The organism is Rhizobium sp. BR 315 (assembly GCF_050577975.1).
In the GTDB taxonomy this organism is placed as follows: domain Bacteria; phylum Pseudomonadota; class Alphaproteobacteria; order Rhizobiales; family Rhizobiaceae; genus Rhizobium; species Rhizobium miluonense.
Genome location: NZ_JARWKZ010000019.1, coordinates 57,065 through 111,053, shown reverse-complemented (window position 1 = coordinate 111,053; position 53,989 = coordinate 57,065). Strand labels below are relative to the sequence as shown.

Genomic DNA, 53,989 nt, shown 5'->3' with positions numbered 1-53,989 from the left:
GGCCGGCGACGCGATCATGGATGAACGAGAAGTCGATCACCGCGTCGATCTTGCGAAGCAGGTGATCCCGGGGCACCAGACTGTCGAGCGTCACCATCTCGAGAGCCGTCTGTTCGGGAGCGGGTTTCTTCAACATGTCCCAGTGAATCATAAACCCCCAGCCAAGGCCAGGGGTTTGTCAGCAATCTGGGCCCCGCCGATCGGCAGGGCCTTTTGTATTTGGTCTGTGCCTGCAGATGATCAGAACTTGACGCCGATACCGACCTTGACGCTCTGCTCGTCGAAGCCGCGCGAGAAGCTGCCCGAGTCGAGGTTGAAGGTCTTCTTGCCGTAGTCGGTGTAACGGTACTCGAGACGAGCCGTGATGTTGTTGGTGATGAAGGTTTCAGCACCTGCACCGACCGTGTAGCCAACAGCCGTCTTGCTTTCAGACGAAGTAGCGTCTTCGAGCTTGTTCTGGCCGATTGCCAGACCGGCCGTGCCGTACAGCATGAACGGGTTGAAGTCGTAACCGATGCGGCCGCGAACCGAGCCGTTGACGCCGTTCTTGGCGGTCAGGCCGTTACGGCTCGTTTCGGAGTCAGCGTAACCGAGGTCAGCTTCAACACCGTATACGATCTGGCCCTGCTGCCAGTTGTAGCCGGTGAAGGCACCACCGCCGAAGGCGTAGCTATTGCCGGTGCGGTTGAAGTGACCTTTGTTCCAGTCGCCTTCGCCACCGATGTAGAAGCCGGACCAGTTGTTGACGGCCGGAGCTGCTTCCTGGGCGACGGGCGGCTGCGGAATCTGCTCAACTGCATCGGCAGCGTGAGCTGCAGTGAAACCGCCGAGGGCGAAAGCGGAGACCATGAGGGTCGTTACGAGAGTACGCATACTTTTCTCCTTTCAGTCCCGTGAGCTTCGTTTACTGTCTTTGACTTCGAAGCGTCACGAGCAATTAAAAAACACATCCCTCCCGGATCGAGGTTGAAATTGAATGGCAAATGAGGAATTGGAAGAGCCAAAATATGATTTCATTGTGGCACAGACATGGCTGAATTTCGATGTTGCTTCACCGCAACATATGAATTATTAACCATAACCAATGGTTAAAGCGTGTATACTTATTTTAATCTAAATATACTTTAAGTTTTACATATGTGATCTCAAGAACGCCACTTGCAGAAGCATCTTTTCATATGGTGTATCCACGCCCTATATGATCATCGATTGGGTAACGATGAGCAAAAGGCGATCTCTTGAGCCAGGAAAAACTACGCGCCGCATTGATAACGGGCGCGTCCAAAAGAATAGGCCGGGCCATCGCCGAGGATTTGTCGGCGAATGGCTTCGTCGTGGCCCTGCACGCCAACAACTCCTTCGACGAGGCTGCAGAAATTGTGGCGAAATTGCAGCAAAAGGGCAAAAAGGCGATTGCGATCAAGGCCGATCTGCAAAATTTGGGCGAGACATCAACCCTTGTCGAAAAGGTCACCGAGGCGCTCGGCCCGCTTGATCTGCTGGTCAATAATGCCTCGGCCTTCCTCGGCGATTCTGCCGACCGCTTCGACGCCGAAGCCTTCGAGGCGCATTTCGCGGTGCATGTCCGCGCGCCGTCGATTCTGGCTGCCGATTTCGTGCGGCAGCTTCCCGAGCCCCATTTGGGGCTGATCGTCAATATCATCGACCAGCGGGTCTGGGCGCTCACTCCGCGCTTCTATTCCTATACCTTGTCAAAAGCCGCACTCTGGGCGGCTACGCAGACGATGGCGCAGAGCTTCGCTCCCCGCATCCGTGTCAATGCGATCGGTCCCGGCCCAACCGTGCGCAGCGTGCGGCAGACGGAAGAGGACTTTCAAGCGCAGATCGACGGCCTCATATTGAAGGCGGCGCCGGGGCTCGAAGAATTCGGCCGCACCGTCCGCTTTCTTTTTGACACGCCCTCGATCACGGGCCAAATGATAGCGCTCGACGGCGGCCAGCATCTTGCCTGGGAAACGCCTGATGTGGCGGAGAGTGCGGAATGAATGGACGAAAGCTGCCCGACGGCGGCATTCTCTACGACGAATCAGAGGATATCGAAGACGACATCGAAGTGGAGGGCGATGCCGCCGCCGCCCCTGTCACGCCCGTCGACTGGAACGAAGGCGGCAAGAACGAGACCGGACTTCGCGGCGCGGAGCTGATCGCCGAATTCGTCAAGCGGCTGCCGAACAATCCCGGCGTCTATCGCATGTTCAACGAAGCCGGCGACGTACTTTATGTCGGCAAGGCGCGGAACCTGAAGAAGCGCGTCGCCAATTATGCGATGGGCCGGGTACATTCCAACCGCATCGCCCGCATGGTCCGCGAAACCGCCAATATGGAGTTCGTGACCACGCGCACGGAGACAGAAGCGCTGCTGTTGGAAGCGAATCTGATCAAGCGCTTGCGGCCACGCTTCAATGTGCTGCTGCGCGATGACAAGTCGTTTCCTTACATTCTGATCACAGGCGATCAGCGCGCGCCGGCCATTTTCAAGCATCGAGGCGCCCGCGCCCGCAAGGGCGATTATTTCGGCCCCTTCGCGTCGGCGGGCGCCGTCGGTCGCACCATCAATTCGTTGCAGCGCGCCTTCCTGATCCGCACCTGCGCCGACAGCGTCTTTGAGACGCGCACCCGGCCCTGTCTGCTCTACCAGATCAAGCGCTGTTCCGGGCCCTGCACGCATGAGATCAGCGATGCAGGCTATGCGGAACTGGTGCAGGAGGCTAAGGACTTCCTTTCCGGCAAGAGCCAGAACGTCAAGGCTCATATGGCCGAGGCGATGAATGCTGCCGCCGAGGATCTCGATTTCGAGCGCGCCGCCGTCTTTCGCGACCGGCTGGCGGCACTGTCGCATGTGCAGAGCCACCAGGGCATCAATCCTGCCGGCGTCGAGGAAGCCGATGTCTTCGCCATCCATCACGAGGGCGGCATCTCCTGCATTCAGGTCTTCTTCTTCCGCACAGGCCAGAACTGGGGCAACCGCGCCTATTTCCCGAAAGCCGATCCGTCTCTCTCGGGCGCCGAAGTGCTGAATGCCTTCCTGGCGCAGTTCTATGACGACAAGCCGGTGCCGCGGCAGATCCTGCTGTCGGAAACGGTCGAGGAAATCGAGCTTTTGGCCGCCGCTTTCAGCGAAAAGGCCGGCCACAAGGTCGCGATCCTCGTGCCGCAGCGCGGCGAAAAGCGCGATCTGGTCGATCATGTCGTTGCCAATGCCCGCGAGGCACATGGCCGCAAGCTTGCGGAGACGGCTTCGCAATCGCGGCTGCTCGAAGGGTTCAAGGAAACATTCCAGCTTCCCTACGTGCCGCAGCGCATCGAGATCTACGACAACTCCCACATAATGGGTACGAATGCCGTCGGCGGCATGGTTGTGGCCGGGCCGGAAGGCTTCGTCAAAGGCCAGTATCGCAAGTTCAACATCAAATCGACCGACATCACGCCGGGCGACGACTTCGGCATGATGCGCGAGGTCATGACGCGCCGCTTCTCCCGCCTGCTGAAGGAAGAAGGCAAGCCCGACCGAAGCGCGGCTGCGGAGGCTTCCGGCACCAATGCGGTCGATCAGCCCTTCCCGGCTTGGCCCGATATCATCCTCATCGACGGCGGCCAGGGGCAGATGACGGCCGTGCGCGCCATTCTCGAGGAACTGGGAATCACCGACAGCGTTATCGCCATCGGCGTCGCCAAGGGTGTCGACCGTGACGCCGGGCGCGAGCGCTTCTTCGCTCCTTCGCGCGAAAGCTTCACGCTGCCGCCGCGCGATCCGGTACTCTATTTCATCCAGCGCATGCGCGACGAAGCCCACCGCTTTGCCATCGGCTCCCATCGCGCCCGGCGCAAGAAGGAGATGGTGAAGAACCCGCTCGACGAGATCGGCGGCATCGGCCCTTCGCGCAAGCGGGCATTGCTGCAGCATTTCGGCACCGCCAAGGCCGTCTCGCGCGCCGCGCTCTCCGATCTGATGGCCGTGGAAGGCATATCGGAGGGTGTGGCTCGGCAGGTCTATAACCATTTTCATGAAGACGCCGCGAAATAGAAAATCCCGGTCGCAAATTCCACGCAATAGCGGTGAAAAAACAGAAACAATGTTGACCATAAGCTAGTCAAACCATCATCTAAGTGTGACCCCAAAAAGTGCGAAGCGGTTTTTGGGGTCACACGCAATCAAGTGACGCGACCGGGATGAGACGTAACAATGGCTCATCGGGCTCGGTCGGGACAACCGAAACGAAATGATTTCTATGGCTTCGCGCGCTTACAGCATTCCTAACCTGCTCACCTACGGCCGCATTCTCTGCGTACCCCTGATCGTTCTGTGCTTTTTCATCGAGGGCAAGCTGGAAGGTTCCGATTTCGCGCGCTGGGTCGCACTCTGGATCTTCGTCATCGCCTCGCTTACCGATTTCCTCGATGGCTACCTCGCGCGCATCTGGAACCAGACCTCGAATATCGGACGCATGCTCGATCCGATCGCCGACAAGCTGCTGGTCTCTGCGATCCTGCTTTTGGTCGCCGCCGACGGCACCATTGCCGGCTGGTCGCTCTGGGCCGCCATCATCATCCTCTGCCGCGAAATCCTGGTCTCGGGCTTGCGCGAATATCTGGCGGCCCTAAAGGTCAGCGTTCCCGTGACGCGCATCGCGAAATGGAAGACGACCGCCCAGCTCGTGGCTATCGCCTTCCTTCTGGCTGGGCCGGCGGGCGACAAGGTGCTACCCTATACGACGGAGATGGGCATCGGCCTGCTCTGGATCGCGGCGCTGCTGACCATCTACACCGGCTACGATTATTTCCGCGCCGGGCTGAAGCATGTCGTGGATGAAGAATAATGACCAAGCTCGTCTATTTCGCCTGGGTGCGTGAGCGGATCGGCAAAACGGAAGAGGAGATTTCCCTTCCCGCCGATGTCGTGACCGTCGGCGATCTTCTGAGTCATTTGAAGAGTTTGGGAGAGGAATACGAGGCAGCGCTTCAATTCCCCGAGGCGATCCGCGTGGCCATCAACATGGAACATGCCGATCACGACGAGCCTGTCGCCGGAGCGCGGGAGATCGGGCTCTTCCCTCCGATGACCGGGGGGTGAGCTGATGAGCGTACAGCCGCTTGTCCGCGTTCAACGCGAGGATTTCGATCTTCAGGTGGAGATCGACCGGCTGACCGACGGCCGGCATGACATCGGCGCGGTCGTTACTTTCTCGGGGCTCTGCCGCGACGAAGGCGGCACGCTGGGCGCCCTTGAGCTCGAACACTATCCCGGCATGGCGGAGGCGGAGATCGCCCGCATCGCCAATCTCGCGATCGAGCGCTTCGAGCTTCTCGGCCTGTCGGCCATCCATCGCTACGGCAAGATTGCGCCCGGCGAGAACATCGTGCTCGTCATTGCCGCGGCGTCGCATCGGCAGGCCGCCTTCGACGGCGCCAATTTCGTCATGGATTTCCTGAAAACCTCCGCTCCCTTCTGGAAAAAAGAACATGGCAGCGACGGTGCGCAAGGCGGCTGGGTTTCGGCTAGGGATGCCGACGATGCGGCGCGCGCCAAATGGGCCGGCGACAAATAGGCTTCAGGGCACAACCCTTTCGCGCCGGCTTAGCACCAGCAAGAGCACGAGCAGCGAGAATATGACGAAGTCGCGCCACAGGAACGGGCCGTAAGCGCCCCACATGGTCTCGGAGAGGCCAAGGAGCGCTGCCCCGCCCGCCGACTTCAAGGGGTCGGAATAACCACCGACCGCTGCGACCATCAGCACCTTGAGCCCGAACATCAGCCCTGCCCCGAAATCCATCGTTCCGTAGTAGGACGTGGCCAGCAGCCCGCAGATGGTCGCAACCAGCGCGGAAGCGACATAGGCCAGCAGGAAGACACGGTTAGCGCTCGTGCCGCAGAGTTCGGCGGCGAATGCGTCATCGGTCACCGCCCGCCAGATGCGCCCCCAGCCGGTGCATCTAAGGACATAGGCGCCTGCAAGGATAACGAGGATCATCAGCGCTGTATTGAGCAGCTGGATTTCGGTCAGCGTTACCCGGAAATCGCCGCTATCCCAGAAGACGATCGCTTCGTTCAGGAATGGCGGCAACCAGATGCTGCGCGTATTCGAAGCCAAGCGCGCCGTCTCCATCAGGATGATCATCATGCCGAGCGCGGCGACGATGACGGTATTCGGCGACTTGCGCGACAAAGGCAACATGATCGCGCGGCCGACGAGGAAGCTCGTACCCAGCGTATAGCCGACGGCGACAACCGCGCCGAAGGTGAAGGCGGCCGGCAGGATCAGATACATTCTCGTGTAGCCGACATCGGTGAAGAGTACGAGCATTTGGCCGGCGAAGGCGAAGAGCGCGCCATAGGTGATGTCGGCCCGCTTCATCACCCCGAACGCGATGGAATAGCCAAAGGCCAGTGCCGCATAGAGCGCGGCGAGTGGAACGGCATTCGCCAATTGCTGCAGAAGATAGGCCATCCGCCCCTCCGAGGAACGTGTAAATAGTAACTGGCAAAATCAATTTTACCAGTTATAATTTTGGTCATGAGCTTTTCCTGGACCCCGCATCGTTTTTCCGGAGGCGCACTGGCGCTCGATGTCGCTAACAGCGTGATCCTGCGCCACGACGACGAGCGCCGGACCGATCGTTTCGCGGCAACAGGACAAATGGACAGCTTTCCGAAAGCGGCCGCCAATTTCTGCGCCGAGCGGGCGCTTTTCGGCGATATCCTGCCGGTGCAGCGGGAAAACAGGGCCGACTTCATCACGATGCGCGAGACGATCGACCGTTACTTCCGGGCGCGCGTTCTGGGCGAGGCCGCAGAGCTGCTGCTTGCCGATCTGCTTGCCGCATTGGCGAAGGTCCTGAAGCGCGCCGCAGCCGATGGGCTCGATGCCGCGACGGTGCATTCGACGCTGCGGCTCATCGCCATGCCCGATCCCGAACGAATGAAAATATGCCGCAACTGCGGCTGGCTCTTCATCGACCGCAGCAAGAACAAAAGCCGCGCCTGGTGCGATATGGCGGTCTGCGGCAACCGCGCCAAGGCCAGCCGGCACTACCGGCGCAAGAAGGAGGAGACTGCACCATGACGATGCGAAGGATCATGCTGACGACGATCGGCGCAGGAATAGTCGCCGGCCTAGCGCTGGCCGGCTGCCAGAGGAAGGACGATCAAGGTCCGACTGAGCTCACCGGACGCATCTTCGTGTTCAATTACCGCGTGGCGAGCGCGACCTACATGATCACCCTAAAGAAGATCGCCCCGATCCCCGAAGGCACGACGGCGGTTGCGGAATTCGAAAATCCGGCAGGCGGCGATCCGCTTGTCGTCCACCAGAAGATCTATTCCTTTTGGGACAAGATCACCCTGGAAAGCCCCGATCTGCACTGCGTGCGCAAGGACCGCCCCTATTCCGTTTCGATCAAGCTGGTGGATGCGAGCGATAAGACCATCCAGACGCTCAAGACCGAAGTCAAATCCGATCTCGACCAGACCGTGCTGCCGACAAAGCCGCTCGTCGTCGGCCCGGTCTACACCGCCAATCCCGATGTCTTCAAGAGTGACGGCAGCGTCGATTACGGGCACGATACCGCTTGCCCGGCATGAAAAAAGCCGGGATGCGATCCCGGCTTTCTCTGCGTCAATTCAAGTCGTTCAGCGCGAGTGCTGAGAGGCCGATTCAGCCGACGATTTCCGTTTCGGAGAACCAGTAGGCGATTTCGACGGCAGCCGTTTCCGGAGCATCCGAGCCGTGAACGGAGTTTTCGCCGATCGACAGGGCGAAGGTCTTGCGGATCGTGCCTTCGTCAGCATTGGCCGGGTTGGTGGCGCCCATGATTTCGCGGTTCTTCAGGATGGCGTTTTCGCCTTCCAGGACCTGAACGATGGTCGGGCCGGAGGTCATGCCTTCAACGAGCTCGCCGAAGAACGGACGTTCCTTGTGAACGGCGTAGAAGCCTTCGGCTTCGCGCTTGCTCATCCAGACGCGCTTGGAGGCGATGACGCGCAGGCCGTTGTCTTCAAAAACCTTGGTGATGGCGCCAGTCAGGTTGCGCTTCGTCGCATCCGGCTTAATCATCGAGAAAGTACGTTCAATCGCCATGGGTCCGTTCCTTGTAATCAGAGAAAAGTGGGCGGTGTTTACCTGCCTCAAAGCCCGAAAACAAGGGGGATCGCCCAATTTCACGCCGCTGTCACAGTCGGAGCGGCCGATTCGCGATGGGCCCAGTACCGCTGCGAAGGTTTATTGGCAAACTTGGCGACAACATCGTCACACCATGGAGGAGAAGCCATATGCTCAAACATTTCAGGATGCTCGCCGATTACAATCGCTGGGCCAATGTTCAGGTCTACAACGCGGCAGCTGATCTCAGCGATGCCGAATTTAACGAAAACCGCGGCGCCTTCTTCGGTTCGCTCCACGGAACGCTGAACCATCTGCTGATAGCGGACCGGTTGTGGATGCACCGTTTCAACGGCGCCGGCGAAGTGCCGGCATCACTTGATGTCGTCCTGCATTACGATCTCGAAGGGCTTCACGCAGCGCGCGAGGCAGAGGATCGAAACATCATCGCCTGGGTGGAAACGCTCGATGCCGATGCTCTCGCCGCCGACATCACCTATACCTCGATCCTGCGACCGGGCGCCATTACCGTTCCCCTCCATGTGGCGGTATCACATATGTTCAACCACCACACCCACCACCGTGGTCAATGCCACATGATCTTGACATCCATGGGCAAACCTTCGCTGGTCCTTGACCTCCTCCACTTCCTGCGCAGCGAAGGACGGCACTGGATGTAAGCCAGAGGCGAGCTTACATTTCGCCTCTTCGCTCAAGCGTTGATCACATGCCTCATTTTGTTGCGATGCAGCGTGAATAGGCCGTTTTGTTCATGTTCCCTTAACCTGGGGGCCTGCAGATTGACGAGATATATCAGATCACGGTCATGAGCAGGCATGAAGAACTCGCAGACAGGCGTTTCGGCATATTCCATCGACGGCGATGAAACGGAAACCGAGCTCGAGATCATCGGCCGCTTCATGACGCAGCTGAAGGTGAAAAACCTGCCGCGCAACTACCAGCTCTTTCATGAGGCGCTTTACGGACAGGACAGAGGTCTTGCCGAAGAGATCGAGGCACTCGGCTCCCTTCCCCCGCAAAGCGGGCTCGACGAGATCGGCCTGAAACATCGCCTCGTCAGCCATTGCGGACTGGTGGCGCGGAAATCCGAAAGCGACGCGGCGGAAATGCTGCGCGAAGTTGCGGATCAACTGGCCAAAGGGCTGATGAAGAAGCAGCATTTCGCCCGCGAGGTCGAAAGATCGCCAAAGGTCAGCGCTACTCTCGACAACCTCAACGCATCCCTCAGCAATCTGATGCTCTATGAGACGGAGCTGACGGAGAGGCTCAAGACCTGCGCGAAGCCGCAAAAGCCGGCGCGCAGCACGAACGCCTGAACGCTTTCGACTCTTGCCTTCGGCGCCGAGTTCGGCCAAAACCGCGCCATGATTTCGATTTCAGACCTTTCCGCCCGCATTGCCGGCCGCCTTCTCATCGACCATGCCAGCGTGACGCTTCCGGCGGGCACGAAGGCCGGCCTTGTCGGCAAGAATGGTGCCGGCAAATCCACGCTGTTCAGGATCATCACCGGCGATTTCGCTGCCGAAAGCGGCTCGGTCTCGATCCCGCGCAACGCCCGCATCGGCCAGGTCGCGCAGGAAGCGCCCGGCACCGAGGAGCCGCTGATCGATATCGTGCTGGCAGCCGACAAGGAACGTGCGGCGCTGCTCGTGGAAGCCGAAACGGCGACCGACCCGCATCGCATCGCCGATATCCAGACCCGGCTGGCCGATATCGGCGCCCATTCGGCCGAAGCGCGCGCCGCCAGCATCCTTGCCGGCCTCGGCTTCGACCACGAGGCGCAGAAGCGCCCGGCCTCCTCATTCTCGGGCGGCTGGCGCATGCGCGTGGCGCTCGCAGCCGTCTTGTTTTCCGAGCCGGATCTGCTGCTGCTCGACGAACCGACGAACTATCTCGACCTTGAAGGCACGCTGTGGCTGGAGGATTACATCCGCCGCTACCCGCATACGGTCATCATCATCTCGCACGACCGCGACCTCCTGAACACGGCGGTCAATTCCATCGTCCATCTCGACCAGAAGAAGCTCACCTTCTATCGTGGCTCCTACGATCAATTCGAGCGGCAGAAGGCCGAGGCCGACGAACTGCAGACGAAAGCCAAAGCGAAGAACGACGCTGCACGCAAGCATCTGCAGAGCTTCATCGACCGTTTCAAAGCCAAGGCAACGAAGGCGCGACAGGCGCAATCGCGCGTCAAGGCATTGGAACGGATGGGGACTGTTGCCGCCGTCATCGAAGATCATGTGATGGGCTTCAGCTTTCCGGAACCCGAGAAGCAGCCTGCCTCACCCATCATCGCAGTCAGCGGCGGTGCCGTCGGCTATGAGCCTGAAAAGCCGATCCTGAAGCGCCTGAACCTACGCATCGATGCCGATGACCGCATTGCCCTGCTCGGCTCGAACGGCAACGGTAAATCAACCTTCGCGAAATTCATCTCCGGCCGGCTCGATGCCGAGAGCGGCGATGTGAAGCTGGCGCCGAGCCTGAAGATCGGCTTCTTCGCCCAGCATCAGCTCGATGACCTCGTGCCAAACCAGACGGCCGTCGAGCATGTGCGCCGCCGCATGCCCGAAACTCCGGAAGCGAAGGTGCGCGCCCGCGTCGCGCAGATGGGGCTGGCGACAGAGAAGATGGACACGCAGGTCAAGGATCTCTCCGGTGGCGAGAAGGCTCGCCTGCTGATGGGCCTTGCCGCCTTCGACGCACCGAACCTGCTGATCCTCGACGAACCGACGAACCATCTGGATATCGACAGCCGCAACGCGCTGATCCAGGCGCTGAACGACTATCCCGGCGCCGTCATTCTCATTTCGCACGACCGCCATCTGATCGAGGCGACGGTCGACCGGCTGTGGCTGGTGCGCGACGGCACGGTTTCGAACTTCGACGGCGACCTCGAAGACTATCGCAGCCTCGTCGTTGCAAGCCCGAAGCCGAGGGACGACAAGGCCAAGGCGAACGGCAGCGACGATTCCGTTTCCAAGGCGGATCAGCGCAAGCTCAATGCCGACCGCCGCGCCTCGCTGGCGCCGCTCAAGAAAAAGATCAACGAAATCGAATCCTTGACCGGCAAGCTTGAAAAACTGATTCAGGCGCTTGATGCGGAACTTGCGGATCCCGCCCTTTACGAGAAGGCGCCCGCCAAGGCTGCGGAGAAGGCAAAGCAGCGCTCTGACGCGGCTGAAAAGCTCGCCACTGCGGAGGAACAATGGCTGGAGCTTTCATCGGAATATGAAAGCGCGATGGCCGGTTGATCTCAGTGAATTCTCAGCGGTTCCGAGACAGATCCTAACCGATCATTAACCATAATTACGGAAAGTGCGCTCAACCTTCATTGACATTGAGTGTTGAGCGATTCCCATGAACTACCGTGTTTTACTGGCTGGCCTAGCCGTGTCCCTGGCCTTGGGAGGCTGCGCGTCGAAGCCGGCCACCGACGCATCGCTCAAGACCGGCTATGCGGCCGAGGAGCCGCGGCACAAGCCGCTGAAAGCCAACGATCCCGTCGATATGGAGCCGAAGAAATGGCTCGTCGCCGATCTGGAGACGCGCGAGCTGGAAAGCATGAACGGCCCTCACAGCCTCGCCGGCCGAACGCTGGAAGTCGCTTCGCTCAAGGACATCAGGCTTGCCGACAAGGAAATCATCCTGACCTTCGATGATGGCCCTGCCCCCGGCAAGACGGACCGCATTCTCGCCGCGCTCGACAAGTTCGGCGTCAAGGCTGCCTTCATGATGGTCGGGGAAATGGCGCAAGCCCATCCGGCAACCGCGCGCGAGGTTCTCGCGCATGGCGACGCGATCGGCAGCCATACCTTCCGCCATCCCGATCTCGACAAGATGACCTTCGACGCAGCCATGACCGAGATCGCCCGCGGCAAGGACGCCGTGACCAAGGCGATCGGCACGGACGTGCCCTTTTTCCGCTTTCCCTATCTGGCCGACTCCAAGCGCTTGCGCAACGCTATCGCCGCCCGCGACATGATCGTCATGGATGTGGATATCGACAGCAAGGATTATTTCAGCTCGACGCCTGCTGCGGTGGTGGATCGAACCATGAAGCAACTCCATCAGCGCGGTCGCGGTATCGTTCTGATGCACGATATCCACCAGCGCACGGTCAGGATGCTGCCTGTTCTCCTGAGCCGTCTCGAAAAAGAAGGCTACAAGGTCGTTACGTTGAAATACAAGAGCAAGCCGACCCCAGCATCCAGTCTTGTCGCCCAGGCCGAAACCACAATGGTGCGTTGAGGCGGATCACCGCCTCAAGACTGCATGAGAGATACAGCCTCGGAAGCATGGTTACCTCCAAGGCCATATTTTGTTTTGGGCACAGACGTTACCGTCATCCACGGCACCTCGCTCCCGCTGCCCATGCATCGTCGTCTCGAACGCGGGGACGGCCGCTCACTCTCTGCAATTTGTCGCCGAAAAGGTGCTCCAGTCGAAGAGGCACAGATGATGTCGGGCTTCGATGCGGAGTGCGCGACCGCATTTGCGATGAACCGCCCTTGCCCATCGGCGCTATTCTGATAAAGATCGGATCAATAATCATACTAATCGAGAGACACCCATGTCCCCCATCAAGCTCGCTATTGTCGGCGTCGGCAAGATCGTCCGTGATCAGCATCTTCCGTCTATCGCGAATAATCCGGATTTCGAGCTGACCGCCACGGCAAGCCGCCATGGTACGGTCGAAGGCATTCCGTCTTTCACGACCATCGAAGCCATGCTCGATGCCGTGCCAGCAATCGACGCGGTCTCGCTCTGCATGCCGCCGCAATATCGTTACGAAGCGGCCTATAAGGCACTCTCGGCCGGCAAGCATGTTTTCCTGGAAAAGCCGCCGGGCGCGACCTTGAGCGAAGTGGCGGATCTTGAAAATCTCGCAAAGGCAAAGGGTGTTTCTCTCTTTGCAAGCTGGCATTCGCGCTATGCGCCCGCAGTGGAAGCTGCCAAGGCTTTCCTTGCCGGCACGACCATCCGCAGCGCCCATGTGATCTGGAAGGAAGATGTCCGCCATTGGCATCCGAACCAGGAATGGATCTGGCAGGCCGGCGGCCTTGGCGTCTTCGATCCCGGCATCAACGCGCTGTCGATCGTCACCCATATCCTGCCGCCGCTCTTCCTGACCGGCGCGACCTTGGAATTTCCGGAGAACCGCGACTCGCCGATCGCCGCCGACCTTCACTTCAAGAGCGGAGCGGGCCTTCCCGTCCATGCCGAATTCGACTGGCGCCAGACCGGCAAGCAGAGCTGGGACATCGTCGCCGAGACGGATGCTGGCCAGATGGTTCTTGCCGAGGGCGGCTCCAAGCTTTCGGTCAACGGCGAACCGACCTTCTCCGCGCTGGAAGCCGAATATCCTTCGCTCTACCGCCGTTTCGCCGAGATCGTCAAAGCCGGCACTTCGGATGTCGATGTTTCGCCATTGCGGCACGTCGCGGATGCCTTCATGCTCGGCAAGCGCAAATTCGTCGAAGCTTTTTACGATTGATAGGCATTTCCCGGTGAAGACAATTCGATCCGCAACGTGCTAGCGTAGCACATCGTCCTCATCGGAGATGATGCCTATGGCATCGGAACATGAACAATCCTTCGGGCTCGGCGTCGGCAACAAATCTGTCAAGCTCGCCGAGCCAAATCAAAGCTGGCATGAAGCCTATTTGCTGGAGGAAGCCGCCATTCGCGGCGCTCTTGGCGACCTTGTCGTCGATATCCAGCATTTCGGCAGCACCTCCATTCCGGAGATCAAAGCGAAGCCGATCATCGACATTGCGGTGGGTGTTCGACTCTTCGACGACGGCCTCGCCTGCGTCGAACCGATGGCATCCATCGGCTACGTCTACGCCGGCAGCAATATCGTTCCCGACGATCATATTTTTGGCCGTGACATCGAAGGGAACACCCGCACGCACCTGGTGCATGTGGTCGAATACGACGGCCCGACCTGGCGCAACTTCCTGATCTTTCGCGACCGGTTGCGCAAGGAACCGGAACTGGCTCATGCCTATGAGGCGCTGAAGGTCGAGCTGGCGGCAAAGTATGCCAATGATCGCGCAGCCTATACGGCGGCGAAGAAGGATTTTATCCAGAAGATCCTTTCGGAAGGCGACTAAAGCGCATCGCGATCCCTCAGATTCGCTTCTTGCGCTTTAGGCCTTTGATCTTTTGCATGTCGTTACCGCAAAACCGCGAAACACTTTTGCGCCACATGCTTTAGACTTGCCTACCCGGCAAAGCGGGAGAAGCGTTAAGCCTTCTTCTCCCAGCGACCGTCCTGCGTCTGCTGCCAATAGGTGAGAGTATGCCCCTCGCCTTTCAGGCGCTTCCATTGGGCGCGGGCGCTTTCCAGTTGCTCCTGATCATAGCCGTCGAACATCAGCACGACACGCTGGTAAGCCCCGACATCCGTCGCCTCGGCGCCATCGATGAAAAACCTCACGGTGGCGTCATTTATGTTGTCGGGAGAGACCGTCAGCAATACGGGCTGCCGCTCCGCCATCTCGCCTTCATCGGTGCCATGCGGCAGGAAACTGTCCTCACGATAGGTCCAGAGATAGGTATCGAGAAGATCGCGCCGCGCCGGCTCCCGCATCTGCACGGCGACCTGCCAGCCGCGCTCGACGCTCTTGTCGATCAGCGGTGGCAGGGCGTCTTCGAGCTTCGATTCGGTCAGGTGATAGAAGAGAACGTCTGTCATGCCGCCTCCTCTATCTCACAAAACCCGGCTGGTCACGATTCGTAGTTGGCGCGGACCAGCTCGTCGAGCAGGCGCACGCCGAAACCGGAGCCCCAGGACTGGTTGATCTCATCCTGAATAGAGCCCATGGCGGTGCCGGCAATATCGAGATGCGCCCATGCCGTTTCACCAACAAAGCGCTTCAGGAACTGCGCGGCGGTGATCGAGCCGGCGTGGCGGCCGCCGGTATTCTTCATGTCGGCAAACTTGCTGTCGATCATTTTGTCGTAGTCCTTGCCGAGCGGCATCCGCCACAGGCGCTCGTCGGTGATAAGCCCGGCCGCCGTCAATTCGTTCGCCAGCTTGTCGTCGTTGCAGAAGAGGCCTGCCTGCAGGTTGCCGAGGGCGACCAGGATGGCGCCGGTCAGGGTCGCCAGGTTGATCATGAATTGCGGCTTGAAGCGGTCATTCGTGTACCAGAGCGCATCGCAGAGCACGAGCCGGCCTTCGGCATCCGTGTTGATGATCTCGATCGTCTGGCCGGACATGGAGGTAACGATATCGCCCGGGCGCTGGGCATTGCCGTCAGGCATGTTCTCGACGAGGCCAATGACGCCGATGGCGTTGACCTTGGCCTCGCGCGCGGCGAGCGCGTGCATCAGGCCGGTAACGGCGGCGGCCCCACCCATGTCGCCCTTCATGTCCTCCATGCCGGCGGCCGGCTTGATGGAGATGCCGCCAGTGTCGAATACGACGCCCTTGCCGACGAAGGCGACCGGCCTGTCCTTGGCCTTGCCGCCCTTCCATTGCATGATTACCAGACGCGGCGGGCGGGCTGAGCCCTGCGCCACGCCGAGCAGCGCACCCATGCCGAGCCGGCGCATTTCGCGCTCCGTCAGAATTTCGACTTCGACGCCAAGCTTCTCCAACTCCTTGGCCTTAGCGGCGAACTCGACCGGGCCGAGCACGTTCGGCGGTTCGTTGACGAGGTCACGCGCAAGGATCACGCCGCCGGCAATGGCTTCGGACGCTGTAAAGAGCTTCTTGGCGGAAGTCGCATGCTGGGTGACGATCGTGACCTTCACGGCCTTGCGGGCGCCGCTCTTCTCGTCATCCTCCACCTTCTTCGTCTTGTAGGTATCGAAGCTATAGGCACGCAGCAGCATGCCCAGGGCAAAATCGGCAGCCTGCTTGGCTTCGACCTCGATGCCCGGCGCGTCGAGGAAGATGGCAACCTTTTCGACATTGCGGACCTTTCCAGCCGCGCCGCCGCCGAGCTTCAGCCAGTCATGAGCGCTCAGATCCTTCGCCTTGCCGGCACCGATGACGATGATCCGATCAACGGGCGCAGCTTCGGGAGTGATGATATCCAGACTGCTCAGCGCCTTGCCCTTGAAGCCCGATACGGGCGCGGCTCTGGCGAAAACATTGGCCGGATCGGCGCTCTCGGCGCCCGCCGGCAGGTCCCCGTCCGTGCCTTTCAGGAGGATAGCCAGACCACCGCTGAGGCGAGCCGACTTGGCGAAGGAAATCTCGAATTTCACAGACATTTCTGCTCCGATAATCACGCATGGTAATAAAGAGTACTTGCTGCAATCATCATTCAAGGTTTCGCTAGGGAATACAAGCGATTGGCGAAGCATTCCCTTGACAAGCGATTTTGACGACTTCAAATTCCGATCATTCAGCGCGGCCACACCAAAGCCACGCCGTTTCGCCGCCGCCCAGTGGCCTTATCTTTTCCGGAAAGCCATCTTGATCGTAAACTTCAACAGCTCGAACCGCGGACATCCCTTTTCCGGAATTCTGCGCCCGCGCACCGCCGGCGATGCTTTCATCACCCTCTTCTGCCTCTGGTGGGCGCTGCTTGGCCTATTTGCGCTTTTCCCACAGATCGACCTCGCTGTCGCAAACATGTTTTTCCTGCCGCAGCAGTGCCTTGCCCTTGCGAAACCCGATCAGATCTGCGGCAATTTCCCATACAGCGACGATCCGAGCATGAAGCTGCTCCGGGAGATATTCTTCCAGATTCCCTACGTCGTCGCCGCCGTGCTGGTGTGGATGCTGCTTCGATGCTGGCAGCATCACGGGGCGACCTTCAACACGCTCAGAGCCCGCAATCTCAAGGTCGCGCTCGGCTCCTTGCTGATCGGGCCGGTGCTGATCGTCAATCTCTGGCTAAAGGCCTTCTCGGGCCGTCCGCGGCCGCGGCAAACGGATCTGTTCGGCGGCACGCTCGATTTCGTGCACGCGGGATCGTTTGCCGGCAAATGTGTCAGCAACTGTTCCTTCATCTCGGGCGAGGCTGCGTCTGCGGGTTGGCTGTTTTGCCTGATCTTCATCATACCGCAGCCACTGCGTCTCACCGTGGCTCTGCCGATTACCGCCGTTTCCCTGCTGATTCCGGCGCTTAGAGTGGCGTTTGGCGCGCACTACCTCTCCGACGCCGTCCTCGGCTGGCTGTCTTCGGTCGTCGTATTCGCCGCGCTGCTGGCATTATCTCAAACGACACACAACAGAAGAATCTCGGAAAATTAACGATTTTTTTGCGAGTTGGTTGTCGCCAAAAAAACGCAAACAGCGTAGAGGAGGATGAATCTCTGTCGGCTTGCCCGGCGAGTGTTGCGTTTAAGGGCCGGCATGAAGTTATTCGAGATATATATCGTACGGCGTGCCGGTATGATGTTCCTGGTGGCCCTGCTGCCGGTGCTTGCCATTATTTGGACCACGCAGGTCCTGCAGCGCATCAATCTCGTGACCGACAGCGGCCAGTCGATGGGCTCGTTCGCGAAGCTCGCGACCCTCATTCTGCCGACCATCATTCCAATCGTTCTGCCCTTCGCTCTGGTTATCGGCATCACGCAGACGCTGACGCAAATGAACAGCGATTCCGAGCTGACGGTCATGGAAGCGGCGGGTGCCAAGCGCAGCATCATCATCCGCCCGATCATGATTCTCGCCATCGCGATCAGCGCATTCTCGTTCTTCGTCGACAATGTGGTCGAACCCAAGGCTCGCGTCGTTGCCCGCCAAATGGTGGCGGAAGCCTATGCCGACCTTCTTTCGACTGTTATCGAAGAGAAGAATTTCCGGCGTATCGAAGACGGGCTTTACGTTCAGATCTCGCAGCGCCTGTCAGGGCGTATCCTCAAGGGATTGTTCGTCGTGGATTCCCGCGACCCTGCCTTCGACCTGATCTATTATGCGAAGGAAGGCGCGGTCGATCAGAGCGGCACGTCCCTGCTGATGAGGGACGGCGAAGTTCATCGCAAGACGGCTGACGGCAGCGTTTCGGTCATCAAATTCGATTCCTATTCCTTCGATCTTTCCGACATGACTCAGAGCCGCGGCCAGGCGACCCTGCGCGCCAGCGACCGCAGCCTCGCCTTCCTGTTCAATCCGGATCCGAATGATCCGGACGTCAAAGCGCGGCCAGGCAATTATCGATCGGAACTGCATCGTCGCCTCAATGAATGGGCCTTGCCCGCCATATTTGCGCTGATCTCTCTGGTGATTGCCGGGGATGCGCGCTCGCATCGCGAAGCGCGGCTGCATCCGATGGTGTCGGCGTTGACGATCGCCTTCGCGCTGCGCTGGGCCGATTTCTATGCCGCAAACCAGATCGACAGCAATCCCAAGTTCGTCGGCGTTCTCTACGCGATCAACATCATTTCGGCTGCTGTCGCCATCGCACTGCTGTTGCGTAATCGCAAAATGACGGTGCCGCTAACGATCCGGAACCGTCTCAGCAGCTGGCGGCAGAGAATCCAGGACCGCCTGCCGACGGCGCCGGGCGGACCGAACGGGAGCGGTGCATGATTTTCAGCACGCTTGGGCGCTATTTCTTCAGTCGTTACATCATAACGACGCTCTGGTTTTTCCTGGGCGTTGTCTCGATTGTCTATCTCGTCGATTTCAGCGAGAACGCCGGCCGGCTTTCAGGGCTCCCCGGCTATACGGTTTCGCTCGGTCTGGTGATGACGGCCGTCAGGCTGCCGTTCATTTTGCAGCAGACGGTGCCGTTCATTGCACTTTTCGTCGGCATGACGGTGCTGATCGCGCTCAATCGCCGCCGCGAACTTGTCATCGCGCGCGCAGCCGGCATTTCCGTCTGGCAATTCATGACGCCGTTCATTGTGGGCGCCTTTTGCGTGGGACTGGCGACCATGCTCGCCCTCAACCCGGTCGCCGCATGGGGCCAGCGCCAGGCAGAAACGATGGAAGCGGATCTGCGCGGCGATCCTTCCTATCACAACAAGCTTTCGGTTCCGTGGCTGCGTCAATCCAGCGGCAAGGACGATACGATCATCGGCGCCAAGGCCATTCTCGACAATGGAACGACGCTGATGGGCGTCGTCTTTATCCACTTCGATTCACAGGGAAATATCGTTCTCCGCCAGGATGCGGAGTCGGCAAAATTGCAAGATGGTTACTGGCTTCTTAACGGTGTCGTCGAACGGCGACCCGGTGAAATGCCGGAGCATAAGAGTTCGGTACAGGTCCGTACGAATCTGAAACAGGATTTTGTCTCCCAGCGCCTGGCGCAGCCGGAAACCATTGCTTTTTATGATCTTTCTAATCGAATAAAGGTCGCACGCTCGTTCGGCATCTCGACCAATGCACTCGAAACGCAATTTCACTCGCTGCTGTCACAGCCTTTCCTTCTGGTGGCAATGACGCTGATCGCAGCAACTGTGTCTCTAAAATTCAGTAGATTCAACCAATCGCGCTCCGTGATTCTAGGTGGAATCCTCTCCGGCTTCGTGCTTTATGTTGTCACCGTGCTTGTAAAGGCATTCGGGAGCAGCGGAGTGGTTCCTCCCTTCGTGGCGGCATGGATACCCGTGATCGTCGCATTGGCATTCGGAGCAACGATCCTGCTTCATCAGGAGGACGGCTAGTGGCGGCAGGCAACCGCAAGAGTATCAGGAAGATTGTGGCTGCCCTTGTTACGGGCACGGCCGCATGCGCATATATTATGAGCCCAGTCGTCGTGTACGCCCAGGCCAACAACAATGGCGGTACTGGCGCTGTGACCTCTCCCATTAAGGTCAACGTGCCGGAGGGCTCCAAACTCGTCCTCTCGTCCAACGAACTGACCTATAATAAGGACGCACAGATCGTCACCGCCACCGGTGCCGTTCAGATCAACTATGGCGGCTACAGAATGGTCGCCCAGAAGGTTGAATACAATCAGAAATCCGGTCGGATGATGGCTCTCGGCAATGTCGAGCTGATCACTCCGGACGGCAATCGCATGTACGGTGACAAGATGGATGTCACCGACAGTTTTTCCGATGGCTTTGTGAACGCCCTGCGCATCGAAATGCCGGACAATACCCGTCTTGCCGCCGAAAAGGGCGAGCGGGTCGGCGGCACGCAGATGATTCTGTCGAAGGGCGTTTACACCGCCTGCATGGCCTGCTCCGAGCAGGGCCGCGCTCCGCTGTGGCAGGTCAAGGCACAGCGCGTCGTCCAGAACGGCGTCACGCATACCGTGCGTCTCGAGCATGCCCGCTTCGAGCTGTTCGGTCAGCCGATCGCCTACATCCCGTGGATCGAAGTTCCCGACAATACGGTAAAGCGCAAATCCGGCTTCCTGTTTCCGTCGGCGAGCATCTCGCAGCGCCTCGGCGTTGGCCTGAAGGTCCCTTACTACTACGTCATATCGCCCAGCATGGATGCGACGGTGACTGCCACCGGCTTCACCAACCAGGGCCTGCTGCTCGAAGGCGAGTTCCGCCAGCGTTTAGAGAACGGTACGCATGTTCTGCGCGTCGCAGGCATCGACCAGATGAATTCCAGCAAGTTCAATGCCGGCTCTAGCGATGCCGAGCATGACTTACGCGGGATGGTCTCGTCCAAGGCGGACTTCAGGATCAATCCACGCTGGACCTTCGGCTGGGACGTGATGCTGCAGAGCGACAACAACTTCTCGCGCACCTATGGCCTGGAAGGTGTCAACCAGAGCACGCACACGAACCAAGCCTACCTGACCGGCCTCGGAAAGCGCAACTATTTCGATATGCGCGCCTTCTACTACAATGTGCAAAACGCGGATGACAGCAGCATTGCCGAGAAACAGCAGGCATATGTCTATCCAAGCATCGACTATCACTATGTCGATCCGAAATCGGTTTTGGGCGGCGAGCTGTCAGCGACGATGAATTTCACGCACCTATCGCGTGACAAGACCTCCGTGCTCGACGCCACCACTGCTCTTGGCGATTCCAGCCTGAACGACCGCTATCTCGGTCTTTCCGGAAACTATACGCGTCTGAGCACTGAGCTGCAGTGGCAGCGTACCTTCACCACCGATCAAGGTCTGGTGCTGACGCCGTTGGCTGCCGCTCGAGGCGACGTCTACGGCCTCGATATGAATGCACCGGGGGCCGGCACTTATTCCGGCAACTACGACAACAACGACTATGCGACGCGCGGTATGGTCACCGCGGGTCTCGAGGCGAAATATCCGTTCCTCATTACTACGAGCAACAGCACGCATGTGTTCGAACCGATCGCACAGATTTATGTGCGGCCCGACGAGCAACTTGCCGGCCGATTGCCGAACGAGGATGCGCAGAGCTTCGTTTTCGATGCGACCAATCTGTTCGATCGTGACAAGTTCTCCGGTTTCGACCGCGTCGAAGGTGGCACGCGAGCAAACGTGGGTTGGCGCTACACAGGCAGCTTCGACAACGGCTACAAGTTGCAGCACATCTTCGGCCAGTCCTATCAGCTTGGCGGCCGCAACTCCTTCGCGACCACCGATCTTGCCGGTGTAGGGTCGGATTCTGGCCTTGAAACCACTCGATCCGACTATGTCACGATGTTCGGCTTGACGACGCCGCAGGGCATCTCGCTCGCGACGTCCTATCGCTTCGACGAAAAGGACTTTGCCTTCCGTCGTGGCGACACATCGGTCGGCTTCTCGAATGATATATTCCAGACGTCGTTGATCTACACCCATATCGCCGCTCAGCCGCAATATGGCTTCACCAGCAATCAGGACGAAATTCAGTCGCGCGCACAGGTCAAGTTCAAGGAATACTGGTCGGTCTTCGGAACGGTCAGCTATGACATCAACAGCGGTGATTTCACCCGTCAGGGTGTCGGCGTCTCATATGAGGACGAATGCACCATCTTCACCGTCTCGTTCCTGAACAAGAAGGATTCGACTGCGCAGGCCGCAAGTGACTGGTCCGTCGGCGCTCGCCTGACCTTCCGTACGCTGGGCGATGTCAACCTCGGCAACGTTCAGAACGCAACATTCTGATCGCTATAAAGATTAGATAAAGCCGGCTTCATCGCCGGCTTTATTATTTCAACGCGGGCCGCCATTCCGTTTGCGTCATTGTTTCGCCGCAAGGATTTTGCAATTCATCGCGCTTGATGTAGACAGATGGCGCAAAGTTGCCGTATTGCGCCTATGGCGCGTGCCGACATGGCACATGCCGACAGAAGGACCTTTGGGAAGGGGTAGTTGATGTTTTCTGGAAAGACACCGATGCGCGCTGCACTGTTCGGAGCCGCAGCCTTGGTCATGGCAAGCTTCGCCGTACCGAGCAGCGATGTCGCCTTCGCGGCAAGTGAGGTCAAAGTCCTTGTCAACAGCCAGGTCATTACATCGGGCGATATCGCCAAGCGGGTCAACTTCCTCAAGTTGCAGCGCCAGAAGGGCGACCTGAACAAGCTCGCAAAGGAACAACTTGTCGACGAGACGTTGAAGCGTGCGGAAGTCGCGCGCCTGCGCATGTCAGTATCGACATCTGACGTCGATGCTGCCTTTGGCCGCTTTGCCTCTAGCAACAAGATGTCGACGGAGCAGCTCGGGCAGATCCTCGAAAAGATGGGCGTGACCGTCGAGCACTTCAAATCCTATATCGCCATTTCCATGAGCTGGCCGCGCGTAGTGAATGCCCGCTTCGGCTCAAGCGGCCGTCTCTCGAACGACGCTCTCGTTACCCGCATGACGGAGAACAAGACGAAGCCGGTCACGACGGAATACTTCCTGAAGCAGATGGTTTTCGTTGTTCCGACAGCAAAGCGGAATGCCATCCTGAAGTCGCGCAAGGCCGAAGCTGATGCATCGCGCTCCAAGTTCCCTGGTTGCGATCAGGCGAAAGCTTTTGCAGCGACCATGCGGGATGTTTCCGTTCAGGATCTTGGCCGCGTGCTCGCGCCCGACGTTCCGGAAGTCTGGAAGCCGTTGCTCGAAAAGGCGTCCGGCAACACGACCGCGTCCGTCGTCACCGATCGCGGTGTCGAATATATCGCAATCTGCTCGCAGCGTCAGGTCAACGATGACGTCGCCGCAGCAGCCGTCTTCCGTGCCGAGGATATCGGCAAGAACAACGCTCAGGGCGTCAGCGCCAACGATAAGAAGTACATGGATGAACTGCGCACTAAAGCGCAGATTGTCTATCGCTGATCGCCGATGCCGTCGCGCCCATCCATCCCCCTGGCGCTCACGCAAGGGGATCCGGCAGGCATAGGTCCCGATATTACGCTGGCCGCCTGGCTGCGTCGCAGCGAGCTTGATCTGCCGCCTTTTCTCTTTCTCGGCGACGCAGGTGTTCTTGCGGCGCGGGCCTCACAGCTGGGCCTGAACGTGCCTCTGAAGGAGGCCGATCCGGCCACCGTCTGCGACATCTTTCGCGATGCCCTGCCGATTCTGCCGATCGACGCTGGAATGAGTGTCGTCGCCGGCGAGCCGCATGTCGCCACCGCAAAAGGGACGATCGCCGCCATCGAAATGGCAGTTTCGCTCAGCATGAGCGGCGAGACATCGGCGGTCGTCACGAACCCGATCGCCAAATCGGTCCTCTACGATGCAGGCTTCGGCTTTCCCGGTCATACGGAGTTCCTGGCGGATCTCGCAACGCGAGCGATCGGCAGGCCGGTCATGCCCGTCATGCTTCTAGCCGGCCCGAAGCTCCGCGCCGTCCCGGTCACCATCCATATTCCGCTGAAAGATGTGCCGCAGGCCTTGACCACCGATCTCATCATCGAGACGTGCCGGATCACCGACCACGACCTACGAACCCGTTTCGGCATTTCCAAGCCACGCCTGGCGGTTGCGGGCCTCAATCCGCATGCCGGTGAGAACGGTGCGCTCGGCAAGGAAGACGACGAGATCGTTAGGCCGGCAATCGACGCGCTTCGCTCGGAGGGTATCGATGCCTTCGGCCCCCTGCCCGCCGACACCATGTTCCATGACGAGGCTCGCCGCCGATACGATGTCGCCATCTGCATGTATCATGATCAGGCGCTGATCCCGGCCAAGGCGCTCGGCTTCGACGACTCCGTCAACGTCACGCTCGGACTGCCATTCGTCCGCACCTCGCCGGACCATGGCACCGCGTTCGGCATCGCCGGCAAGGGTGTCGCCAAGGAAGGCAGCCTGGTCGCCGCCCTCAAGCTGGCAAGCGAGATCAGCAGCAAGACCGGAAACAATCCCTAATGGCCGCTCTCGATGGCTTGCCTCCCCTCCGCGATGTGATCCAGCGCCACGGCCTCGACGCACGCAAGGCGCTTGGCCAGAACTTCCTCCTCGATCTCAACCTGACCCAGAAGGTTGCAAGGACCGCGGGTTCGCTTGAAGGCGCCACCGTTTTCGAAGTCGGGCCTGGGCCTGGCGGCCTGACGCGAGCCATCTTGGCGCTTGGCGCGGCCAAGGTCATCGCGGTGGAGCGTGACGCTCGTTGCCTGCCGGCTCTGGCAGAGGTTGCCGATCACTATCCCGGCCGGCTCGAGGTGATCGAGGGCGATGCGCTGAAGACGGATTTTGCCGCCCTTGCGCCTGACGGACCGGTTAAGATCATCGCCAACCTGCCCTACAATGTCGGCACGCAGCTTCTGGTTAACTGGCTCCTGCCGGCGCAGTGGCCGCCCTTCTGGCAGTCACTGACCCTGATGTTCCAGAAAGAAGTGGGACAGCGGATCGTCGCGCAGGAAGATGACGATCATTATGGCCGGCTCGGCGTGCTCTGTGGCTGGCGTTCGGAGGCGCGTATGGCCTTCGACGTATCCCCGCAGGCCTTTACGCCGCCGCCAAAGGTAACGTCGACTGTCGTGCATCTGACGCCGAAGGAAAACCCTATCCCTTGCGCTGTCGACAAGCTGGAGAAGGTGACGCAGGCAGCCTTCGGCCAGCGGCGGAAAATGCTGCGCCAGAGCCTGAAGCCGCTCGGCGGCGAGGCGCTGCTTATCAAGGCCGAGATCGACCCGCAGCGCCGCGCGGAAACACTGTCCGTGGAAGAATTCTGCCGGTTGGCGAACTGCCTGTGATTGGATCGGAGCCGCCGACCGGCCTCAGAGCTTCGGCGTCTCTTCCAGCAAATCCCGAACGAAATCGAAGATGCCGTGCCGGCGATCGCGACGCAGCCGCTCCGCCTTGACGATCGACTGGACTGCGTCGAAGGCAACGTTCAGGTCATCATTGATGATGACATAGTCATATTCGCGCCAGTGAGCGATCTCGGCCCGAGAATTGGCGAGACGCATGGCGATGACTTCTTCGGAATCTTCAGCGCGGCGATGCAAGCGCGATTGCAGCTCCGTCATGGTCGGTGGCAGCACGAAGATGGAGACCACATCGGCCGGCATCTTCTCTTGCAGCTGCTGCGCACCCTGCCAGTCGATATCGAAAAGCATGTCGCGGCCTTCCGACATCGCGGTTTCCACCGGCTCGCGCGGCGTGCCGTAGAAGTTGCCATGCACCTCGGCCCATTCGAGCAGCGAGTCGGAATCGCGAAGGCGCTCGAACTCGCGCTGCGAGACGAAATGGTAATGCACTCCTTCGATCTCGCTCGGGCGGCGCTGCCGCGTCGTGACACTCACGGAAAGGCTCACCTGCTTGTCTTTATCCAGCAATGTGCGCGCGATCGTCGACTTGCCTGCGCCTGACGGAGAGGAGATGGCGAGCATCAGCCCCCGGCGGGCAATCGGAATGGATGTGGATGTCGCCGGCTTCATGGCCTACTCCAAATTCTGGACCTGTTCGCGGAACTGGTCGATAACCACCTTCAGCTCGATACCGGCGGCGGTGACCGCAGCGGCATTCGATTTGGAACAGATGGTATTCGATTCCCGGTTAAATTCCTGTGCAAGAAAATCAAGCTTGCGGCCAACAGGCCCGCCCTTGGAAATAAGATCGCGTGCTGCCGCCACATGAGCCTGCAGGCGATCGACCTCTTCGCGAAGATCGGCCTTGGTCGCAAGAAGGGCCGCTTCCGCATGCAGCCTGTCGCGGTCGAGGCCAGACGATCCTTCAAGAAGCATCGCGACCTGTGCGGCCAGCCGCATTACGATTTCCTGCGGCGAGCGCGAGGGATCGCGCTCGACTGTGCTCGTCAGCGTCTCAATCGTGGCGACCTGGCCGAGCAGGATCTGGCCGAGTGCCTGGCCTTCCCGTCCGCGCATGTCGTGAAGATCTGCGAGAGCTGCCGTCAAGCCAGCCATGATGTCGGCATCGCGTGCAGCAACCACCTCCTCGCTCTCTTCGGCTTCCTTGAATTCCACCAGGCCGCGAACCGCCATAAGGCTATCCAGCCGCAGCGGCGCGGGGTCGATAATCCCTGCGAGCTGATCCCGCAGCGCGAGCAGAGCCGACAGCGCATCCTTGTTCACGACGACCTCGACCCGGCTTTCCTCGACGGACAGCGACAGGCCGACCTGGAGATTGCCGCGGGAGAACCGGTCGGAGATCAGCTTGCGGACATCCGTCTCCAGCCGCTCAAGCCCTTGCGGCAGGCGCAGCCGGACATCCAAGCCCTTGCCGTTCACAGACCGTAGCTCCCATGCCCAGCGACCGCGCCCGCTCGTTCCCTCACGCCGGGCAAAACCGGTCATGGACTGCAATACCATGCAAGCCTCCGAAAATTCCTGTCCCCAATCGATCGAAAATCATCGGATTGGGGATCAATGTAAAGTGAAACCGCGCCATGGCTTCATCGAAGCCATGGCGCAACAAGGATCAGTTGGTCTTCTTCTTTTGCTGAGTGCCAGAGCCCGGAGCTGTCGTGGCATCGTCGGGCTGACCGTCGACGGCAATTGCACTCGGATCTTCGCCCTTCTCGGCGACCAGCTTGCGCCAGCGCTTGACGTTGGCATTGTGCTCTTCCAGCGTTGCGGCGAAGACATGACCGCCCGAGCCGTCAGCGACAAAATAAAGATCCTGCGTCTTCCAGGGGTTGGCGACGGCTTCGAGCGCATCCTTGCCCGGATTTGCGATCGGCGTCGGCGGCAGACCCTTGATGATATAGGTGTTGTAAGGCGTCTCTTTCTTCAGGTCCGACTGATAGATCGGCCGATCGGACGGCTTTCCTTCCCCGCCGAAGAGACCGTATATAATCGTCGGATCCGACTGCAGACGCATGCCTTTACCGAGACGATTGAGGAACACGGAGGCGACATGAGCACGCTCATCCGCAAGGCCGGTTTCCTTCTCCACAATGGAGGCGAGCGTCACGAAATCCTGCTTGTTCGCCAGTTGCACGTTTGGATCGCGCCTACCCCAGATCTGCTCGACCAGCTTTTGCTGCGCCCCCGCCATCTGTTCGACGATTTCGGTGCGCTTGGTGCCGCGCGTGAATTTGTAGGTATCGGGCCTCAGACTACCCTCTGCCGGCAACGCCGACGGCAAATCGCCTTCCAGCACGGTATCGGCCTGCAGCTTGTTGAAAATCTGCCGAATCGTCAGCCCTTCGGGCAGGGTCACCGAATAGAGGATGGATTTGCCCGACTTCAGCAGTTCCATGATGTCCTTCATGGAAGCGCCGGCCTTGATCTCGTATTCACCGGCTCGAAGCGTTTCATTTTCATGCAGATAGGTGGTCGTCAGCCAACGGAAGATGCGCTGATCGGTGATGATGTTGTTTGATTCGAGGCGATTGGCGATCTCGTTCAGACCTGCACCGTTGCGCACGATGAAATTCGTGTTGGTCGTCAGCGGACCGGGGCTCCGATAGATCGAGAAAGCGTAATAGGTGCCTGCAACGGCCGCGATGACGACGAAAACCACCAGCGTCATCAGGAAGTTCAGAAAGATCACCATCTGGCTGCGGGCTTTGCGCGAACGCTTCGGCGGATCCGGAACACGCTCCGGACGCAGGGCTTCGCTTGCCGATTTCGGGATGATCGGCCCCTTCTGTCCGTTCGGAGTTCCGTTGCTCTGGTTCGTATCGCTCACCGGCAATCCCTTCCTTTTTCTATTGCCTGCTCTTTGGCCAAGCAATGCGGCAAAAAACAGGTTCAGAAGATAAGGCGGAACCCGCTCAGGGCACCGACTTAGACCGATCAGACATTACCGCGACGCATCGCGGAGATGCACACGAGCACGGTAACATTCGGGAACGGCGCGCCGGCTTGCCGAAGAACACTCCCGCTTTAGCAGTTACGCGCTGTTATTATGCCTCATAACGGCGCAGGACAAGCGACGCGTTCGTGCCGCCGAAGCCGAAGGAGTTCGACAGCGCGACATTGATCTCGCGCTCGCGGGCCTTGTGCGGAACAAGATCGATGGCGGTCTCGCGCTCGGGGTTATCGAGGTTTAGCGTCGGCGGAGCGATGTTGTCACGGATGGCGAGCGTGGAGAAGATCGCCTCGATCGCACCGGCAGCGCCGAGCAGATGGCCGGTCGCCGACTTGGTCGATGACATCGAGATCCTCGACACGGCATTGCCGACCAGACGCTCGACAGCGCCAAGCTCGATCGTATCCGCCATGGTCGAGGTGCCGTGGGCATTGATGTAGTCGATATCAGCCGCGGTTAGGCCGGCGCGCTTCAGCGCAGAGGTCATGCAGCGGAATGCGCCCTCGCCGTCCTCGGAGGGAGCGGTGATATGGTGGGCGTCGCCCGAGAGGCCGTAGCCGACCACTTCAGCGTAGATCTTGGCGCCGCGCGCCTTGGCGTGTTCCAACTCTTCCAGAACGACGATGCCGGCGCCTTCGCCCATGACAAAGCCGTCACGGTCGCGATCATAGGGGCGCGAAGCCTTTTGCGGAGCGTCGTTGAAGTCCGTCGACAGCGCCTTGCAGGCGGCGAAGCCCGCAAGCGAGATACGGCAGACCGGAGCTTCCGCGCCGCCGGCGACCATCACGTCGGCATCGCCGAGCATGATCAGGCGGGCAGCATCGCCGATGGCGTGTGCACCGGTCGAGCATGCGGTAACGACCGCATGGTTCGGGCCGCGCAGCTTGTGGCGGATGGAGACCTGGCCGGAAACCAGATTGATGAGACGTCCCGGGATGAAGAAGGGCGAGATGCGGCGCGGACCCTTGTCGCGCAGCGTGTAGCCGGCTTCGACAATGCCTTCGAGGCCGCCAATGCCCGAGCCGATCATGACGCCCGTGGCGATCTGATCCTCATCAGTCTTAGGGTGCCAACCGGCATCCGCCAGCGCCATATCGGCGGCTGCCATGCCGTAGATGATGAAGGGGTCGACCTTGCGCTGCTCCTTCGGCTCCATCCAATCGTCAGCATTGAAGGTGCCGTCGGTGCCGTCGCCGACCGGAATGCGGCAGGCAATCTTTGCGGGGAGATCTTCGACCTCGAATTCGGTCACGAGGCGTGCGCCGTTGTGCCCAGCGAGCAAACGCGTCCAGGACACCTCCGTGCCACAGCCCAAAGGTGATACCATGCCGGTACCCGTGATAACGACACGTCTCATCGCCCGCAGACCCCCGTCTTTTTATGATGATATGCGTATGAACATTGTTCGCCTGGCTTCGCCGGACGAAATAGGGCGGACTCTTCAGCCCGCCCCTTCAAAAAGCGCAAGAGATTAGGCCTGAGCCTTCTCAATGAACTTTACCGCGTCGCCAACGGTCAGGATCGAGTCAGCAGCATCGTCAGGGATTTCAACGCCGAATTCTTCTTCGAAAGCCATGACCAGTTCGACCGTATCGAGCGAGTCCGCACCCAGATCGTCGATGAAGCTTGCGCTTTCAACAACCTTGTCGGCGTCAACGCCAAGATGATCAACAACAATTTTCTTTACGCGTTCTGCGATATCGCTCATGTCGGTTTCCTCGACCTTATATCCTGATCAGAATGCCCTGTGACATCCCTACCTATTCAAACCTGCAGCGTCTGTCCTGACACCGCTGGCAAACCCGTTCAACCCGGCATTGAGATCCGGTCCAGCGCCTTGAATGCGGCCCAGTCCGTCTGCATTTTCCGGACGACTGTTCACAGTCATGGCCCGCTTAACACGGTTTAAGTCCGTCGCAAAGCCAGAAAATAGCCGGCTCCGAGTTGCTCAACATGCTATTGGAGGGAATAGTTCCCTCCAATAGCAATTCCGTTAGATCATCGCCATGCCGCCGTTGACATGGATCGTCTGGCCGGTGACGTAGCTTGCCTCAGAAGAGGCGAGATATGCGACCGCCGAAGCGACTTCCAGGCCGGTGCCCATGCGCTTCATGGGAATGGCCCCCATGATGACTTCTTTCTGCTTGTCATTCAGCTTGCCCGTCATCGCGCTTTCGATGAAGCCTGGGGCAACGCAGTTGACGGTCACGTTGCGGGTGGCGATTTCCTGCGCCAGCGACTTGGTAAAGCCGATCATGCCGGCCTTGGAGGCGCAGTAGTTCGCCTGGCCGGGGTTGCCCGTGACACCGACGACCGAGGTGATGTTGATGATGCGGCCATAGCGGCGGCGCATCATCGGATGGGTCAGCTCACGCGTCAGGCGAAAGACGGCCGTGAGGTTGACTTCCAGCACAGCATCCCAGTCGTCGTCGCTCATGCGCACGAAGAGGCCGTCCTTGGTGATGCCGGCATTGTTGACGAGGATATCGACGCCGCCGAGTTCTTCTTCGGCCTTGGCGCCGAGCGCCTTTACCTCGTCGCGATCCGACAGATTGGCCGGGAAGATCTTGACGCGATCGCCGAGTTCGGACGCCAGCGTCTCCAGCTTTTCGACGCGCGTGCCGTGCAGGCCGACGATCGCGCCCTGCTTGTGCAGGAGCCGGGCGATTTCTTCGCCGATGCCGCCGGATGCGCCGGTTACCAGGGCCTTACGGCCGGTCAAATCAAGCATGTGTGTCCCTCGCTTCTAATTTTTCAGCCGAGCAGTGCGGCAAGCGCCGCGTCGATATCAGCCGCATTGTTGACGGCAATGCCGTTGACCGATTTGTCGATGCGGCGAGCCAGGCCCGTCAGCACCTTGCCGGCGCCGATCTCATACAATGTCGCCACATTGTTGGCGGCGAACCATTCCACCGTCTCGCGCCAGCGCACCTGGCCGGTGACCTGTTCGACCAGCAGCTTTGCGATTTCGTCGGCATCTGTCACCGGAGTGGCCCTGACGTTGGCTATGACAGGCACGACCGGATTGGCCTTGGCGACACCCGCAAGCGCTTCGCGCATGGCTTCAGCGGCAGGCGCCATCAGCGTCGAATGGAAAGGAGCGGAGACCGGCAGCAGGATGGCGCGCTTGGCACCCTTGGCGGTCGCAAGCTCAGCAGCCTTCTCGACCGGAGCTTTCTCGCCGGAAATGACGATCTGGCCGCCGCCATTGTCATTGGCGATCTGGCAGGCGCCGAGAGCGGACGCTTCCGCACAGACTGCGATGACATCGGCATGTTCAAGCCCGATGATCGCCGCCATGGCGCCGACGCCGACGGGAACTGCTGCCTGCATGGCGTTGCCGCGGATGCGCAGCAGCCGTGCCGTGTCGCCAAGCGAGAAGGTACCAGCAGCACACAGTGCGGAATATTCGCCGAGCGAATGGCCGGCGACATAGGCGACCTTGCGCTTCAGGTCCAGGCCACGAGCCTGCAGCACACGGATGACGGCGAGCGACACGGCCATCAACGCCGGCTGCGCATTGGCCGTCAATGTCAGCTTGTCTTCCGGGCCGTTGAAGATGACGTCGGAAAGCTTTTCACCGAGCGCTTCATCGACTTCCTCGAAGACGGCACGCGCCTCGGCGAAATTGTCGGCAAGGTCCTTGCCCATGCCGACGGCCTGGCTGCCCTGGCCGGGAAATGTGAAAGCAACAGTCATTATAAAGCGTCCTTATTAGGGGTCGTTTTGCTTCCCAATGACATTGTTTGCGCCGGAGTCAATAGCGCAAGCCCCGCAGCCACAGGCTTTTGCGCCTGCGAGACGCAATGATTTTTTTCTTGCGCTTGCTCAGATCGGGCCTAAATTTGCACGACCTCATTCATTTTTACTTTCTCCCATCCCCCAAGGTTTTCCTATGAAATATAAGAATTTAGGCCGCACCGATATTTCCGTTTCGCAGATTTGCCTGGGCACGATGACCTGGGGCACGCAGAACAGCGAAGCCGAAGCGCATGAGCAGATGGATTATTCGGTCCATAAGGGTATCAATTTCTTCGACACCGCCGAAATGTACCCGACAACACCTGTGGGACCGGAGACGCAAGGGCGCACGGAAGAATATATAGGCACGTGGTTTGCGAAGACCGGCAAGCGCAAGGATATCGTGCTTGCCACGAAGGTCGCCGGCCCCGGCCGCGAGTATCTTCGCGGCGGCCAGGGTCCGGATGCCGCCAATATCAATGCAGCTGTCGACGCCAGCCTGAAGCGGCTGAAGACCGACTATATCGATCTCTATCAGATCCACTGGCCGAACCGCGGCCATTTTCATTTCCGCCAGAACTGGCATTACAACCCCTTCACGCAGGACCGCGAGAAAGCCGTCGCCGATATCACCGAGATCCTGGAGACGATGGGCGAGCTGATGAAGGCCGGCAAGATCCGCGCCGTCGGCCTGTCGAACGAGACGACCTGGGGCATCCAGAAATATCTGACGATTTCCGAGCAGAAGGGCCTGCCGCGCGTCGCGACTACGCAGAACGAATACAATCTGCTCTACAGGCATTTCGACCTCGATCTGGCTGAACTGTCGCATCACGAAGATGTCGGGCTGCTCGCCTATTCGCCGCTTGCCGGCGGCATCCTCAGCGGCAAATATGTCGGCGGAGCGCGTCCGGCCGGCTCACGCGGCTCGATCAACACCGATATCGGCGGCCGCCTGCAGCCGCTGCAGGAACCGCCGGTAAAGGTCTATCTGGAAATCGCAGCCAAATACGGCATCGACCCATCGAAGCTTGCGCTCGCCTATTGCCTCACCAAGCCCTTCATGACCTCGGTCATCATCGGTGCAACGACGATGGCGCAGCTCGAAACCGATATCGCGGCCGCCTATGTTACGCTGCCGGCGGAGGCGTTGGCCGAGATCGAGCAGGTGCACCGGAAGTATCCGATGCCGATGTAAGGCCGGAAAGCGCCGGGCTCAGCAACGGATGCCGCCAATCGTGACTATAACGTTGCGCCCCTAGCAGCGATCTTCATGATGAAGATCGCTGCTATCACTTCTGTAAATTGTCGCAATCGAGCGAGCTGGTATAGTGCTTGACTGTGGACACACCGCCCGCTTCGGCGATGGTTTTTCTAACCAAGAGCAATAGGATGGGCGTCAGAAACTATTTGATCGAAGGTGTTTCCGGCACCGGCAAGACATCCGTCTGCCGCGAGCTGCGGCAGCGCGGTTGCCATGCCATCAATGGTGATACTGAGTTGGCTTATCAGGGCGATCCAAAGACGGGAGAACCCTTGGATGGGCTTGCCCATGAGCATCATATTTGGGACGTGGATAGGGTCAGAGCGCTGGTGGCCGACCAGAGCCACCCTGCATCATTCTTCTGCGGCGGCTCCAGGAATTTCTCCAGCTTCATTGATCTGTTCGATCAGGTCTTTGTTCTCGAGGTCGATCTGGACACGCTGACCCGACGGCTTGACGAGCGGCCGGAAACCGAATGGGGCGGAAGAGCTGCCGAGCGGCAACTCATCGAGCGGTTGCATGCCACCAAGGAAGATGTTCCGAAGGGTGGCGTCGTCATCGACGCGACTGCGCCGATCGAACGCGTCGTGGATGAGATTCTGGAAAAGTGCATCTAGCTCACGGATACCCCAGCATATGCATGCGGAGCGGAAAGCGGTCCGCAGATGCTCTATTGGACCGCCTTGGGCGCAGTCGTCAGCTCGGTGCCATAAGCCTCCTTCAACTCCTCCTGCCCTTGCACACGGTCCACAGACTTGTGGAGCAGGATCGATCTGTAACCTTCGGAATGCCGGCCCTCGATCAAGGTCACATCAGCATTCCCCGGATTGTCCGAGCGTTCGAACCAATCGACGGGATGATGCAGAAAATTCATCTCGAAGGCTCGGTTGGTCACACCATGGCCGACGATAAGGACATTGTTTTTCCCGTTTTCGGCATCGTGCATGACGGTCTGCAGGAACAGGCGCACGCGCTGGGCGACGTCGGCGCGGCTCTCGCCGTCCGGCGGCCGCGCATAGAATTTGCCGTTATTGTTGCGCAGCCTCGCCCATTTCTCGAATTCGTCGGGGAATTTCCGCTTCTGCTCGGCATGGTCGTAAATTTCGGTGAAGAGCCCGAAATCCTGCTCGCGCAGCAGATAATCTTCTTTCACATCCTCAATCAAATCGGCCGGCAGAACCTCCAGCAAGGCATCCTTGCTCTGCCGCGTCCTCAAGAACGGCGAATACCAGACGCTCAGCCTGCGCAACTCAGCGGTCGGCAGTCCTTTGAGATGAGTGGCGATGGCCTGCCCGGCCTCCAGCACCTGGCGATACCCCCACTCGGTCAGCGGAACATTGTGATCGCCGAATTGCCGATAGGCCTGGTCATCGATATTGCCGAGGGATTCGCCGTGCCGGACGAGGAAGATACGCATGAACAGTCCGTGCTGCCGCTATTGATACCAAGACATCATGACCGCAGAGCGGGCCACACGCAATGAGGCGGCGAATACATGCGTGGGTGAGTTCTTCCAATTCGACGTGAAATGGCGGACCATATTCGTGCCAAGAGCGTTGAAAGCAGGGCCGAAATAATGTGTGCGGCAGAATACATGGGCCCTAAGTTGCAGCCGCTTCCTGCAATCTAAACACTAATGGAATTCAAAGATAAACGCCGGCCTTGTGGAAATTCAAAACCTGTGAAATTCATTCTCTTCCATTGGGGAGTGAGCGTGGTGGGGGCATTTCAAATAGGCTGCGCTTTCGTTTTGGGCGTCACCTTTTTCGCAAGCGATGCGGCTGCGCGTCTCAGCTACAGCAATCTCGTGACAGATGATGGGCGACGTTACGTCATCGTGAACGGCTCGTTTGAGGCAGACGACGATTTGAGCAAATTTCGCAAGGCGGTGAATTCGTACCGGGCGAACTCAGTTACCTTCGATAGCCCTGGCGGAAATGTCCAAAAGGCGATCGAGCTCGGAAGATTGATCAGGTCGCTGGGTTTGAGCACGGTCGCCGTACGTGTGCAAGAATGCGCATCCGCTTGCTCCTTGGCATTCCTTGGCGGCGTCGTTCGTTTGGCGGACGCCGGATCAATCGGTGTCCATAAGACCTCGTTTAGCGACACGAAGGGCATGCGCGTTGAAGAGGCCGTCGCAGCGGTCCAGACGATAACAGCCGACGTCATATCCTACATGACTGATATGGGCGCCGATCCCGGACTGTTAAAACTCTCCCTGCAATATGACTCCGATGATATGCGCTACCTGTCGGCAAGCGAGATGAAGCTGTATCGCGTGACGACGCCTGATGCGGATGAGCCGATAACGGAGTCGCAAACACCCGAAAGCAAATCCCCCGATCTTCAAATTCCCGTGGCGCAAAGCGGAATTGTCCAACATCTGAAGGGCACTGCGCCACTGAAGGCCAATGCCAGCGCAAATTCAAAAACAATTGCCGATTTTGCAAATGGAAGCGGACTGGACATCAAAGCCAGTGACGGCGAATGGTATCAGGTGTCGATCGCCGGGCAGAGAGGATATATGCACCAAGCCTGGGTGTGGGTTCGAGAGTTCGAAGAAAGGCAGTTCGGCAAGAGCTACATTCAGATCAAGAGCGTCGATGATTTGGAGACGGCACGGTCTTTCGTTTTAGATTCGAAAATTCCCTTGGCGGTGCATCTTACGGCGAATGGTAGGTTTGCCGTTACAGTCAACGCGACAGGAAGCCGCGACATCCAAAGCTCCCTGCTCCAGATATTGAGTAAGAACAATACGATCCCGAAAAGCGCTTTCGTCACCTACGGCAATACCTATGTCCGGGAAGTCTGCTGCGGCGACTTGTTGTCGAGTAAGTGAGCGACGTTCGCCATCGGGCCTCAATGGCGGCGTTCTTCGAATTTCGTCGCTCCCCTTGCCTTTTCCGCAAAAATCCGTATAAGCCGCCCTGTTCGCAACCCGGTCTTCTGGCTGGTGGCTGAACGGAGGGCCGGTTTTCCGTGAGGGGAATCGTTCGGAACGGAAGCGTTCCAGCCTCCCGTGTCTCCGCTCTCGACCGTCTCGGAAACGCTTTTCTTGCTTGGGTTTACCCCTCTCAGGAGCAGTCGTTGAGGCTTAGCCGCCGAATATCGGGTCAGATCAACGCAAGAAAGGCAAAGCTATCCATGGCTCTTTATGAACATGTATTCCTTGCTCGACAGGATATTTCCGCTCAGCAGGTCGATGCCCTCGTAGAACAGTACAAGGGTGTTATCGAAGCTAACGGCGGTAAAGTCGGGCGTATCGAAAACTGGGGCCTCAAGTCCCTCACCTACCGCATCAAGAAGAACCGCAAGGCTCATTATGCCCTGATGGACATTGATGCTCCGGCCGCTGCGATCCAGGAAATGGAACGTCAGATGCGCATCAGCGAAGACGTCCTGCGTTACATGACTATCGCTGTTGAAAAGCACGAAGAAGGCCCGTCTGCCATGATGCAGAAGCGCGACCGTGACGACCGTCCGCGCCGCGATGGCGACCGTCCGGAGCGTAGCTTCGGCGACCGTGACCGTGGTCCGCGTCCGGATCGTGGTGACCGCGAAGACCGTCCGCGCCGTCCGCGCGAAGACCGCGTATAAGGAGATTTGAGAGATGTCTGAAGTTTCTTCCGCACCGGTCCGCCGTCCGTTCCATCGCCGCCGCAAGACCTGCCCGTTCTCGGGCGCGAATGCGCCGCGCATCGACTACAAGGACGTCCGTCTCCTGCAGCGCTACATTTCCGAGCGCGGCAAGATTGTTCCGTCCCGCATCACGGCCGTTTCCCAGAAGAAGCAGCGCGAACTCGCCCAGGCGATCAAGCGCGCCCGCTTCCTCGGCCTGCTGCCTTACGTCGTCGCTTAATCGACGCCGAATGAATAGAGGGAAGGCAGCAATGCCTTCCCTTCTCCCTTTCGCGATGGGCGCGGATCGGAACCTTGAAACCCCATGTTGGGGACGGCTTTCAGAACCGAGTTTCGGAAGCATCCTCTAACTGCTCGATACGAAGCAGGACAGCGACGTGAAGAAGTTGAACGCAAAAGAGCTTGGCATCGGCGCGCTCGCCGGTCTGACCGCCGCCCTACTCGTGTATGGCGCGACGCTTCAGCCATTGCTATTCATCCTTTTTGGCGCACTTTCTGCTCTTCCTATCCTGATCGTCGGCCTCGGCTGGGGCAACGTAGCCGTCATCGTTGCCGTTGTGGCCGCAGGTATCGTCGGTACGATCTCGCAATCGGCCTATTTCGGCCTGTTCGTCATTCTGCTGGCGCTGATCCCGGCATGGCTCAGCCATCTCGCCAATCTGGCGCGTCCTGCCTCCGAACTCGGCGGACCGGATCACCTGATGGCATGGTATCCGCTCTCTGACATCATGCTGCATCTTTGCGGCCTTGCAGCCGTCGTCATCGTCATCGTCGGCGCGATCATGGGCTACAGCGCCGATCTTGTTGGCCAGGTGATCGACCTATACGTCAAGGTCATGAATCAGCAGCAGCCGGCGCTGCAGCTCGATCAGGCCGCGATTGCGAAGACCAAACTTCTTATGCTCTATGCGATCCCGATCGCCTGGGGCATGATCTGGGTCATGATGATGCTCGCCGCCTATTATGTGGCGACACGGATTGTCACGGCCTCGAAGCACAATCTGCGTCCGCGCGAGGATATCCCCTCATCGCTACGTATGAACCGCAATGCGATCTTCGTCTTTCTCGGGGCGATCGTCGTCATCTTCTTCGGCGGCATACCGGCCCTTATCGCCGCCGCCGTGCTCGGCGCCTTCGGCGCGGGCTTCATCGTTTCCGGCTTCGCGTCGCTGCATTATCGCACGCGTGGCAAGGATTGGCGCATCCCCGTGCTTGTCCTCTGCTACCTGACGTCCTTCCTGCTGACGCTGCCGCTCTTCATCATCCTTGTTCTTGGCCTTTACGATACGCGCAAGGCGATATCGCTGACCCCGAACAAGAATGCCGAAACATCCAAACCAACCGACACGAAAATCTGACATCGAAAGGAACAAGAAAATGGAAGTCATTCTTCTCGAGCGCATCTCCAAGCTCGGCCAGATGGGCGAAACCGTAAAGGTTCGCGACGGCTTTGCCCGTAACTACCTGCTGCCGCTCGGCAAGGCACTCCGCGCCAACGCCGCCAACAAGGCCCGCTTCGAATCCGAGCGCGCAACGCTCGAAGCACGTAACCTCGAGCGCAAGAGCGAAGCCCAGAAGGTTGCCGACGTTCTCGCCGGCAAGTCCTTCATCGTCGTTCGCTCGGCTGGCGAAACCGGCCAGCTCTACGGTTCGGTCGCTGCTCGTGACGTCGTTGAAATCCTCGCAGCCGAAGGCTTCAACATCGGCCGCAGCCAGGTTCACCTGAACACGCCGATCAAGGCTATTGGCCTGCACGACGTTGCCATCGCTCTTCATGCCGAAGTCGAAATCAACGTCGAGCTCAACGTTGCCCGTTCCGCTGAAGAAGCCGAGCGTCAGTCCAAGGGTGAGACCCTCACCTCTGCCGACGCCATCTACGGCATCGACGAAGACGCCCTGCGTCCGGAAGACTTCTTCGATCCGGAAGCTGAACGCGACGCCGAAGACGAAGCTTGATCTTCAAGCCTTCGCAGCATTGCGAATGAAGAAGCCTGGGTCTTTCGACCCAGGCTTTTTTGTTTGCCTGCAGGGAATAAAGCGAACTCTTACTTCAGTCGCCGGCCTTGGCCTCCGGCAGCGGAGCCGAATCCTTGTCGATCGAAACGACCACGGACATGCCGGGCGCCAGCCCATTTGCCTCGGGCTGATCATCTTCGATCTTGACCCTGACGCCGATGCGCTGGGCGACTTTGGTGAAATTACCCGTGGCGTTGTCGGGCCTGATGACGGCGAATTCGGAGCCGGCAGCCGGAGAAAAGCGCTGGATACGGCCCTTGATATCGCGATGCCCGAACGCATCCACGGAGATCGTCGCAGGCTGATCGAGCTTCATGCCGTCAAGCTGGGTCTCCTTGAAATTGGCGATAACCCAGATGTCCTTCGGCACGAGCCCCATGAGCTGTGTGCCGGGCGTCACATATTGGCCAAGACGCACGCCGACTTCGCCGACCCGGCCATCGCGCGGCGCCCTGATCGTCGTATTGTCCAGATCGATATCGGCAAGCTGCACAGCAGCCTCCGCACCGCTGACGCCGGCCTCTAGCGAAGCGCGGTTGACGATGATCGTCGTCAGGTTCTGCTGGGATACGTCGAGGCCGGCTTTGGCTTGATTGACTGATGCCTGCGCCTGCTGCAGCGTCGCCTGCGCCTGTTCGGAATCGCTTGTCGTCGAGACACCTCTGGAGACCAGCGTCGTCACACGATCGGCGGCGAGCTGGGCACGTTTGAGCGCGGCATTGGCGCTGTCGATCTGCGCCTGGCTGGAGGCGATGCCAGCCTTCGCCGCCTGCTCCTGCTGTTGTGAATTGGCGAGCGCCGCCTTCTGTCCGGCAAGCGTCGCCCGCGCCTGCGCCACCTTCTGCTTGTAGATGCGATCATCGATCTGGGCGAGCACCTCGCCCTCCTTGACGAGCTTGTAGTCCTTGATCGGCACGTCGGTAATATAGCCGCTGACCTGCGGGCTGATCGTCGTGACATAGCCTTTGACATAGGCGTCGTCAGTGGTCTCGACGGAGGTTTTGAACGGCGGCAGGTGCCAGGCATAGAGTACCAGCATGACGCCGCCGATGCCGGCGAGAACGGCGATGACTTCGATTGGGGAGCGAACGAGCCTCGGCATGGAGCTATTTCATATCCTCATGGGTTGGATGTCGCGACCTGCGTCTGCTCTTCAGCCAGACGTGATCTGATGAAGCGGAAGAAGACATGGATTAAGAGGCCGGCAAGCGACAGGAAAGCGATTGCAGCGGCGACGAAGAATGCGTCCCCATAGGCGAGCATGTTGGCCTCGTGGCTCACCTGCGAGCCGAGCAGCGCCAGCCCCTCCCCCTTCAGGAGCGCGCTATCCCCGATCACCTTGCCATAGGCGGACGAAAGCTGGCTGGCGCGTTGAGCCACGTGCGGGTCCGTCAGAAGCACGCGCTCGACCAATACAGCGGAATGGAACTTCTCGCGAATGATGATCAACGTGCCATAGAAGGCGGAGCCGATGAGCCCACCGATGCTCTGCGTGAAGGTGAAGACGACGAAGAAGGTCACCAGATAGGGCGGCCCCTTGCTCAGCGCCGCCTTGAAGCCCTCCGACATGGATGGCGGCAGGAAGAGAGCCGCGCCGGCCGCAACCAGCGCCTGGCTGAGATACATCTGCTCGGGCCGGGTGAGGTTCGTCACCTGCGCATCCATCAGCGAGCCCGCGCCCATCAGGATGAGCGCGACGAACTGGATCTGCCAGCCGAATCCATAATTCATGAATACTGTGCAAATGAGCCCGCCAATGACCGAGAAGGCCAGGATGATCCAATAGAGCATGGCTAGCTGATCGTAGAGAAGGCCGACCGCATTCTGATAGAGCGTCATGACGACGTAGGTCTGTTCGGCCGCGATCAGGCGGAAGATCAGAAGGATCGCCGTCAGATGCAGGATTTCCGGCCGCAGCAGCCAGCGGACGTCTATCAGCGGCGTTGCCCGCCTCAGATCGACGACGATTGCCGCGGTGATCGAAGCGATGCCGACCGCCAGCACGACGCCGAGCCAGGGCACCTCCAGCCACCAATAAAGTCGCCCGACCGAAAGGGCGACGGCCAGACAGCCGAACCCGATCGCCACAAGCAGGTAGCTGAAGATATCGCCGAGAACGATCACCTTGACCCGCGGCGGCGGCGTCAGCGGCAGGAGATAGATGATCGGCATGACCAGCAGCGCCAGCGCCATCTCGAGCGTATAAAGGCCGCGCCACTCGCCGTAATCCAGCAGCGATGGCGAGACGAGACGAGTGATGGGAGCGGCAAGCAGCGTATTCGTCATCGCCAGGCTGACGCCAACCGTAAGCTTCTTCGCCGGCTCGAAAGCCTCCAGCATATAGAGGAAGCCGAGCGTCGAGAGCGGTGCGCCCGCGATGCCGCTCAGGAAGCGGACGACGATCGCCGAATGCAGATCGGAGACGAAGAGATTGAGCAGCGAAGCGAGCACGAAGCCGAGAATGCTGACTTCAGCGAAGTTGCGCACGCCGTATTGCAGGCGGATCTTCACCAGCGCGATGGCGAGGCTGACATTGGGCGCCATGTAGGCGGCCGAGAGCCAGACGGACTCGGTGGTCGTTGCCGCGATGCTTCCCTGGATCTGCGTGAGATTGGCGAAGGCGAGATTGAGACCCAGCCCCTGGGTCAGAAAAAACATGACGGATGCCGCAATATAGAGCGGCACTTTCCAGCCTGGCATAGGCGGTGGTGCGGGTGGGACGGCGTTGGCTTCCGCGTTGGCGACCGGGCCCGAATCACCGCTCATGCACTACCTCATGATTTGCCCACGTTTTGGACGTTGGCCGTCATAGCGCGGATCACCTTGAGCGCCACGCCGATATCCTCGTCCGAAATTCCCTCCAAGATATCCGCACGCACACCGGTGGCAAGAGCCTCGACCTCTGCGGCTACGACTTTTCCCGATTCCGTCATGAAGATCTGCTTGGCGCGACGATCCGACTGTGCAGCGCGACGCTCGATGAAATTCTGCGCTTCCATGGCATCGAGGATGCGCACGAGCGTCGGCGTCTCGAGCTCCAGCTCGTCGGCGAGCTCCCTTTGGTTGATCCCATCCCTGCGGGAGAGCTTGCGAAAAACCCTGGCGCGCGACAGCGTCATGCCCTGTTCGCGAACAAGCGCATCAAACGCGGCCCTCAGCTTGCGATTGAATGCAAAAAGATCGTCGAAAAGTTCTTGTCTTGATGGCGCACCTGGCATTATTGCAACTTTATACTATTAGCATCCTACCCTATTTATAGGAAATACCCGGATTTTCGTAGTTTTTCAAGCATGATAGCTGCAACAGTTGATGCGTGCAGCGAAAGACCCGGCTAAAATATTCCCCACGGACGATTTGCATAAGTGATTCGTGTGTCGGTCTTTGCGTTGCAAAGTGGTCACAAGGGATTTTTTACGTGACGAAAGCTTGTCCCTGTGGACGAGTGGAACAACGTTGATAGGCCGGGCCTATCCATCCCGCTTGGCATGACCGCACATTTGCACGGTTGACCATGACACCGGATCATCGCAAACCAGTCTATACCCTAAAGCACGAAGAGATGGAAAATGAACGAAGCTGCGCGCAAGCTCGCCGCCATTGCTCCCGCCGAACAGCATTATCGCGAAGCGCCCAACAATATCGAGGCGGAGCAGGCTCTGCTCGGTGCCATCCTCGTCAATAACGATGCCTATTACCGCGTCTCCGACTTCCTGAAGCCAATCCATCTCTATGAGCCGCTGCACCGGAAGATCTTCGAGGTCGCCGGCGACATCATCCGCATGGGCAAGACGGCCAATCCGGTGACCATCAAGAGCTTCGTGCCTGCGGACGAAAAGGTCGGCGACATGACGGTCGCGCAATATCTGGCGCGTCTCGCCGTCGAAGCCGTGTCGATCATCAATGCCGAGGATTATGGCCGCGCCATCTACGACCTGGCGCTGCGCCGGGCGCTGATCACCATCGGCGAGGATATGGTCAACATCGCCTTCGATGCACCGCTCGACATGCCGCCGCAGACGCAGATCGAAGACACCGAGCGACGGCTGTTCGAACTTGCCGAAAACGGCCGCTACGACGGCGGCTTCCAGGCCTTCAACGATGCCGTGGCGCTGGCGATCGACATGGCGGCAGTCGCCAAGGAGCGAGACGGCGGTCTATCGGGTATCTCCACCGGCATCCACTCGCTGGACAGCAAAATGGGTGGCCTGCAGCGCTCCGACTTGATCGTCCTTGCGGGCCGTCCCGGCATGGGCAAGACCTCGCTCGCCACCAACATCGCCTATAATATCGCCGCCTCCTTTGAAGGCGAAGTACAGGCGGATGGTTCCACCAAGGCTAAGAACGGCGGTGTCGTCGGCTTCTACTCGCTGGAAATGTCTTCTGAACAGCTCGCCACCCGTATCATCTCCGAGCAGACGGAAGTCTCCTCGTCGAAAATCCGCCGCGGCGACATCAACGATGCGGATTTCGAGAAGCTGGTGGCATGCTCGATGATGATGCAGAAGGTGCCGCTTTATATCGACCAGACCGGCGGTATCTCGATCGCACAATTGTCCGCGCGCGCGCGCCGTCTGAAGCGGCAGCGCGGCCTCGATGTTCTGGTGGTCGACTACGTTCAGCTGATGACCGGCTCGGGGAAGTCGAACGAGAACCGCGTCCAGGAAATCACCCAGATCACCACCGGCCTGAAGGCGCTCGGCAAGGAGCTGAACGTTCCGATCATCGCGCTCTCCCAGCTCTCACGTGCTGTCGAAAGCCGCGAAGACAAGCGCCCGCAGCTTTCCGACCTTCGTGAATCCGGTTCCATCGAGCAGGACGCCGACGTCGTACTCTTCGTGTTCCGCGAGGAGTACTACGTCAAGAATGCCGAGCCACGCGATATCAACGATCCTAAATATGCCGAATGGGAAGCCCAGTTCGAGCGCGTGAAGGGTACGGCCGACGTGATCATCGCCAAGCAGCGCCATGGACCCACGGGCACCGTGAGGCTCGCGTTCCAGTCGGAATTCACCCGCTTTGCCGATCTCGCCGATTCTTCGTTCATTCAATACGAAGAGCACTGACAAAGGCGCTTGGCGGCGCATATGTGCGCCGCAGTACTTTTTCTTTTCATCGATGATCATTATCCTGGCCGGAGCGACATCACCTCCGGCCATTTCTTCGTTAAGGCGGCTCCATGACAGACAATTTCGATGACTATGACGCTTTCGCTTCCGCGGGCCTGCGACTGACGGTGGATCTCGGCGCTCTCGTCGAAAACTGGCGCGACATGGCCTACCGATCGGGAAGAGCCCGCACCGCCGCCGTCGTCAAGGCCGACGCCTACGGGCTCGGGATCGAGGACGTCGGCGAAACCCTCTACTCGGTCGGCGCCCGCGATTTCTTCGTCGCCACCGCCGATGAAGGCGCGACCTTGCGGCTCTACGCGCCGGAAGCACGGATCTTCGTGCTTTGCGGCATCTGGCCGGGGATGGAACGGACGTTCTTCGAAAACGATCTGGTTCCCGTCATCGCCTCGGAAGAGCAGCTGACCTTCTGGATGTCGGTGCTATCAGAGTATGGCGACTATCCCTGCGCATTGCAGGTCGACACCGGCTTCAATCGGCTCGGCCTGCCGATGGAGGATGCGATCGCGCTTGCCGATGACGTTTCCCGCCCGGCAAGCTTCGCGCCGGTGCTTGTCATGAGCCACCTTGCGTGCGGCGACGATCCCTCCAATCCGATGAACCGGCAGCAGCTCGAGGCCTTCCGCAAGGTGAGCGCCGCGTTCGAGGGGATCGAGGCAAGCCTTGCCAATTCAGCCGGCATCTTTCTTGGGCCGGAATATCATTTCGATCTCACGCGCCCCGGTATCGCCACCTATGGCGGCGAAGCCGTCCCCGGTATCGCCAATCCGATGCGCCCGGTGGCAACGGCCGAGGCTCGGATCATCCAGACCCGCTCCGTCAAGGCGGGTGAGACGGTGGGCTATGGCCGTGCGCTTCGGTTGACGCGCGATAGCCGGTTGGCGATCGTCTCTGCCGGTTATGCGGACGGCTACATGCGCAGCCTGTCAAGCGCCGGCGTTCCGCTGCGGCAAACCGACGTCGCTGCCGGTCACGGCTTCGTTGCCGGGCACAAGGTGCCGGTTGCTGGCCGTATCACCATGGACCTCACCATCTTCGATGTGACTGACCTGCCGGAAAACCTGGTCCGTGCCGGCGACTATATCGAACTCTTCGGCAGCAACGTTCTGGTTGACGATGCAGCTCGAGCAGCCGGCACGATCGGCTACGAGATGCTGACGAGCATGGGACTGCGGCACGAGCGGCGGTATATCTCGGAAGAAATCGAGGAATAGCCCTGTTATTGAAGCATTTCCGCCGAGGCGGAAACCGCTACCCACTTCGTGGTCAGCGCTCTAGCGAGCGCTGATTGCCAAGCGGACGCCGAGCGCGACGAACAACGTGCCAAGGCCGCGGTCGAGCCAAAGCCCGAGGCTGCGATTGCGCCTGAGGGCCTCGGTCAGGCGACCGCCGAGAAGGATGAGCGGCGGCTCGATGAAGGCAGCAACGACGATGATCAGGCTGCCATGCAGCAAAAGCTGCGCCCAAACCGGGCCGGCGCCTTCGACGACAAACTGCGGCAGGAACGCGAGAAAGAAGATTGCGACCTTCGGGTTGAGCAACGAAACCATGATGCCTTGGCGATAGATGCGGCCAAAGGATAAGGCCTTGCCGGCCTCCTTGATCCAGGGCCCCTCACCCTTCGAGCGCAGCGCCTGTATGCCGAGCCAGATGAGATAGGCGGCACCGACCCATTTGACCGTCGAGAACGCAAGCGCCGAAGCGGCCAGGATCGCCGACAGGCCGGCAGCCGCCATCAGCACATGCAGGCATGCGCCGCTCCATATGCCGAACAGAGCCGCGAAACCGGAGCGCATGCCGCTTCGGATCGTGTGACCTAGAATAAAGGCGATGTCCGGACCCGGCGACAGATTGAGCAGCGTCGCGGCGGTCAGAAAAGCGATCCAGTGGGCAAGCGAGTAGTCGAACATCCGTCATCATCCGTAAAAAGGCCAGCATAAAGGTTCGCACGATCGCCGCTGATACGGAAATCATTAGTTTTGATAGGCCGCGAAAGACATTATCTGGCGGCCGACGCGATTCGCTGCGAAAAGCGGAGCAATTGAACTTTGAGAACAGCATTCGATGGCTAAAGCCCGTACACAATTCATCTGCCAGAACTGCGGCACGGTCCACAACCGATGGGCGGGCAAGTGCGACAGCTGCGGCGCATGGAACACCATCGTCGAGGAAGATCCCATGGGCGGGATCGGCGGCGGCCCGGCCAGGACGCCGAGGAAGGGCAAGCCCGTAACGCTGACCTCGCTTTCGGGCGAGATCGAGGAAGCGCCGCGCATCCATACCGGCATATCCGAACTTGACCGAGCCACAGGCGGCGGTTTCGTGCGCGGCTCGGCCGTTCTCGTCGGCGGCGATCCGGGCATCGGCAAATCGACGCTGCTGATGCAGGCGGCAGCGGCGCTTGCCCGCCGCGGGCACAAGATCGTCTATGTCTCCGGCGAAGAAGCTGTGGCGCAGGTTCGCCTGCGCGCGCAACGCCTGCAGGCCGCCGATACAGATGTCATGCTGGCAGCGGAAACCAATGTCGAGGACATTCTGGCGACTCTTGCCGAGGGCAAGCGGCCTGACCTCGTGATCATCGACTCCATCCAGACTTTGTGGAGCGAACTCGCCGAATCGGCACCCGGCACCGTCACGCAGGTTCGCACCGGCGTGCAGGCAATGATCCGCTTTGCCAAGCAGACCGGCGCAGCGATGGTGCTGGTCGGCCACGTCACCAAGGATGGCCAGATCGCCGGCCCGCGTGTCGTCGAGCACATGGTCGACGCAGTCCTCTATTTCGAAGGCGATCGCGGCCATCACTATCGCATCCTGCGCACGGTGAAGAATCGTTTCGGCCCGACCGATGAAATCGGCGTCTTCGAAATGTCCGACATGGGCCTGCGCGACGTGGCCAATCCGTCGGAGCTTTTTCTCGGCGAACGCAACTCCAAATCGCCGGGTGCTGCCGTGTTTGCGGGCATGGAAGGCACCCGACCGATCCTGGTCGAGGTGCAGGCATTGGTAGCAGCGACATCGCTCGGCACGCCACGACGCGCCGTGATCGGCTGGGATTCGGCGCGGCTGTCAATGATTCTCGCGGTGCTCGAAGCGCATTGCGGCGTTCGCCTCGGCCAGCACGATGTCTACCTTAATGTCGCCGGGGGCTACCGCATTTCTGAGCCGGCTGCAGACCTCGCCGTTGCCTCTGCACTGGTTTCCTCTTTGGCCGGTCTTGCCCTTCCCGCCGATTGCGTCTATTTCGGCGAAGTCAGCCTGTCGGGCGCCGTCCGGCCGGTTGCGCACACCGGCCAGCGTCTCAAGGAAGCCGAGAAGCTGGGATTTTCCGCGGCCCTTCTGCCTGCCGCTTCCGCCGACCTGCCGAAGGTCAATGGCGGACGCTGGAGCGAGATCGAAAGCCTGCCGGATTTGGTGGCGCGCATAGCCGGATCGAAGGGCGCGCTCAAGCGCGCGGAAGATGAAGACTGAGCCATACTTCAGCCGTCCTTGACGTAGAAGAGGCTCATACTGAGGCCGATGCCCGCCACATGGCGCGGCAAGTCTTGAAGTGGATTATACATGCCCATTACGATTTTCGACGGTATTGTTATCGGCGTTCTACTGTTTTCCGCCGTTCTGGCCATGGTTCGCGGCTTTTCCCGCGAAATTCTCTCGATCGTCAGCTGGGGCGGCTCCGCCGTCGCTGCTTACTATCTCTACCCTCTGCTTCTTCCCTATGCGCTGCAGTACAAGGCCGATACCAAGATCGCGACGATCGCTTCGGCCGGCGTCATCTTCCTGCTGGCGCTGATCATCATTTCCTTTATCACCATCCGGATCGCCGATTTCATCATCGACAGCCGTATCGGTGCGCTCGACCGGACGCTGGGCTTCCTGTTCGGCGCGGCTCGCGGCCTGCTGCTGATGGTTGTCGTGGTCGCCTTCTGGAACTGGCTCGTGGCACCCGCCGCCCGGCCGGGCTGGGTCAACAACGCCAAGTCGAAGCCATTCCTCGATTCGATGGTCGAGAAGCTGAAATCGGCGCTTCCCGACAACGTCCAGGCGATGCTGCCGCCCGAGATCATCAACAAGATCGCACCCAATCAGCAGCAACATGCGCAGCCTCAGGAAGGCGGCGACAACGCCACGCCGAACGATACAGCGCCCTCCGACGACGCACCGGCGCCGCAGACAAACCACTGACAAGGCGTTTACAGGCTTGACCCGCCGCGCGATAATCGCCATGTGAGCGGCATGAAAAACGAAAATCCGGCCCGATATATTTTCCGGCCGGATTTTCAGCTATTTTAATAGTCAGTCGTGACGCCGCCCGTTCCGCCCACGTTGAGAGCAAAGGCCAGCAGCCATGAACCATTCCCTCTCCATCGAGAATGATATCGACGGCGACACTCTGCACGAGGAATGTGGCGTCTTCGGCATTCTGGGGCACCCCGATGCGGCAACGCTGACGGCACTCGGCCTGCACGCCCTGCAGCATCGCGGCCAGGAAGCGGCCGGCATCGTCTCCTTCGATGGTCAGCGCTTCCATTCCGAACGGCGCATGGGCCTTGTCGGCGATCACTATACCGATCCGGCCACCCTCGCCCGCCTGCCCGGCGATCGCTCTATCGGCCATGTACGCTATTCGACGACAGGCGAAACCATCCTGCGCAACGTCCAGCCGCTGTTTGCCGAGCTGGAAGTCGGCGGCATCGCCATCGCTCACAACGGCAACTTCACCAACGGCCTGACCATGCGCCGGCAGCTGATCGCCGACGGCGCCATCTGTCAGTCGACGTCGGATACCGAAGTCGTCCTGCATCTCATCGCCCGCTCCAAGCAAGCGTCTTCTTCCGATCGCTTCATCGATGCGATCAGGCAGATGGAAGGCGGCTATTCGATGCTCGCCATGACGCGCACGAAGCTGATCGCCGCCCGCGACCCGATCGGCATCCGGCCTTTGGTCATGGGCGAACTCGACGGCAAGCCGATCTTCTGCTCGGAGACCTGTGCTCTCGATATCATCGGCGCGAAATACATCCGCGACGTCGAAAACGGCGAGGTCATCATCTGCGAGATCCAGCCGGACGGCTCAATCACCATCGACGCCCGCAAACCGGAAGTTTCCCAGCCCGAGCGCCTCTGCCTGTTCGAATATGTCTATTTCGCCCGCCCCGATTCCGTCGTCGGCGGCCGCAACGTCTATGCCGCCCGCAAGAACATGGGGATCAACCTCGCCAAGGAAGCGCCTATCGCAGCCGATCTGGTCGTGCCGGTGCCGGATGGCGGCACGCCCGCTGCCATCGGCTATGCGCAGGCGAGCGGCATTCCCTTCGAGCTCGGCATTATCCGCAACCATTATGTCGGCCGCACCTTCATCGAGCCGACGCAGCAGATCCGCGCTTTCGGCGTGAAGCTCAAGCATTCCGCCAACCGCGCCATCATAGAGGGCAAGCGTGTCGTGCTTGTTGATGATTCCATCGTGCGCGGCACGACCTCCGTGAAGATCGTGCAGATGATCCGCGATGCCGGCGCCAGCGAAGTGCATATCCGCGTCGCCAGCCCGATGATCTTCCATCCGGACTTCTACGGCATCGACACGCCGGATGCCGACAAGCTGCTCGCCAACCAGTACAACAGCCTGAAGGCCATGTGCGATTTCATCGGCGCCGATTCCCTCGAGTTCCTGTCGATCGACGGGCTCTACAGGGCTGTCGGCGGCGAGCCACGCGACAATGCGCAGCCGCAATTCACCGATCACTACTTCACCGGCGATTACCCGACGCGTCTGCTCGACCGGGAAAGCACCAGCAACGTGCGCAAGCTCTCCATGCTTGCCAGCAACGGCTGACCCGCGGTAACGGCTGACAAGGGGGCGCTTTTTCGCCCCTTTCCTCCCCATAGCATTCGGATCAAGACAGCATGAGCGTCAACCTCAAGGACAAGATCGCCCTCGTCACCGGCGCGTCGCGCGGTATCGGCCATTTCACGGCACTGGAACTCGCCAAGGCCGGCGCGCATGTGATCGCTTGCGCCCGCACGGTCGGCGGACTTGAGGAGCTGGACGACGCCATCAAGGCCGCCGGTGGGTCTGCAACGCTCGTGCCCTTCGACCTTGCCGACATGAACGCCATCGATGCGCTCGGCGGTTCGATCTTCGAACGCTGGGGCAAGCTCGATATCCTCGTTGCCAATGCCGGCGTGCTCGGCGTGATCTCGCCGATCGGCCATGTCGAGGCCAAGGTCTTCGAAAAGGTGATGACCATCAACGTCACCGCCACCTGGCGGTTGATCCGCTCCGTCGAGCCGCTGCTGATGCGCTCCGATGCGGGACGCGCCGTCATCCTTTCTTCGGCCGCCGCCCATCGCTGCCGGCCTTTCTGGGGGCCTTACTCCGCATCCAAGGCCGCCGTCGAGGCGCTGGCCCGCACCTGGGCCGGGGAGACGCAGAGCACGCCGCTGCGCATCACCAGCGTCGATCCGGGCGCCACCCGCACCGCCATGCGCGCCCAGGCCATGCCCGGCGAAGATCCGGAGACGCTGCCGCACCCCCGCGAGGTCGCCCAGGCAATCCTGCCGCTCGTCGGCCCCGATGTCACCGAAACCGGCAAGCTCTTCGTCGTGCGCGAGAACAGGCTCGTCGACTATCGGATGCCGGAATAAAAAACACCCTCTCCCCATACGGGAGAGGCCTCCTCCCCACTTGACCAAATTCTTTCGGCGCGCGATAAAGCCGCCCATGAAAACGGTTATCTGCATTAACTGCCGGAAGATTATTCGCTAGCGTTTCGCTGGCCTGGCCGTTTTCGTCTCCCAAAATCCAAGATGACAAACGTCCGGCCTGCCGGTGACGGTATTTTTTCGGATTTATGCCTTGGGAGAGTGACATGGCCGCCGAGCCGCAACTGAAGTTCTACAACACGCTGACGCGCGAAAAGGTCGAATTCCAGCCGATCGACCGCAACAATGTCCGCATGTATGTCTGCGGCCCCACGGTCTATGACTTCGCTCATATCGGCAATGCCCGCCCGGCCATCGTCTTCGACGTTCTGTTCCGGCTGCTGCGGCAGACCTATGGCGAAAGCCAAGTCACCTATGTCCGCAACATCACCGATCTCGATGACAAGATCAACGCGCGTGCGCTGCGTGATCAACCTGACCTGCCACTGAACGAGGCGATCCGGCTGGTGACGGAAAAGACCGAGCGGCAGTATCGCGAGGACACCACAGCTCTCGGCTGCCTGGAGCCGACGGTGCAGCCGCGGGCGACCGACAGTATCGCTGAGATGATTGTGATCATCGAGACGCTGATCGCCAAGGGCCATGCCTATCGGGCGGCCGGCGAAGTGCTGTTCGATACGAAGTCGATGGCCGATTACGGCCAGCTATCGAAGCGCAATCTCGATGAGCAGCAGGCGGGCGCCCGCGTTGCGGTCGACGAGCACAAGAAGAGCCCTGGCGATTTCGTGCTGTGGAAGCTGTCCGACGAGAACGAACCCGGCTGGGAAAGCCCCTGGGGCCGCGGCCGTCCGGGCTGGCATATAGAATGCTCGGCCATGAGCGGCCGCTACCTCGGCGATGTCTTCGATATTCATGGCGGCGGGCTGGATCTGATCTTCCCGCACCATGAAAATGAAATCGCCCAGTCACGTTGCGCATATGGTACGCATGCGATGGCGAACATCTGGATGCATAACGGCTTCGTGCAGGTCGAAGGCCGCAAGATGTCGAAATCGGAAGGCAATTTCGTCACCATCTACGAGCTGCTGCAGACGGACAAACTCGGTGGCCGAACATGGCCGGGCGAAGTGCTGCGGCTTGCCATGCTGATGACGCATTATCGCGAGCCGATCGACTTCTCGGTGAAGCGCCTCGAGGAAGCGGAGCGGCTGATTGCCAAATGGCCCGCGGCTGACGTTAGCGATGCCTCGCCGGATCCGACGGTTCTTTCCGCCCTCGGGGACGATCTGAACACCGTTGCCGCCATTCAGGCACTGCATGCACTGGCGCAAGCGGCCAACGCCGACGCCAGCCTCCTTCCCACCTTCGCCGCCAGCGCCAACCTTCTCGGCCTGCTGCCGAAGAAGGCGGAGGTCGACGAAGCTGTTGTCAATGAGATCGATGCCAAGGTGCGCCAACGTCTGGAGTTACTCAAAGCCAAGAACTTCGCTGAAGCCGACAAGCTTCGCGATGCACTTTTGGCTGAAGGCATTCAGTTGAAGGATGGCAAGGATCCGGCTACGGGCGAGCGAACGACGAGCTGGGAGATCAAGCGGTGAGCCTGACTTACACCGGCGGCTGCCAGTGCGGCGCGGTTCGCTTCCAAGTGCAGGGCGAATTGAAGGATGCGTCGATCTGTCATTGCCGCATGTGCCAGAAGGCCTTCGGCGCCTATTATGCGCCGCTGGTCTCGACGCGCGGCGCCGCGCTTGCATGGACACGCGGCGAGAGGAAGACGTTTCAATCGTCCAACCATGTGAAGCGCGGCTTTTGCGCAGATTGCGGAACGCCGCTGACCTATGAAGCGCCGGATGGCATTGCCGTGGCGGCAGGCGCCTTCGACGACCCTTCGAAGCTGCCGCCCGTCGTGCAATATGGCACGGAAGCCAAGATCGATTTCGTCGACCGACTGCATCTGCTGCCGGGACACAGGACGGAAGAAGATGCGGAGCAGGCACCCTTCGTGCTCGAAGTTGTGTCGTATCAGCATCCGGATCACGATACCTCAAGCTGGCCAGAGGAGAAGCGCCATGAGTGAAATCACCAGAAGCGGAGGATGCCAATGCGGCGCGGTGCGGTTCCGCATTCGTGGTCAACTCGGACGTCCGTCGATCTGCCATTGCCGCATGTGCCAGAAACAGTTCGGCAGCTTCTTCTCCGCGCTGGTGACCGCGCCGGATGAAGGCCTGGAATGGACGCGCGGCGAGCCGACCTATTTCCAATCCTCCGTCAATATCGACCGCGGCTTCTGCAGGAATTGCGGCACGCCGCTGACCTACCGTCATCCGGGCGGCGTTGAAATCGCCATCGGCGCCTTCGACGTGCGCGACGATCTTGCCCCGCAGATCCAGGTCAACCATGCCAATCGCCTGCCCTGGGTGGAGACCATCTTCGAAAAGCCCGTCCTTCAGGATCCGGATTTCTATGCCCGGCAGGAGCAGGTCATTTCCTTCCAGCATCCCGATCACGACACGGATGCCTGGCCGGCGGGTGGTCTGAAAATATGACCGGGGACTGCACAGGGCCTGGCCGAAGACGGAGTGCCGCCTGATCGAAGGCGCGGAGTACGCCTACTCGGAGCCCCGCATTCTGGATCGGCTCATCGGCGCGACCTACAAGTTTGCAGGAAAAGCCTAGAGCCGGGCACCTCAATATCAAAAGCCGGTTCGCCGGAGGAAACAGTATGACACGCGAAAAAATCTATCTCTTCGACACGACGCTCCGCGACGGCCAGCAGACGCCCGGCATCGATTTTTCGGTCGAGGACAAGATTGCCATCGCCACCATGCTGGACGAGTTCGGCCTGGATTACGTCGAAGGCGGCTATCCCGGCGCCAACCCGACCGATACGGCCTTCTTCGAACAGAAGCGCACGAAATCGGCCTCTTTCGTCGCCTTCGGCATGACCAAGCGCGCCGGTGTCTCTGCCTCCAACGATCCCGGTCTAGCCAGCCTGCTGCAGGCAAAGGCCGACGCGATCTGTTTCGTGGCCAAAAGCTGGGACTATCATGTCAAGGTCGCCCTCGGCTGCTCCAACGAGGAGAATCTCGAAAGCATCGCCGAGAGCGTCAAGGCGGCTGTGGGCGCCGGCAAGGAAGCCCTGGTCGACTGCGAACACTTCTTCGACGGCTACAAGGCCAATCCGGCCTATGCGCTTGCCTGCGCCAAGACGGCCTATGATGCGGGCGCGCGCTGGGTCGTGCTCTGCGACACCAATGGCGGTACGCAGCCGCCGGAAATCCGCGCCATCGTCGAGGCCGTCATCGCCTGCGGCGTTCCCGGCCACTGTCTTGGCATCCACGCCCATAACGACACCGGCCAAGCGGTTGCCAATTCGCTTGCCGCAGTCGAAGCCGGCGTGCGGCAGAT

At 59.8% G+C, this 53,989-nt stretch carries 54 protein-coding genes and 1 pseudogene (1 of these 55 only partly in view); 38 read left to right on the top strand and 17 right to left on the bottom strand.

The genetic code is table 11. The annotated features are described in order from the left end of the window. Nucleotides 1–240 precede the first annotated feature (240 nt). A complete protein-coding gene (locus QD409_RS19270; protein ID WP_430763378.1) occupies nucleotides 241–873 on the bottom strand; it encodes an outer membrane protein in 633 nt (210 codons plus the stop codon). Nucleotides 874–1,238: 365 nt separating this feature from the next. On the opposite strand from QD409_RS19270, the gene QD409_RS19265 reads away from it, so the two are divergent. The 5 genes from QD409_RS19265 to QD409_RS19245 all read left to right on the top strand — a co-directional run bounded on the left by QD409_RS19265 (nucleotide 1,239) and on the right by QD409_RS19245 (nucleotide 5,567). Then, on the top strand, nucleotides 1,239–2,006 hold the full coding sequence (locus QD409_RS19265; RefSeq protein WP_430763377.1) for an SDR family oxidoreductase: 768 nt from the start codon (nucleotides 1,239–1,241) through the stop codon (nucleotides 2,004–2,006). Further along, nucleotides 2,003–4,045 carry an excinuclease ABC subunit UvrC gene (uvrC, locus tag QD409_RS19260; protein ID WP_430763376.1) on the top strand — a complete coding sequence of 681 codons (2,043 nt, stop codon included), beginning with the start codon at nucleotides 2,003–2,005 and terminating at the stop codon, nucleotides 4,043–4,045. The genes QD409_RS19265 and uvrC overlap by 4 nt, the downstream gene beginning before the upstream one ends. Before the next feature lie 205 nt (nucleotides 4,046–4,250). Beyond that, complete coding sequence (pgsA, locus tag QD409_RS19255) at nucleotides 4,251–4,838, top strand: CDP-diacylglycerol--glycerol-3-phosphate 3-phosphatidyltransferase (RefSeq protein ID WP_004122205.1); 588 nt, start codon at nucleotides 4,251–4,253, stop codon at nucleotides 4,836–4,838. Continuing rightward, a complete protein-coding gene (gene moaD / locus QD409_RS19250; RefSeq protein ID WP_092856745.1) occupies nucleotides 4,838–5,092 on the top strand; it encodes a molybdopterin converting factor subunit 1 in 255 nt (84 codons plus the stop codon). The genes pgsA and moaD overlap by 1 nt, the downstream gene beginning before the upstream one ends. A gap of 4 nt (nucleotides 5,093–5,096) precedes the next feature. Further along, nucleotides 5,097–5,567: a molybdenum cofactor biosynthesis protein MoaE gene (locus QD409_RS19245; RefSeq protein WP_092856742.1), complete on the top strand. Its 471-nt coding sequence runs from the start codon at nucleotides 5,097–5,099 to the stop codon at nucleotides 5,565–5,567. 3 nt (nucleotides 5,568–5,570) lie between these two features. Here the strand turns inward: QD409_RS19245 and QD409_RS19240 are convergent, their stop codons facing one another. After that, complete coding sequence (locus QD409_RS19240) at nucleotides 5,571–6,467, bottom strand: branched-chain amino acid ABC transporter permease (protein WP_430763375.1); 897 nt, start codon at nucleotides 6,465–6,467, stop codon at nucleotides 5,571–5,573. 66 nt (nucleotides 6,468–6,533) lie between these two features. Here QD409_RS19240 and QD409_RS19235 point away from each other — a divergent pair, with 66 nt between their 5' ends. Further along, on the top strand, nucleotides 6,534–7,082 hold the full coding sequence (locus tag QD409_RS19235; protein WP_092856736.1) for a CGNR zinc finger domain-containing protein: 549 nt from the start codon (nucleotides 6,534–6,536) through the stop codon (nucleotides 7,080–7,082). Beyond that, nucleotides 7,079–7,600 (top strand): hypothetical protein, encoded by a 522-nt coding sequence (locus tag QD409_RS19230; RefSeq protein ID WP_430763374.1) that lies wholly within the window; start codon nucleotides 7,079–7,081, stop codon nucleotides 7,598–7,600. The genes QD409_RS19235 and QD409_RS19230 overlap by 4 nt, the downstream gene beginning before the upstream one ends. Before the next feature lie 73 nt (nucleotides 7,601–7,673). On the opposite strand, the gene ndk is transcribed toward QD409_RS19230, so the two are convergent. Continuing rightward, nucleotides 7,674–8,096, bottom strand: a complete 423-nt coding sequence (gene ndk / locus QD409_RS19225) for a nucleoside-diphosphate kinase (protein ID WP_004122188.1) — start codon at nucleotides 8,094–8,096, stop codon at nucleotides 7,674–7,676. A gap of 191 nt (nucleotides 8,097–8,287) precedes the next feature. Between ndk and QD409_RS19220 the strand changes: the two genes are divergently transcribed. The 6 genes from QD409_RS19220 (at nucleotide 8,288) to QD409_RS19195 (ending at nucleotide 14,257) form a co-directional block, all read left to right on the top strand. After that, a complete protein-coding gene (locus QD409_RS19220) occupies nucleotides 8,288–8,797 on the top strand; it encodes a DinB family protein (protein ID WP_430763373.1) in 510 nt (169 codons plus the stop codon). Nucleotides 8,798–8,953: 156 nt separating this feature from the next. Further along, the gene (locus QD409_RS19215) at nucleotides 8,954–9,454 is read left to right on the top strand and encodes a hypothetical protein (RefSeq protein WP_430763372.1); all 501 of its coding nucleotides are present in this window, start codon (nucleotides 8,954–8,956) and stop codon (nucleotides 9,452–9,454) included. Nucleotides 9,455–9,502: 48 nt separating this feature from the next. Next, nucleotides 9,503–11,392: an ABC-F family ATP-binding cassette domain-containing protein gene (locus tag QD409_RS19210; protein ID WP_430763371.1), complete on the top strand. Its 1,890-nt coding sequence runs from the start codon at nucleotides 9,503–9,505 to the stop codon at nucleotides 11,390–11,392. Nucleotides 11,393–11,498: 106 nt separating this feature from the next. Beyond that, nucleotides 11,499–12,389, top strand: coding sequence for a polysaccharide deacetylase family protein (locus QD409_RS19205; protein ID WP_092851622.1), 891 nt, complete (start codon nucleotides 11,499–11,501; stop codon nucleotides 12,387–12,389). A gap of 322 nt (nucleotides 12,390–12,711) precedes the next feature. Continuing rightward, a complete protein-coding gene (locus QD409_RS19200; RefSeq protein ID WP_430763370.1) occupies nucleotides 12,712–13,635 on the top strand; it encodes a Gfo/Idh/MocA family protein in 924 nt (307 codons plus the stop codon). Nucleotides 13,636–13,711: 76 nt separating this feature from the next. Then, a complete protein-coding gene (locus QD409_RS19195) occupies nucleotides 13,712–14,257 on the top strand; it encodes a GrpB family protein (protein WP_430763369.1) in 546 nt (181 codons plus the stop codon). Nucleotides 14,258–14,391: 134 nt separating this feature from the next. On the opposite strand, the gene QD409_RS19190 is transcribed toward QD409_RS19195, so the two are convergent. Both QD409_RS19190 and QD409_RS19185 read right to left on the bottom strand, forming a co-directional pair. After that, nucleotides 14,392–14,841 (bottom strand): DNA polymerase III subunit chi, encoded by a 450-nt coding sequence (locus QD409_RS19190; RefSeq protein ID WP_430763368.1) that lies wholly within the window; start codon nucleotides 14,839–14,841, stop codon nucleotides 14,392–14,394. A 32-nt stretch (nucleotides 14,842–14,873) separates the two neighbouring features. Further along, the gene (locus QD409_RS19185; RefSeq protein ID WP_430763367.1) at nucleotides 14,874–16,370 is read right to left on the bottom strand and encodes a leucyl aminopeptidase; all 1,497 of its coding nucleotides are present in this window, start codon (nucleotides 16,368–16,370) and stop codon (nucleotides 14,874–14,876) included. Nucleotides 16,371–16,575: 205 nt separating this feature from the next. Here QD409_RS19185 and QD409_RS19180 point away from each other — a divergent pair, with 205 nt between their 5' ends. From QD409_RS19180 to rsmA, 7 genes are all read left to right on the top strand, one after another. Continuing rightward, complete coding sequence (locus QD409_RS19180) at nucleotides 16,576–17,358, top strand: phosphatase PAP2 family protein (RefSeq protein WP_430763366.1); 783 nt, start codon at nucleotides 16,576–16,578, stop codon at nucleotides 17,356–17,358. Between the two features lie 102 nt (nucleotides 17,359–17,460). After that, the gene (locus QD409_RS19175; protein ID WP_430763365.1) at nucleotides 17,461–18,639 is read left to right on the top strand and encodes an LptF/LptG family permease; all 1,179 of its coding nucleotides are present in this window, start codon (nucleotides 17,461–17,463) and stop codon (nucleotides 18,637–18,639) included. After that, entirely contained in the window at nucleotides 18,636–19,721 is a 1,086-nt protein-coding gene (gene lptG / locus QD409_RS19170) for an LPS export ABC transporter permease LptG (protein WP_430763364.1), read from the top strand. Before QD409_RS19175 ends, lptG begins: the two co-directional genes overlap by 4 nt. Next, on the top strand, nucleotides 19,721–22,096 hold the full coding sequence (locus QD409_RS19165) for an LPS-assembly protein LptD (RefSeq protein ID WP_092851596.1): 2,376 nt from the start codon (nucleotides 19,721–19,723) through the stop codon (nucleotides 22,094–22,096). The genes lptG and QD409_RS19165 overlap by 1 nt, the downstream gene beginning before the upstream one ends. Nucleotides 22,097–22,306: 210 nt before the next feature. Then, nucleotides 22,307–23,251: a peptidylprolyl isomerase gene (locus QD409_RS19160; protein WP_092851594.1), complete on the top strand. Its 945-nt coding sequence runs from the start codon at nucleotides 22,307–22,309 to the stop codon at nucleotides 23,249–23,251. Nucleotides 23,252–23,257: 6 nt separating this feature from the next. Continuing rightward, nucleotides 23,258–24,283 carry a 4-hydroxythreonine-4-phosphate dehydrogenase PdxA gene (gene pdxA / locus QD409_RS19155; protein ID WP_430763363.1) on the top strand — a complete coding sequence of 342 codons (1,026 nt, stop codon included), beginning with the start codon at nucleotides 23,258–23,260 and terminating at the stop codon, nucleotides 24,281–24,283. Then, nucleotides 24,283–25,110 (top strand): 16S rRNA (adenine(1518)-N(6)/adenine(1519)-N(6))-dimethyltransferase RsmA, encoded by an 828-nt coding sequence (gene rsmA, locus QD409_RS19150; RefSeq protein WP_430763362.1) that lies wholly within the window; start codon nucleotides 24,283–24,285, stop codon nucleotides 25,108–25,110. Before pdxA ends, rsmA begins: the two co-directional genes overlap by 1 nt. A gap of 24 nt (nucleotides 25,111–25,134) precedes the next feature. Here rsmA and gmk read toward each other — a convergent pair whose 3' ends face one another. The 7 genes from gmk to fabD all read right to left on the bottom strand — a co-directional run bounded on the left by gmk (nucleotide 25,135) and on the right by fabD (nucleotide 31,834). Next, on the bottom strand, nucleotides 25,135–25,797 hold the full coding sequence (gene gmk, locus QD409_RS19145) for a guanylate kinase (protein ID WP_092851588.1): 663 nt from the start codon (nucleotides 25,795–25,797) through the stop codon (nucleotides 25,135–25,137). A 3-nt stretch (nucleotides 25,798–25,800) separates the two neighbouring features. After that, nucleotides 25,801–26,688, bottom strand: coding sequence for a YicC/YloC family endoribonuclease (locus QD409_RS19140; RefSeq protein WP_430763361.1), 888 nt, complete (start codon nucleotides 26,686–26,688; stop codon nucleotides 25,801–25,803). A gap of 109 nt (nucleotides 26,689–26,797) precedes the next feature. Then, the gene (gene mltG / locus QD409_RS19135; protein WP_430763360.1) at nucleotides 26,798–28,012 is read right to left on the bottom strand and encodes an endolytic transglycosylase MltG; all 1,215 of its coding nucleotides are present in this window, start codon (nucleotides 28,010–28,012) and stop codon (nucleotides 26,798–26,800) included. A 217-nt stretch (nucleotides 28,013–28,229) separates the two neighbouring features. Further along, the gene (gene fabF, locus QD409_RS19130) at nucleotides 28,230–29,492 is read right to left on the bottom strand and encodes a beta-ketoacyl-ACP synthase II (RefSeq protein WP_430763359.1); all 1,263 of its coding nucleotides are present in this window, start codon (nucleotides 29,490–29,492) and stop codon (nucleotides 28,230–28,232) included. 114 nt (nucleotides 29,493–29,606) lie between these two features. Then, nucleotides 29,607–29,843: an acyl carrier protein gene (locus tag QD409_RS19125; RefSeq protein ID WP_004122114.1), complete on the bottom strand. Its 237-nt coding sequence runs from the start codon at nucleotides 29,841–29,843 to the stop codon at nucleotides 29,607–29,609. A gap of 285 nt (nucleotides 29,844–30,128) precedes the next feature. Beyond that, a complete protein-coding gene (gene fabG, locus QD409_RS19120; RefSeq protein WP_430763358.1) occupies nucleotides 30,129–30,866 on the bottom strand; it encodes a 3-oxoacyl-[acyl-carrier-protein] reductase in 738 nt (245 codons plus the stop codon). A gap of 23 nt (nucleotides 30,867–30,889) precedes the next feature. Continuing rightward, nucleotides 30,890–31,834, bottom strand: a complete 945-nt coding sequence (gene fabD, locus QD409_RS19115) for an ACP S-malonyltransferase (protein WP_430763357.1) — start codon at nucleotides 31,832–31,834, stop codon at nucleotides 30,890–30,892. 196 nt (nucleotides 31,835–32,030) lie between these two features. On the opposite strand from fabD, the gene QD409_RS19110 reads away from it, so the two are divergent. Beyond that, nucleotides 32,031–33,074 (top strand): aldo/keto reductase, encoded by a 1,044-nt coding sequence (locus tag QD409_RS19110; RefSeq protein WP_430763356.1) that lies wholly within the window; start codon nucleotides 32,031–32,033, stop codon nucleotides 33,072–33,074. Nucleotides 33,075–33,268: 194 nt separating this feature from the next. Next, nucleotides 33,269–33,757 carry an AAA family ATPase gene (locus QD409_RS19105; RefSeq protein ID WP_092851565.1) on the top strand — a complete coding sequence of 163 codons (489 nt, stop codon included), beginning with the start codon at nucleotides 33,269–33,271 and terminating at the stop codon, nucleotides 33,755–33,757. A gap of 53 nt (nucleotides 33,758–33,810) precedes the next feature. On the opposite strand, the gene QD409_RS19100 is transcribed toward QD409_RS19105, so the two are convergent. Beyond that, nucleotides 33,811–34,557, bottom strand: a complete 747-nt coding sequence (locus QD409_RS19100) for a histidine phosphatase family protein (RefSeq protein ID WP_092851563.1) — start codon at nucleotides 34,555–34,557, stop codon at nucleotides 33,811–33,813. Between the two features lie 264 nt (nucleotides 34,558–34,821). Here QD409_RS19100 and QD409_RS19095 point away from each other — a divergent pair, with 264 nt between their 5' ends. The 5 genes from QD409_RS19095 to rplI all read left to right on the top strand — a co-directional run bounded on the left by QD409_RS19095 (nucleotide 34,822) and on the right by rplI (nucleotide 38,735). After that, nucleotides 34,822–35,979, top strand: coding sequence for an SH3 domain-containing protein (locus QD409_RS19095; RefSeq protein ID WP_430763355.1), 1,158 nt, complete (start codon nucleotides 34,822–34,824; stop codon nucleotides 35,977–35,979). 305 nt (nucleotides 35,980–36,284) lie between these two features. Next, nucleotides 36,285–36,737 carry a 30S ribosomal protein S6 gene (gene rpsF / locus QD409_RS19090; protein WP_092851559.1) on the top strand — a complete coding sequence of 151 codons (453 nt, stop codon included), beginning with the start codon at nucleotides 36,285–36,287 and terminating at the stop codon, nucleotides 36,735–36,737. A gap of 13 nt (nucleotides 36,738–36,750) precedes the next feature. Further along, a complete protein-coding gene (gene rpsR, locus QD409_RS19085) occupies nucleotides 36,751–36,999 on the top strand; it encodes a 30S ribosomal protein S18 (RefSeq protein WP_004122103.1) in 249 nt (82 codons plus the stop codon). Nucleotides 37,000–37,156: 157 nt separating this feature from the next. Beyond that, nucleotides 37,157–38,137, top strand: coding sequence for a DUF2232 domain-containing protein (locus QD409_RS19080; RefSeq protein ID WP_092851557.1), 981 nt, complete (start codon nucleotides 37,157–37,159; stop codon nucleotides 38,135–38,137). A 19-nt stretch (nucleotides 38,138–38,156) separates the two neighbouring features. Then, a complete protein-coding gene (gene rplI / locus QD409_RS19075; RefSeq protein WP_092851555.1) occupies nucleotides 38,157–38,735 on the top strand; it encodes a 50S ribosomal protein L9 in 579 nt (192 codons plus the stop codon). A 94-nt stretch (nucleotides 38,736–38,829) separates the two neighbouring features. Here rplI and QD409_RS19070 read toward each other — a convergent pair whose 3' ends face one another. The 3 genes from QD409_RS19070 to QD409_RS19060 are packed head-to-tail and all read right to left on the bottom strand — an operon-like array spanning nucleotide 38,830 to nucleotide 42,013. Continuing rightward, nucleotides 38,830–39,897, bottom strand: coding sequence for an HlyD family secretion protein (locus tag QD409_RS19070; RefSeq protein ID WP_092851550.1), 1,068 nt, complete (start codon nucleotides 39,895–39,897; stop codon nucleotides 38,830–38,832). 17 nt (nucleotides 39,898–39,914) lie between these two features. After that, nucleotides 39,915–41,561 (bottom strand): MFS transporter, encoded by a 1,647-nt coding sequence (locus QD409_RS19065; protein WP_092851546.1) that lies wholly within the window; start codon nucleotides 41,559–41,561, stop codon nucleotides 39,915–39,917. An 8-nt stretch (nucleotides 41,562–41,569) separates the two neighbouring features. Further along, on the bottom strand, nucleotides 41,570–42,013 hold the full coding sequence (locus QD409_RS19060) for a MarR family winged helix-turn-helix transcriptional regulator (RefSeq protein ID WP_092851544.1): 444 nt from the start codon (nucleotides 42,011–42,013) through the stop codon (nucleotides 41,570–41,572). A 348-nt stretch (nucleotides 42,014–42,361) separates the two neighbouring features. Here QD409_RS19060 and QD409_RS19055 point away from each other — a divergent pair, with 348 nt between their 5' ends. Both QD409_RS19055 and alr read left to right on the top strand, forming a co-directional pair. Further along, the gene (locus QD409_RS19055) at nucleotides 42,362–43,858 is read left to right on the top strand and encodes a replicative DNA helicase (RefSeq protein ID WP_092851542.1); all 1,497 of its coding nucleotides are present in this window, start codon (nucleotides 42,362–42,364) and stop codon (nucleotides 43,856–43,858) included. 113 nt (nucleotides 43,859–43,971) lie between these two features. Then, nucleotides 43,972–45,135, top strand: a complete 1,164-nt coding sequence (gene alr / locus QD409_RS19050; RefSeq protein WP_092851541.1) for an alanine racemase — start codon at nucleotides 43,972–43,974, stop codon at nucleotides 45,133–45,135. A gap of 60 nt (nucleotides 45,136–45,195) precedes the next feature. Here alr and QD409_RS19045 read toward each other — a convergent pair whose 3' ends face one another. Continuing rightward, the gene (locus QD409_RS19045; RefSeq protein WP_092851539.1) at nucleotides 45,196–45,831 is read right to left on the bottom strand and encodes a LysE family translocator; all 636 of its coding nucleotides are present in this window, start codon (nucleotides 45,829–45,831) and stop codon (nucleotides 45,196–45,198) included. A gap of 154 nt (nucleotides 45,832–45,985) precedes the next feature. Here QD409_RS19045 and radA point away from each other — a divergent pair, with 154 nt between their 5' ends. From radA to cimA, 9 genes and pseudogenes are all read left to right on the top strand, one after another. Further along, complete coding sequence (gene radA / locus QD409_RS19040; RefSeq protein WP_092851536.1) at nucleotides 45,986–47,389, top strand: DNA repair protein RadA; 1,404 nt, start codon at nucleotides 45,986–45,988, stop codon at nucleotides 47,387–47,389. A gap of 90 nt (nucleotides 47,390–47,479) precedes the next feature. Further along, nucleotides 47,480–48,103: a CvpA family protein gene (locus tag QD409_RS19035; RefSeq protein ID WP_092851533.1), complete on the top strand. Its 624-nt coding sequence runs from the start codon at nucleotides 47,480–47,482 to the stop codon at nucleotides 48,101–48,103. Between the two features lie 163 nt (nucleotides 48,104–48,266). After that, nucleotides 48,267–49,751 carry an amidophosphoribosyltransferase gene (gene purF, locus QD409_RS19030; protein WP_092851529.1) on the top strand — a complete coding sequence of 495 codons (1,485 nt, stop codon included), beginning with the start codon at nucleotides 48,267–48,269 and terminating at the stop codon, nucleotides 49,749–49,751. A 71-nt stretch (nucleotides 49,752–49,822) separates the two neighbouring features. Continuing rightward, nucleotides 49,823–50,563 carry an SDR family NAD(P)-dependent oxidoreductase gene (locus QD409_RS19025; protein WP_092851525.1) on the top strand — a complete coding sequence of 247 codons (741 nt, stop codon included), beginning with the start codon at nucleotides 49,823–49,825 and terminating at the stop codon, nucleotides 50,561–50,563. 224 nt (nucleotides 50,564–50,787) lie between these two features. After that, complete coding sequence (cysS, locus tag QD409_RS19020; RefSeq protein WP_092851523.1) at nucleotides 50,788–52,179, top strand: cysteine--tRNA ligase; 1,392 nt, start codon at nucleotides 50,788–50,790, stop codon at nucleotides 52,177–52,179. Next, a complete protein-coding gene (locus QD409_RS19015) occupies nucleotides 52,176–52,658 on the top strand; it encodes a GFA family protein (protein WP_092851521.1) in 483 nt (160 codons plus the stop codon). The genes cysS and QD409_RS19015 overlap by 4 nt, the downstream gene beginning before the upstream one ends. After that, the gene (locus QD409_RS19010) at nucleotides 52,651–53,127 is read left to right on the top strand and encodes a GFA family protein (protein ID WP_430763354.1); all 477 of its coding nucleotides are present in this window, start codon (nucleotides 52,651–52,653) and stop codon (nucleotides 53,125–53,127) included. Before QD409_RS19015 ends, QD409_RS19010 begins: the two co-directional genes overlap by 8 nt. Next, nucleotides 53,120–53,257, top strand: a pseudogene (locus tag QD409_RS19005) (prolyl aminopeptidase); the annotation flags it as partial. The gene QD409_RS19010 and the pseudogene QD409_RS19005, both read left to right, overlap by 8 nt. Before the next feature lie 46 nt (nucleotides 53,258–53,303). Further along, nucleotides 53,304–53,989 carry the 5' portion of a citramalate synthase gene (gene cimA, locus QD409_RS19000; protein ID WP_092851512.1) on the top strand. 931 nt of this gene lie beyond the right edge of the window, so the window shows 686 of its 1,617 coding nt (coding positions 1–686); its start codon is at nucleotides 53,304–53,306; the stop codon falls past the right edge of the window.

Excerpts from the sequence above, each read along its gene's own strand:
- QD409_RS19270 (WP_430763378.1), bottom strand. The coding sequence starts at position 873 with ATGCGTACTCTCGTAACGACCCTCATGGTCTCCGCTTTCGCCCTCGGC.
- uvrC (WP_430763376.1), top strand. The coding sequence starts at position 2,003 with ATGAATGGACGAAAGCTGCCCGACGGCGGCATTCTCTACGACGAATCA.
- pgsA (WP_004122205.1), top strand. The coding sequence starts at position 4,251 with ATGGCTTCGCGCGCTTACAGCATTCCTAACCTGCTCACCTACGGCCGC.
- moaD (WP_092856745.1), top strand. The coding sequence starts at position 4,838 with ATGACCAAGCTCGTCTATTTCGCCTGGGTGCGTGAGCGGATCGGCAAA.
- QD409_RS19245 (WP_092856742.1), top strand. The coding sequence starts at position 5,097 with ATGAGCGTACAGCCGCTTGTCCGCGTTCAACGCGAGGATTTCGATCTT.
- QD409_RS19240 (WP_430763375.1), bottom strand. The coding sequence starts at position 6,467 with ATGGCCTATCTTCTGCAGCAATTGGCGAATGCCGTTCCACTCGCCGCG.
- QD409_RS19235 (WP_092856736.1), top strand. The coding sequence starts at position 6,534 with ATGAGCTTTTCCTGGACCCCGCATCGTTTTTCCGGAGGCGCACTGGCG.
- QD409_RS19230 (WP_430763374.1), top strand. The coding sequence starts at position 7,079 with ATGACGATGCGAAGGATCATGCTGACGACGATCGGCGCAGGAATAGTC.
- ndk (WP_004122188.1), bottom strand. The coding sequence starts at position 8,096 with ATGGCGATTGAACGTACTTTCTCGATGATTAAGCCGGATGCGACGAAG.
- QD409_RS19220 (WP_430763373.1), top strand. The coding sequence starts at position 8,288 with ATGCTCAAACATTTCAGGATGCTCGCCGATTACAATCGCTGGGCCAAT.
- QD409_RS19215 (WP_430763372.1), top strand. The coding sequence starts at position 8,954 with ATGAAGAACTCGCAGACAGGCGTTTCGGCATATTCCATCGACGGCGAT.
- QD409_RS19210 (WP_430763371.1), top strand. The coding sequence starts at position 9,503 with ATGATTTCGATTTCAGACCTTTCCGCCCGCATTGCCGGCCGCCTTCTC.
- QD409_RS19205 (WP_092851622.1), top strand. The coding sequence starts at position 11,499 with ATGAACTACCGTGTTTTACTGGCTGGCCTAGCCGTGTCCCTGGCCTTG.
- QD409_RS19200 (WP_430763370.1), top strand. The coding sequence starts at position 12,712 with ATGTCCCCCATCAAGCTCGCTATTGTCGGCGTCGGCAAGATCGTCCGT.
- QD409_RS19195 (WP_430763369.1), top strand. The coding sequence starts at position 13,712 with ATGGCATCGGAACATGAACAATCCTTCGGGCTCGGCGTCGGCAACAAA.
- QD409_RS19190 (WP_430763368.1), bottom strand. The coding sequence starts at position 14,841 with ATGACAGACGTTCTCTTCTATCACCTGACCGAATCGAAGCTCGAAGAC.
- QD409_RS19185 (WP_430763367.1), bottom strand. The coding sequence starts at position 16,370 with ATGTCTGTGAAATTCGAGATTTCCTTCGCCAAGTCGGCTCGCCTCAGC.
- QD409_RS19175 (WP_430763365.1), top strand. The coding sequence starts at position 17,461 with ATGAAGTTATTCGAGATATATATCGTACGGCGTGCCGGTATGATGTTC.
- lptG (WP_430763364.1), top strand. The coding sequence starts at position 18,636 with ATGATTTTCAGCACGCTTGGGCGCTATTTCTTCAGTCGTTACATCATA.
- QD409_RS19160 (WP_092851594.1), top strand. The coding sequence starts at position 22,307 with ATGTTTTCTGGAAAGACACCGATGCGCGCTGCACTGTTCGGAGCCGCA.
- pdxA (WP_430763363.1), top strand. The coding sequence starts at position 23,258 with ATGCCGTCGCGCCCATCCATCCCCCTGGCGCTCACGCAAGGGGATCCG.
- rsmA (WP_430763362.1), top strand. The coding sequence starts at position 24,283 with ATGGCCGCTCTCGATGGCTTGCCTCCCCTCCGCGATGTGATCCAGCGC.
- gmk (WP_092851588.1), bottom strand. The coding sequence starts at position 25,797 with ATGAAGCCGGCGACATCCACATCCATTCCGATTGCCCGCCGGGGGCTG.
- QD409_RS19140 (WP_430763361.1), bottom strand. The coding sequence starts at position 26,688 with ATGGTATTGCAGTCCATGACCGGTTTTGCCCGGCGTGAGGGAACGAGC.
- fabF (WP_430763359.1), bottom strand. The coding sequence starts at position 29,492 with ATGAGACGTGTCGTTATCACGGGTACCGGCATGGTATCACCTTTGGGC.
- QD409_RS19125 (WP_004122114.1), bottom strand. The coding sequence starts at position 29,843 with ATGAGCGATATCGCAGAACGCGTAAAGAAAATTGTTGTTGATCATCTT.
- fabG (WP_430763358.1), bottom strand. The coding sequence starts at position 30,866 with ATGCTTGATTTGACCGGCCGTAAGGCCCTGGTAACCGGCGCATCCGGC.
- fabD (WP_430763357.1), bottom strand. The coding sequence starts at position 31,834 with ATGACTGTTGCTTTCACATTTCCCGGCCAGGGCAGCCAGGCCGTCGGC.
- QD409_RS19110 (WP_430763356.1), top strand. The coding sequence starts at position 32,031 with ATGAAATATAAGAATTTAGGCCGCACCGATATTTCCGTTTCGCAGATT.
- QD409_RS19105 (WP_092851565.1), top strand. The coding sequence starts at position 33,269 with ATGGGCGTCAGAAACTATTTGATCGAAGGTGTTTCCGGCACCGGCAAG.
- QD409_RS19100 (WP_092851563.1), bottom strand. The coding sequence starts at position 34,557 with ATGCGTATCTTCCTCGTCCGGCACGGCGAATCCCTCGGCAATATCGAT.
- rpsF (WP_092851559.1), top strand. The coding sequence starts at position 36,285 with ATGGCTCTTTATGAACATGTATTCCTTGCTCGACAGGATATTTCCGCT.
- rpsR (WP_004122103.1), top strand. The coding sequence starts at position 36,751 with ATGTCTGAAGTTTCTTCCGCACCGGTCCGCCGTCCGTTCCATCGCCGC.
- rplI (WP_092851555.1), top strand. The coding sequence starts at position 38,157 with ATGGAAGTCATTCTTCTCGAGCGCATCTCCAAGCTCGGCCAGATGGGC.
- QD409_RS19070 (WP_092851550.1), bottom strand. The coding sequence starts at position 39,897 with ATGCCGAGGCTCGTTCGCTCCCCAATCGAAGTCATCGCCGTTCTCGCC.
- QD409_RS19065 (WP_092851546.1), bottom strand. The coding sequence starts at position 41,561 with ATGAGCGGTGATTCGGGCCCGGTCGCCAACGCGGAAGCCAACGCCGTC.
- QD409_RS19060 (WP_092851544.1), bottom strand. The coding sequence starts at position 42,013 with ATGCCAGGTGCGCCATCAAGACAAGAACTTTTCGACGATCTTTTTGCA.
- QD409_RS19055 (WP_092851542.1), top strand. The coding sequence starts at position 42,362 with ATGAACGAAGCTGCGCGCAAGCTCGCCGCCATTGCTCCCGCCGAACAG.
- alr (WP_092851541.1), top strand. The coding sequence starts at position 43,972 with ATGACAGACAATTTCGATGACTATGACGCTTTCGCTTCCGCGGGCCTG.
- QD409_RS19045 (WP_092851539.1), bottom strand. The coding sequence starts at position 45,831 with ATGTTCGACTACTCGCTTGCCCACTGGATCGCTTTTCTGACCGCCGCG.
- radA (WP_092851536.1), top strand. The coding sequence starts at position 45,986 with ATGGCTAAAGCCCGTACACAATTCATCTGCCAGAACTGCGGCACGGTC.
- QD409_RS19035 (WP_092851533.1), top strand. The coding sequence starts at position 47,480 with ATGCCCATTACGATTTTCGACGGTATTGTTATCGGCGTTCTACTGTTT.
- purF (WP_092851529.1), top strand. The coding sequence starts at position 48,267 with ATGAACCATTCCCTCTCCATCGAGAATGATATCGACGGCGACACTCTG.
- QD409_RS19025 (WP_092851525.1), top strand. The coding sequence starts at position 49,823 with ATGAGCGTCAACCTCAAGGACAAGATCGCCCTCGTCACCGGCGCGTCG.
- cysS (WP_092851523.1), top strand. The coding sequence starts at position 50,788 with ATGGCCGCCGAGCCGCAACTGAAGTTCTACAACACGCTGACGCGCGAA.
- QD409_RS19010 (WP_430763354.1), top strand. The coding sequence starts at position 52,651 with ATGAGTGAAATCACCAGAAGCGGAGGATGCCAATGCGGCGCGGTGCGG.